50 protein-coding genes and 2 pseudogenes (2 of these 52 only partly in view) are annotated in these 57,671 nt (G+C 61.1%); 34 read left to right on the forward strand and 18 right to left on the reverse strand.

Annotated elements, in window-relative coordinates; genetic code table 11:
- The 9 genes from GV035_RS02025 to GV035_RS02065 all read left to right on the forward strand — a co-directional run.
- A protein-coding gene (locus GV035_RS02025) for a quinone oxidoreductase family protein (RefSeq protein WP_159832898.1) crosses the window boundary here: on the forward strand, positions 1–73 show its 3' end. It extends 908 nt beyond the left edge of the window; the window shows 73 of its 981 coding nt (coding positions 909–981); the start codon falls outside the window, past its left edge; the stop codon is at positions 71–73.
- An 8-nt stretch (positions 74–81) separates the two neighbouring features.
- A complete protein-coding gene (locus tag GV035_RS02030) occupies positions 82–930 on the forward strand; it encodes a TauD/TfdA dioxygenase family protein (protein WP_159832900.1) in 849 nt (282 codons plus the stop codon).
- 18 nt (positions 931–948) lie between these two features.
- Positions 949–1,509, forward strand: a complete 561-nt coding sequence (locus GV035_RS02035; RefSeq protein ID WP_159834919.1) for an RBBP9/YdeN family alpha/beta hydrolase — start codon at positions 949–951, stop codon at positions 1,507–1,509.
- Between the two features lie 149 nt (positions 1,510–1,658).
- On the forward strand, positions 1,659–3,287 hold the full coding sequence (locus tag GV035_RS02040; RefSeq protein ID WP_159832902.1) for a 3-(methylthio)propionyl-CoA ligase: 1,629 nt from the start codon (positions 1,659–1,661) through the stop codon (positions 3,285–3,287).
- An 84-nt stretch (positions 3,288–3,371) separates the two neighbouring features.
- Positions 3,372–4,517 carry a porin gene (locus GV035_RS02045; protein WP_159832904.1) on the forward strand — a complete coding sequence of 382 codons (1,146 nt, stop codon included), beginning with the start codon at positions 3,372–3,374 and terminating at the stop codon, positions 4,515–4,517.
- 30 nt (positions 4,518–4,547) lie between these two features.
- A complete protein-coding gene (locus GV035_RS02050) occupies positions 4,548–4,925 on the forward strand; it encodes a BON domain-containing protein (RefSeq protein WP_159832906.1) in 378 nt (125 codons plus the stop codon).
- Between the two features lie 83 nt (positions 4,926–5,008).
- The gene (locus tag GV035_RS02055; protein ID WP_159832908.1) at positions 5,009–6,811 is read left to right on the forward strand and encodes an acyl-CoA dehydrogenase; all 1,803 of its coding nucleotides are present in this window, start codon (positions 5,009–5,011) and stop codon (positions 6,809–6,811) included.
- 16 nt (positions 6,812–6,827) lie between these two features.
- Complete coding sequence (locus GV035_RS02060; protein ID WP_159832910.1) at positions 6,828–8,021, forward strand: acetyl-CoA C-acyltransferase family protein; 1,194 nt, start codon at positions 6,828–6,830, stop codon at positions 8,019–8,021.
- A 189-nt stretch (positions 8,022–8,210) separates the two neighbouring features.
- Positions 8,211–9,044 (forward strand): class II glutamine amidotransferase, encoded by an 834-nt coding sequence (locus GV035_RS02065; protein ID WP_159832912.1) that lies wholly within the window; start codon positions 8,211–8,213, stop codon positions 9,042–9,044.
- Positions 9,045–9,104: 60 nt separating this feature from the next.
- Here GV035_RS02065 and GV035_RS02070 read toward each other — a convergent pair whose 3' ends face one another.
- Both GV035_RS02070 and GV035_RS02075 read right to left on the reverse strand, forming a co-directional pair.
- Positions 9,105–11,003 carry a putative bifunctional diguanylate cyclase/phosphodiesterase gene (locus GV035_RS02070; RefSeq protein ID WP_159832914.1) on the reverse strand — a complete coding sequence of 633 codons (1,899 nt, stop codon included), beginning with the start codon at positions 11,001–11,003 and terminating at the stop codon, positions 9,105–9,107.
- A 42-nt stretch (positions 11,004–11,045) separates the two neighbouring features.
- Positions 11,046–12,623: pseudogene (locus GV035_RS02075) on the reverse strand (methyl-accepting chemotaxis protein); the annotation flags it as partial.
- 320 nt (positions 12,624–12,943) lie between these two features.
- Here GV035_RS02075 and GV035_RS02080 point away from each other — a divergent pair.
- The 5 genes from GV035_RS02080 to GV035_RS02100 all read left to right on the forward strand — a co-directional run bounded on the left by GV035_RS02080 (position 12,944) and on the right by GV035_RS02100 (position 16,792).
- A complete protein-coding gene (locus tag GV035_RS02080; RefSeq protein WP_159832918.1) occupies positions 12,944–14,053 on the forward strand; it encodes a helix-turn-helix domain-containing protein in 1,110 nt (369 codons plus the stop codon).
- 113 nt (positions 14,054–14,166) lie between these two features.
- A complete protein-coding gene (locus GV035_RS02085) occupies positions 14,167–14,331 on the forward strand; it encodes a hypothetical protein (RefSeq protein WP_159832920.1) in 165 nt (54 codons plus the stop codon).
- Between the two features lie 295 nt (positions 14,332–14,626).
- Entirely contained in the window at positions 14,627–15,208 is a 582-nt protein-coding gene (locus tag GV035_RS02090) for a flavin reductase family protein (protein ID WP_159832922.1), read from the forward strand.
- A 457-nt stretch (positions 15,209–15,665) separates the two neighbouring features.
- Positions 15,666–16,244: a hypothetical protein gene (locus GV035_RS02095; protein WP_159832924.1), complete on the forward strand. Its 579-nt coding sequence runs from the start codon at positions 15,666–15,668 to the stop codon at positions 16,242–16,244.
- Between the two features lie 41 nt (positions 16,245–16,285).
- Entirely contained in the window at positions 16,286–16,792 is a 507-nt protein-coding gene (locus tag GV035_RS02100; protein ID WP_159832926.1) for an MOSC domain-containing protein, read from the forward strand.
- A 217-nt stretch (positions 16,793–17,009) separates the two neighbouring features.
- Here the strand turns inward: GV035_RS02100 and GV035_RS02105 are convergent, their stop codons facing one another.
- Entirely contained in the window at positions 17,010–18,383 is a 1,374-nt protein-coding gene (locus GV035_RS02105) for a hypothetical protein (protein ID WP_159832928.1), read from the reverse strand.
- A 474-nt stretch (positions 18,384–18,857) separates the two neighbouring features.
- Between GV035_RS02105 and GV035_RS02110 the strand changes: the two genes are divergently transcribed.
- The 3 genes from GV035_RS02110 (at position 18,858) to GV035_RS02120 (ending at position 22,191) form a co-directional block, all read left to right on the forward strand.
- Complete coding sequence (locus GV035_RS02110; protein ID WP_159832930.1) at positions 18,858–19,694, forward strand: alpha/beta fold hydrolase; 837 nt, start codon at positions 18,858–18,860, stop codon at positions 19,692–19,694.
- A gap of 447 nt (positions 19,695–20,141) precedes the next feature.
- Positions 20,142–21,848 carry an AMP-binding protein gene (locus tag GV035_RS02115; RefSeq protein ID WP_159832932.1) on the forward strand — a complete coding sequence of 569 codons (1,707 nt, stop codon included), beginning with the start codon at positions 20,142–20,144 and terminating at the stop codon, positions 21,846–21,848.
- A gap of 55 nt (positions 21,849–21,903) precedes the next feature.
- Positions 21,904–22,191, forward strand: a complete 288-nt coding sequence (locus tag GV035_RS02120) for a hypothetical protein (RefSeq protein WP_159832934.1) — start codon at positions 21,904–21,906, stop codon at positions 22,189–22,191.
- A 330-nt stretch (positions 22,192–22,521) separates the two neighbouring features.
- Here GV035_RS02120 and GV035_RS02125 read toward each other — a convergent pair whose 3' ends face one another.
- From GV035_RS02125 to GV035_RS02135, 3 genes are all read right to left on the reverse strand, one after another.
- On the reverse strand, positions 22,522–23,655 hold the full coding sequence (locus tag GV035_RS02125) for a formylglycine-generating enzyme family protein (protein WP_159832936.1): 1,134 nt from the start codon (positions 23,653–23,655) through the stop codon (positions 22,522–22,524).
- 55 nt (positions 23,656–23,710) lie between these two features.
- Entirely contained in the window at positions 23,711–25,408 is a 1,698-nt protein-coding gene (locus tag GV035_RS02130; RefSeq protein ID WP_159832938.1) for a sulfatase-like hydrolase/transferase, read from the reverse strand.
- A 297-nt stretch (positions 25,409–25,705) separates the two neighbouring features.
- A complete protein-coding gene (locus GV035_RS02135) occupies positions 25,706–27,508 on the reverse strand; it encodes an acyl-CoA dehydrogenase family protein (protein ID WP_159832940.1) in 1,803 nt (600 codons plus the stop codon).
- A gap of 802 nt (positions 27,509–28,310) precedes the next feature.
- Between GV035_RS02135 and GV035_RS02140 the strand changes: the two genes are divergently transcribed.
- On the forward strand, positions 28,311–28,670 hold the full coding sequence (locus GV035_RS02140) for a BON domain-containing protein (protein ID WP_159832942.1): 360 nt from the start codon (positions 28,311–28,313) through the stop codon (positions 28,668–28,670).
- Between the two features lie 326 nt (positions 28,671–28,996).
- Here the strand turns inward: GV035_RS02140 and GV035_RS02145 are convergent, their stop codons facing one another.
- Both GV035_RS02145 and GV035_RS02150 read right to left on the reverse strand, forming a co-directional pair.
- Positions 28,997–29,311: a hypothetical protein gene (locus tag GV035_RS02145; RefSeq protein ID WP_159832944.1), complete on the reverse strand. Its 315-nt coding sequence runs from the start codon at positions 29,309–29,311 to the stop codon at positions 28,997–28,999.
- Complete coding sequence (locus GV035_RS02150) at positions 29,308–30,267, reverse strand: chemotaxis protein (protein ID WP_159832946.1); 960 nt, start codon at positions 30,265–30,267, stop codon at positions 29,308–29,310. The genes GV035_RS02145 and GV035_RS02150 overlap by 4 nt, the downstream gene beginning before the upstream one ends.
- A 336-nt stretch (positions 30,268–30,603) precedes the next feature.
- Between GV035_RS02150 and GV035_RS02155 the strand changes: the two genes are divergently transcribed.
- Positions 30,604–30,813, forward strand: coding sequence for a hypothetical protein (locus tag GV035_RS02155; RefSeq protein WP_159832948.1), 210 nt, complete (start codon positions 30,604–30,606; stop codon positions 30,811–30,813).
- A 104-nt stretch (positions 30,814–30,917) separates the two neighbouring features.
- On the opposite strand, the gene GV035_RS02160 is transcribed toward GV035_RS02155, so the two are convergent.
- On the reverse strand, positions 30,918–31,142 hold the full coding sequence (locus GV035_RS02160; RefSeq protein WP_159832950.1) for a hypothetical protein: 225 nt from the start codon (positions 31,140–31,142) through the stop codon (positions 30,918–30,920).
- A 325-nt stretch (positions 31,143–31,467) separates the two neighbouring features.
- Positions 31,468–32,478: an IS110 family transposase gene (locus GV035_RS02165; protein WP_159832952.1), complete on the reverse strand. Its 1,011-nt coding sequence runs from the start codon at positions 32,476–32,478 to the stop codon at positions 31,468–31,470.
- A gap of 681 nt (positions 32,479–33,159) precedes the next feature.
- Between GV035_RS02165 and flgM the strand changes: the two genes are divergently transcribed.
- Positions 33,160–33,495, forward strand: coding sequence for a flagellar biosynthesis anti-sigma factor FlgM (gene flgM, locus GV035_RS02170; RefSeq protein ID WP_159832954.1), 336 nt, complete (start codon positions 33,160–33,162; stop codon positions 33,493–33,495).
- Positions 33,496–33,859: 364 nt separating this feature from the next.
- On the opposite strand, the gene GV035_RS02175 is transcribed toward flgM, so the two are convergent.
- Complete coding sequence (locus GV035_RS02175) at positions 33,860–34,594, reverse strand: Crp/Fnr family transcriptional regulator (RefSeq protein WP_159832956.1); 735 nt, start codon at positions 34,592–34,594, stop codon at positions 33,860–33,862.
- Between the two features lie 1,213 nt (positions 34,595–35,807).
- Here GV035_RS02175 and GV035_RS02180 point away from each other — a divergent pair.
- The 6 genes from GV035_RS02180 (at position 35,808) to GV035_RS02205 (ending at position 40,458) form a co-directional block, all read left to right on the forward strand.
- Entirely contained in the window at positions 35,808–36,527 is a 720-nt protein-coding gene (locus GV035_RS02180; RefSeq protein WP_159834920.1) for a glutathione S-transferase C-terminal domain-containing protein, read from the forward strand.
- Between the two features lie 360 nt (positions 36,528–36,887).
- On the forward strand, positions 36,888–37,802 hold the full coding sequence (locus GV035_RS02185) for a LysR family transcriptional regulator (RefSeq protein ID WP_159832958.1): 915 nt from the start codon (positions 36,888–36,890) through the stop codon (positions 37,800–37,802).
- A gap of 67 nt (positions 37,803–37,869) precedes the next feature.
- The gene (locus GV035_RS02190) at positions 37,870–38,754 is read left to right on the forward strand and encodes an SDR family NAD(P)-dependent oxidoreductase (protein ID WP_236572392.1); all 885 of its coding nucleotides are present in this window, start codon (positions 37,870–37,872) and stop codon (positions 38,752–38,754) included.
- The gene (locus GV035_RS02195) at positions 38,747–38,944 is read left to right on the forward strand and encodes a hypothetical protein (protein WP_236572393.1); all 198 of its coding nucleotides are present in this window, start codon (positions 38,747–38,749) and stop codon (positions 38,942–38,944) included. The genes GV035_RS02190 and GV035_RS02195 overlap by 8 nt, the downstream gene beginning before the upstream one ends.
- 247 nt (positions 38,945–39,191) lie before the next feature.
- A complete protein-coding gene (locus tag GV035_RS02200) occupies positions 39,192–39,497 on the forward strand; it encodes a DUF4148 domain-containing protein (RefSeq protein WP_159832960.1) in 306 nt (101 codons plus the stop codon).
- A 262-nt stretch (positions 39,498–39,759) separates the two neighbouring features.
- Positions 39,760–40,458 (forward strand): FadR/GntR family transcriptional regulator, encoded by a 699-nt coding sequence (locus GV035_RS02205; protein WP_236572394.1) that lies wholly within the window; start codon positions 39,760–39,762, stop codon positions 40,456–40,458.
- A 694-nt stretch (positions 40,459–41,152) separates the two neighbouring features.
- Here GV035_RS02205 and GV035_RS02210 read toward each other — a convergent pair.
- The gene (locus GV035_RS02210; RefSeq protein WP_236572395.1) at positions 41,153–42,319 is read right to left on the reverse strand and encodes a multidrug effflux MFS transporter; all 1,167 of its coding nucleotides are present in this window, start codon (positions 42,317–42,319) and stop codon (positions 41,153–41,155) included.
- 224 nt (positions 42,320–42,543) lie between these two features.
- Positions 42,544–43,054 (reverse strand): annotated as a pseudogene (locus GV035_RS02215) (transposase); the annotation flags it as partial.
- Between the two features lie 417 nt (positions 43,055–43,471).
- On the opposite strand from GV035_RS02215, the gene GV035_RS02220 reads away from it, so the two are divergent.
- The 6 genes from GV035_RS02220 (at position 43,472) to GV035_RS02245 (ending at position 49,803) form a co-directional block, all read left to right on the forward strand.
- The gene (locus GV035_RS02220) at positions 43,472–43,987 is read left to right on the forward strand and encodes a CoA transferase (RefSeq protein WP_236572530.1); all 516 of its coding nucleotides are present in this window, start codon (positions 43,472–43,474) and stop codon (positions 43,985–43,987) included.
- A 439-nt stretch (positions 43,988–44,426) separates the two neighbouring features.
- On the forward strand, positions 44,427–45,644 hold the full coding sequence (locus GV035_RS02225; RefSeq protein WP_159832968.1) for a porin: 1,218 nt from the start codon (positions 44,427–44,429) through the stop codon (positions 45,642–45,644).
- 225 nt (positions 45,645–45,869) lie between these two features.
- On the forward strand, positions 45,870–47,111 hold the full coding sequence (locus GV035_RS02230; RefSeq protein ID WP_159832970.1) for a cytochrome P450: 1,242 nt from the start codon (positions 45,870–45,872) through the stop codon (positions 47,109–47,111).
- Positions 47,112–47,266: 155 nt separating this feature from the next.
- The gene (locus GV035_RS02235) at positions 47,267–48,025 is read left to right on the forward strand and encodes a glucose 1-dehydrogenase (protein ID WP_159832972.1); all 759 of its coding nucleotides are present in this window, start codon (positions 47,267–47,269) and stop codon (positions 48,023–48,025) included.
- Between the two features lie 416 nt (positions 48,026–48,441).
- Complete coding sequence (gene prpB / locus GV035_RS02240; protein ID WP_159834922.1) at positions 48,442–49,317, forward strand: methylisocitrate lyase; 876 nt, start codon at positions 48,442–48,444, stop codon at positions 49,315–49,317.
- A gap of 129 nt (positions 49,318–49,446) precedes the next feature.
- Positions 49,447–49,803 carry a BON domain-containing protein gene (locus GV035_RS02245; protein WP_159832974.1) on the forward strand — a complete coding sequence of 119 codons (357 nt, stop codon included), beginning with the start codon at positions 49,447–49,449 and terminating at the stop codon, positions 49,801–49,803.
- 430 nt (positions 49,804–50,233) lie between these two features.
- Here GV035_RS02245 and GV035_RS02255 read toward each other — a convergent pair whose 3' ends face one another.
- Complete coding sequence (locus GV035_RS02255; RefSeq protein ID WP_159832976.1) at positions 50,234–50,887, reverse strand: TetR/AcrR family transcriptional regulator; 654 nt, start codon at positions 50,885–50,887, stop codon at positions 50,234–50,236.
- A 216-nt stretch (positions 50,888–51,103) separates the two neighbouring features.
- Here GV035_RS02255 and GV035_RS02260 point away from each other — a divergent pair, with 216 nt between their 5' ends.
- Entirely contained in the window at positions 51,104–51,340 is a 237-nt protein-coding gene (locus GV035_RS02260; RefSeq protein ID WP_159832978.1) for a hypothetical protein, read from the forward strand.
- Positions 51,341–51,397: 57 nt separating this feature from the next.
- Here GV035_RS02260 and GV035_RS02265 read toward each other — a convergent pair whose 3' ends face one another.
- Genes GV035_RS02265 through GV035_RS02280 form a run of 4 tightly spaced genes read right to left on the reverse strand, consistent with a single transcriptional unit; the run spans position 51,398 to position 56,290 of the window.
- Entirely contained in the window at positions 51,398–52,876 is a 1,479-nt protein-coding gene (locus GV035_RS02265; protein WP_159832980.1) for an MmgE/PrpD family protein, read from the reverse strand.
- Positions 52,877–52,913: 37 nt separating this feature from the next.
- On the reverse strand, positions 52,914–53,843 hold the full coding sequence (locus GV035_RS02270) for an electron transfer flavoprotein subunit alpha/FixB family protein (RefSeq protein WP_159832982.1): 930 nt from the start codon (positions 53,841–53,843) through the stop codon (positions 52,914–52,916).
- On the reverse strand, positions 53,843–54,592 hold the full coding sequence (locus GV035_RS02275; protein ID WP_159832984.1) for an electron transfer flavoprotein subunit beta/FixA family protein: 750 nt from the start codon (positions 54,590–54,592) through the stop codon (positions 53,843–53,845). The genes GV035_RS02270 and GV035_RS02275 overlap by 1 nt, the downstream gene beginning before the upstream one ends.
- A 42-nt stretch (positions 54,593–54,634) precedes the next feature.
- A complete protein-coding gene (locus GV035_RS02280) occupies positions 54,635–56,290 on the reverse strand; it encodes an MFS transporter (protein ID WP_159832986.1) in 1,656 nt (551 codons plus the stop codon).
- A 431-nt stretch (positions 56,291–56,721) separates the two neighbouring features.
- On the opposite strand from GV035_RS02280, the gene GV035_RS02285 reads away from it, so the two are divergent.
- A protein-coding gene (locus tag GV035_RS02285) for an FAD-dependent oxidoreductase (RefSeq protein WP_159832988.1) crosses the window boundary here: on the forward strand, positions 56,722–57,671 show its 5' portion. The gene runs 730 nt beyond the window's last position; only the first 950 of its 1,680 coding nucleotides appear in the window; it begins with the start codon at positions 56,722–56,724; its stop codon lies beyond the right edge, outside the window.

A 57,671-nucleotide genomic window follows, 5' to 3' on the forward strand; every position in this document is an offset into this window, starting at 1 on the left:
GGAAGACGCGGTGCAAGCGCACCGGGACCTCGAATCGCGCAAGACCACCGGTTCGTCGGTCTTCGTCATCTAGGAGCCGTCATGCGAATCGAACCTCTGACATGCGCCATCGGCGCGGAGCTCGTTGGTGTCAATATCGCCGACGCCATTCACGACGACGGTCTCTTCAGCGAGATCAGGGCGGCGCTCTTGAGACATCGCGTGCTGTTTCTGCGCGAGCAGGACATCACGCGAGCCGAGCACGTGGCGTTCGCGCGCCGCTTCGGCGAACTGGAAGATCATCCTGTCGCGGGCAGCGACCCCGAGTATCCCGGACTGGTCCGCATCTACAAGACTCCCGACCAGCCGAACGATCGATACGAAAACGCGTGGCATGCGGACGCTACCTGGCGCGAAGCACCGCAATTCGGCGCGGTTCTTCGCTGCGTGGAATGTCCGCCGGTCGGGGGCGACACGATGTGGGCCAACATGGCGCTCGCGTACGAGAATTTGCCCGAGCACATCAAGACGCAGATCGCGGACCTGCGTGCGCGCCATAGCATTGAAGCGAGTTTCGGCGCCGCGATGCCGATTGAAAAGCGCCATGCACTCAAGGCCCAGTTCCCAGATGCCGAACATCCCGTTGTGCGTAGGCACCCTGAAACGGGGGAAAAGATCCTGTTCGTGAATGCCTTCACGACGCATCTCACCAACTATCACACGCCGGATCGCGTGCGCTTCGGCCAGGACGCCAATCCGGGCGCGGGCGACTTGCTGCGCTATCTGATCAGCCAGGCCTACATCCCGGAATATCAGGTGCGCTGGCGCTGGCAGAAAAACAGCGTCGCGATCTGGGACAACCGCAGCACGCAGCACTATGCCGTGATGGACTATCCGCCCTGTCACCGCAAGATGGAGCGCGCCGGAATTGTCGGCGACAAACCGTACTGATCACACATGGGCCACTTCATGACGCTGAATACGACACCGACCGTTCTGATGGTTCCGGGTTTGCGCGACCACGTCGCGGAACACTGGCAAACACTGCTGCAAAAGGAGCTGCCGAAGGCGGCTTGCGTGCCGCCCCTCGAACACGACAAGCTCAGTTGCGCGGCGCGCGTGGCGGCGCTCGACGCAGCCCTCGCGGAAATCGACGGTCCGGTGATTTTGGTCGCTCACAGTGCGGGCGTGATGATCACGATACAGTGGGCGCAACATCACCACCGTACGATTCACGGTGCGTTGCTGGCCACCCCGGCCGATCTGGAAACGCCGATGCCGCCGGGCTATCCGACGTTCGAAGCGTTGTCGCAGAACGGCTGGCATCCGATTCCGCGCAGGCCGCTGCCGTTCCCGAGCATTGTCGCGGCGAGTCGCAATGATCCGCTCGCGCCGTTCGAGCGCGTGACTGGGATGGCGCAGGATTGGGGCAGCCGCGTTGTCGATCTAGGCGATGTGGGGCATCTCAATCCTGCGGCAGGTTTCGGCGAGTGGAAGATGGCGCACGGACTGATTCAGGAACTGGTGTGATCGAAAGCGTGCCCTGAGGGCGCTTGATGCCTGCGGTGCGTCGACCGGCGAAGCCCCGCAGACACGCACGCGCGCCACGCAGTATCGCGAGACCGTTTATAGCGTTGTACCGGCGTGCCTGCTACGACGCGCCATTAGGAGAACGAATCATGCAGGGCTTGATGATGCAACAATCGCTGCTGGTGTCTTCGCTGCTGACGCATGCGGAACGACATCACGGTGAACAGGAAATTGTGTCGCGGCGAGTCGAAGGGGACGTTCACCGGTACGCTTATCGGGATCTCGCGCAACGCTCGCGCCGCATGGCCAACGCGCTCGCGGGTCTTGGCATCGAGCCGGGCGAGCGCGTTGCAACGCTCGCATGGAACGGCTACCGGCACATGGAGTTGTACTTCGCCGTCTCCGGTTCGGGCGCCGTGCTGCACACTCTGAACCCCCGGCTGCACGTCGACCAACTGGCGTACATCATCGATCACGCGGAGGATCGCGTCGTGTTTTTCGATGTGACGTTCATGCCGCTGATCGAAACTATCGCGTCTCGCGTTACGAGCCCGAAGGTCTTCGTGGCCATGACCGATCGCGCACACATGCCGCAAGCGCACGTGCTGTCCACCATGCTGATGTGCTACGAAGACCTCATCGAAGCAAGCAGCGACGCATTCGAGTGGCCACAGGTCGACGAAAGCAGTGCGTCGTCGTTGTGCTACACCTCGGGGACCACGGGGCATCCGAAGGGCGTGCTCTACAGCCACCGCTCCACGATGTTGCATACGTTCGCCGCTGCATTGCCCGACTCGCTGAACTGCTCCGCGCGTGATTCGATACTGCCGGTCGTGCCCATGTTTCACGTCAATGCGTGGGGCTTACCGTACATCGCCTGCATGGTGGGCGCGAAGCTGGTATTTCCTGGGCCCGCGCTCGACGGCAAATCGCTCCATCAACTGATCGAGACGGAGCAGGTCACGCTATCGGCAGGCGTGCCGACGGTATGGCAGGGCTTGCTCGCGCATGTCGACGCAACCGAGGGCGCCTTCTCGTCGATGCGACGCACGGTGATCGGCGGCGCGCCTTGCCCCACCGCGATGGCCGTCGCATTCCAGGAGCGCCATCAGGTCGACGTGATGCACGCATGGGGCATGACGGAGCTGAGTCCGCTTGGCACGGTGTGCAGCTTCAAGGCACATCAACTCACGCTGCCGCAGGCCGACCGTTACGCGATTCAGTCGAAGCAGGGTCGCGCGGTGTTCGGCATCGACATGAAGATCGTCGGCCCGGAGGGATGCGAATTGCCATGGGACGGGCGCGCGGCAGGCGATCTGTTCGTACGCGGCCCGTGGGTTGCAAGTCAGTACTTTGGGCGTGACGATGACTCGCCGTTGTGCGATGGCTGGTTCCCGACCGGAGACGTTGCGAAGATCGACGCCGACGGCTTCATGCAGATCACCGACCGCAGCAAGGACGTCATCAAATCGGGCGGCGAATGGATCAGCTCGGCCGAGATAGAAAACATCGCCTATCTGCATCCCGAAGTGACAACTGCTGTCTGCATCGGCGCACGGCATCCGAAGTGGGACGAGCGGCCTCTGCTGCTCATCGTGAAGAAGCCGGGCAGCGCGCTAATTGAAAGCGAACTGCTCGGTTTCTTCGACGGACGCCTGGCGAAGTGGTGCGTGCCGGACGCGGTGGTGTTCATCGACTCTGTGCCGCACGGCGCGACCGGCAAAGTGCTCAAGCATCAACTGCGGGACCAGTACACGAATTACTTTTCGCCGGCCTGACGCGCCGGCCTGCATCAGCGCAGCTTCAATCAGGCAACAATCACAAAAAGCCGGTCATGTACGGCATATCGTTGGAGACAGAGAATGAAACTGAAGTTGAGCGGCGCTGCGGCGCTGCTGATGTTCGCGGCTGCCGCGCACGCCCAATCGTCGGTGACGCTTTACGGGGTGCTCGATAGCGGGCTGCTTTATCAAAGCACGTCAGCGGCGACGTTCCTGCCGAACGCGCGAAACACGGGGCACGTCTATCAGCTCAAGGACGGCGGCATCTATTCCAGCTTCTGGGGCATGAAGGGCAGCGAAGACATCGGCGGCGGATACAAGATCAACTTCAGGCTGCAAGGCTCGTTCAACAGTTCCAACGGTCGAATGGGCTTGCCCGATGCGCCCGGCACCACGTCCGTCTTCAACCAGTACGCAACAGTCGGCGCATCGGGACCATTCGGCACGTTCGACGCTGGCCGTCAGATCATCCCAATGATCTACGCGATGGCCGAAACCGATGTGCGCGGCGCGCAGTATTTCGGCAGCATTCTGACTGCGTGGCTGGGTGTGAATCAGGCAGCGGGCTGGCCCGGCACGAGCACGAACGCGCCAATCGGCGCGCTCTATGACAGTAACGCGCTGGTGTACACGACGCCGAAATTCTACGGCGCATCGCTCGCATTGGAATACGCGCCCGGCGGCGTCGCGGGCCAGTTCCAGGGCGGCACGCGCGAGTCGGCGGTGCTCAAGTATTCGAACTACGGCCTAAATCTGTCCGCCGTGTACTACAACGGACACGACACCAACCCGTATCCGATCACCTATCCCGCCACGCCAGCAGTCACGCCGACGGGCCTGGCCAACAATCGCTTCTATTACTTCGGTGCGATGTACACGATCGACGGATTCTCGATTTCCGGCTCTTACGGTATCGGCAAGAACCCGGCGAAAAGCGACACCGCGAATTTCGAAATGGCGTCGGGTGGCCTTGGCTACCAGTTCAGTCCTCGTTTCAAAGTCACTTCGGGCTTTTACTACCTGAAGGACCGGAACCATTCGGCTAACCATTCAAGCGAATTCTCATTGGGCGCCGAGTACAACATGTCCACGCGGACCAAGGCGTATGCACAGGTCGGGTACGTGGACAACAAAGGCACCATGAACCAGACGATCATCTATGGGGCACCGGTTGCTCCGGGCGTCTCCACGACGGCGGCGATGGTCGGCATCCGCCATACGTTCTGACCGCGCCACCCTCAAAGACGGGAGAAAACCATGAAAAACGTTCGCGCCTTCAAATTGGCCATTGCCAGCCTGTTGCTCGTGAGTTCGGTCAACGGATGGTCACAGACTGGCGAAACGGCGAGCACACCGGACGCGTCCGCCACGGCGGCCTCGGAAAGCGCCTCGCCTGCCGCCGGCAGAAAGGCGAATCGCGCGCTGCGCAGAAAAGTGTATGCCGCGATCAGCAAGCAAAAAGAGATCAGTGCCGGCGATATCAGCGTCATCGCGAAGGACGGTGCGGTGACGCTCGGCGGCACCGTCAGGGACGCCTCGCAGATCAGCCAGGTCGAGGATATCGCGAGAGGCGTGGCCGGCGTGACATCAGTGACCAACAAACTGACCGTGAAGAAGCCGCTAGGCGGAATGTAGACGTACTAAGTATCTGGCGACCGGTGACAACACGCATGCCCGGTCGACCGTTTGGAATGCCCGAAACAGAGACCTGAACCGATATGGATTACACCGCCCCCATCAACGAGATGCTCTTTGCGATGACCGAGCTTGCAGGGCTCGACGCTGTCGCCACATGCCCTGGCTTCGAGGAAGCAGATAGCGATACGGCCCGAGGCGTGCTCGAAGAGTGCGCCAAGCTGGCCACCGAGGTCTGGGCTCCGCTCAACGCTCACGGCGACCGCAACCCGAGCGCATGGGAGCACGGCGCGGTCAGGTCGACACCGGGGTTTCGCGAAGCCTTCCGCCACTTCGCCGAAGGCGGATGGCAAGGCGTCCATCATCCGTCCGAATATGGCGGACAGGGTCTGCCGAAACTGATCGCCACGGCGTGCATCGAGATGCTGAACGCGTCGAATCTCTCGTTGGCGCTGTGCCCGCTGCTGACCGATGGCGCAATCGAGGCGTTGCTCATCGCGGGCAGCGAAGCGCAAAAGGCCGCCTACGTGCCGAAGCTCGTCTCAGGCAAGTGGACCGGCACGATGAATCTGACCGAACCGCAGGCCGGCTCCGACCTTGCGCTGCTGCGCACTCGCGCGGAACGGCAGGACGATGGCTCGTATCGCATCTTCGGCACGAAGACCTTTATTACGTGGGGCGAGCACGACATGGCCGAGAACATCGTGCATCTCGTCCTCGCTCGCGCGTCGGATGCCCCGCAAGGCGTGAAGGGCATTTCGCTCTTCATCGTGCCGAAGCGGCTCATTCGTCCGGACGGTTCGCTCGGCGAGCATAACGACGTCGAATGCGTATCGATCGAACATAAGCTCGGCATCAAGGCCAGTCCCACGGCTGTACTTCAGTTCGGCGATCACGGCGGCGCAACAGGCTATCTCGTGGGCGAAGAAAACCGCGGTCTGGAGTACATGTTCGTGATGATGAATGCGGCGCGCTTTGCCGTGGGCGTGCAGGGCATCGCGGTGTCGGACCGCGCGTACCAGAAGGCGGTCGCGTACGCGAAGGAGCGCGTGCAGAGCCGGCCCGTCGACGGGTCGGCAAGCGGGTCCGTGCCGATCATCGCTCACCCGGATGTGCGCCGAATGCTGATGACCATGCGCGCCCTGACAGAAGGCGCCCGCGCGCTTGCGTACGTCGCTGCGGCGCACTGCGACCGGGCGCATCGAGACGCGGACGAGCATGCGCGTGACGCGAATCAGGCGATCTATGAGTTCCTCGTGCCCATCGTGAAGGGATGGAGCACGGAGATGTCGCTGGAAGTGACGAGCCTCGGCATTCAGGTCCACGGGGGCATGGGCTTCATCGAAGAGACAGGGGCGGCCCAGTACTACCGCGACGCGCGCATTTTGCCTATTTACGAGGGCACGACGGCCATTCAGGCGAATGACCTCATCGGCCGCAAGACGCTGCGCGATAAAGGCGCGGTCGCAATGACGCTTCTCGGTGAAATCGAAGAGACGCTCGCCGCGTTGCAGGGCCATGATTCATTCGACACGAGTGCAGCGTTTCAGTCGATGCACCGCCAGCTTCTTGCGGGCCACGGCGCGCTTGGGCGTGCGGTGTGCTTCGTGGTCGACCACGCACACAGCGATCCAAACGCCGTCTTCGCGGGAAGCGTGCCCTACCTGCAGCTCGCTGGCATCGTGCTCTGCGGCTGGCAGCTTGCGCGCTCGTTGATCGTCGCCACGGACAGGCGCGAGCGCGACGTCGCCTTCCACGATACGAGGATCGCGACGGCGCATGCCTACGCGACGCATGTGCTGCCGCGCGCAATCGGACTAGAAGCGGCCGTGGTCGCCGGGCTCGAGCGCGACGGCGTGCCCGCTTTGCACGTTGAACAGTTCTGATCTAAAGGGGTGGGCAATGCAAAGGGATGTGGTCGTCATCAGCGGTGCGCGCACCGCGATAGGAAAGTTTGGTGGCAGTCTCAGGGATCAGCCGCCCACCGCGCTGGGCGCGCTCGTCGTGAGAGACGTGCTTGCCCGGAGCGGCCTGCAAGGTCACGACGTTGGCCGGGTTGTCTTCGGCAACGTCATCGCTACTGAGCCTAGAGATCTCTATCTCGCGCGTGTCGCGGCGCTCGACGCCGGCATCTCCGAGCAGACGCCCGCAATGACGGTCAACCGTCTGTGCGGCTCGGGACTGGAAGCGGTGATCTGCGCAGCGCAGGCCATCTTGCTCGGCGATGCCGAGGTCGCAATCGGCGGCGGCGCGGAGAACATGAGTCGCGCGCCGTACCTGGCGACCGATGCGCGCTTCGGTGCGCGCATGGGCGACAGCCGGCTCGTCGACATGATGCTCGGCGCGTTGCACGACCCGTTCCACTCAATACACATGGGGATGACCGCCGAAAACGTTGCGCGCAAATACGGCATCACGCGGGAGCAGCAAGATGCGAGCGCGCTCGAGTCGCATCGGCGCGCGGCGCGGGCGATAGCCGAGGGGCGCTTCACAGGCCAGATCGCTCCGGTCACAAAGAACGTCAAGGGCAAGACAACCGTCTTCGATACCGACGAACATGTACGTCACGATCTCGGGCATGAGGAGCTTGCCAGCTTGCGTCCCGCGTTCATGAAAGAAGGCGGCACAGTGACGGCGGGCAATGCGTCGGGCATCAACGACGCAGCGGCGGCCGTTCTGATGATGGACGCGCAAACGGCCAAGGCGCGCGGTCTCAGCCCGCTTGCGCGCCTCGTTTCGTATGCCCATGCGGGTGTCGATCCGCAGTACATGGGAATCGGTCCGGTGCCTGCGACACGCCTCGCGCTGAAACGCGCCGGACTTCACGCGACAGATCTCGATGTGATCGAATCGAACGAAGCTTTCGCTGCGCAAGCATGTGCGGTGACGCAGATGCTCGAACTGGACCCGGAGAAGGTCAATCCGAATGGCTCCGGCATATCGCTCGGCCATCCAATCGGCGCCACTGGCGCGCTCATCACCGTTAAGGCCCTTCACGAATTGAAGCGTATCAATGGACGCTATGCGCTCGTGACGATGTGCATTGGAGGCGGGCAGGGCATTGCGGCGGTATTCGAAAATCTTCGGAGGAGTTAGGCGCATCGCAGTGAGGGCTTATGACGTGCCACGTGGAAATGGACAGAAGAGCGTAGCCGCGCTGCGGCTCGTTCGGGGGCAGCACAGCGGCAATCGGTGTATCGTCGTGGCTTGCATGTCTCGTACGAGTCGCCCGCGCTCATCGCGACGCAACCGGCCGCTGACTAAAGCCCTTCCACAGGAGAGATCATGTGCCGCTGGCTCGCCTATTCCGGCAAACCGCTTCAGCTCGAGACGGTGCTCTTCAACGCGAAACATTCGCTGATCGACCAGAGCCTGCATTCGCGGCTCGGACAGACCACGACAAACGGCGACGGGTTCGGCATAGGCTGGTACGGACATCCCACCGACATACCGTTTCGCTATCGCTGTATTCAGCCGGCGTGGAGTGACCGGAACCTGCGCGAAGCCGCACGCGCCATCCACGCGCCGCTCTTCGTCGCGCATGTGCGCTCGGCGACCGGCACGCCGTCGCAGGAAACCAACTGTCATCCGTTTCGTTACGGCCGGTGGCTGTTCGCGCACAACGGCCTGATACGCGACTATCCGGTGTTGCGCCGGGATCTGATGCTCGCGATCGCGCCCGAACTGTTCCCGTCGATCGAGGGATCGACCGATTCGGAAGTGCTGTTTTTTCTCGCGCTCACGTTCGGTCTTGCGTCCGCACCCGTGAGTGCGCTGAAGCGCATGGTGGCTTTCGTCGAAGAAACCGCTCGGCAACATGGCGTTGCCGACCCGCTGAACATGACGGTCTGCGCAACCGACGGCGAGCAGATCGTCGCCGTGCGGTATTCAAGCGAGAGGCAGTCGCGCTCGCTGTTCCACAACACGTCGTTCCGTCACTTGCACGCGTTGTATCCGAACGATCCGCGCATCGAGATGGCCGGTGAAGACGCATTTCTGGTGGTGTCGGAGCCGCTCGCCGATTTACCGGGGTGGTGGCAGGAGATACCGGAGAGCACGGTGGTCGTCGCGCAGGGCGGCGAAGTCGAGCAGTTTCCGTTCGAGCCTCAAGCGGCTTGAGGCTCGCAACGGAAGCTAGTGGATCATTCCCGCGCGCGTCGGGGACGCGACGCCGCCGCGTTAAACCTCGGCGCGATCGCTCAAATACGCCTCGACGCTTGCCGCCGGCATCGGCTTAGAAAAGTAATAGCCCTGAATGGCCGCGCCGCCCAGTTCGCGCACGATCTGCAACTGGTCCATCGTCTCGACGCCTTCGATGATGCATGTCACGCCAAGGTCATGGCACAGCGTGATGAGCGAACGCACGATGTTCCTGCTTCGCGGGTTGGCTTCGATATCGCTGATGAAGCTCTTGTCGATCTTCAGCTTGTTGATGGGCAATGCGTGCACATAACTGAGACTTGAATAGCCGGTGCCGAAGTCGTCGAGCGAGATACGAACGCCGACTTCCTGAAGCAGCGCCATGTTGGCGTTCGTCTGCGCGAAGCTATGCATCAACGCGGTTTCCGTCAGTTCGATTGCAATGCGATGCGGCGAAACGCGGCTCGCCTTGATGATCTCGATGAGCCGGCGCGTACGCACTTCGCTCGCGATATCGTAGGGCGAGACGTTGAAGGAAAGATGCACGTCCTCGGGCCAAAGCTCGGCCGCTGCAAGCGATTTCTGCAGAAGAATAGGCGTGAGATCCGCGATAATGCCCGCCTGCTCCGCGATGGAAATGAACGTGTTCGGCGGCACTGTGCCCAGCACGGGACTTTCCCAGCGCGCGAGGCTTTCGAGCGCGAGCGTGCGCTTCGACGACGCATCCACGATGGGCTGAAACACCGGGTAGAACTCATCGGCGAGGTTCGCGCCGCGCAACGCCTGCTCGACCGCGCCTTGTTCCTTCAACAGTTGCTCGTGTTCCAGCGAGAACATGACAGAGCGCGAGCGCCCCGAACGCTTTGCGTGATACAGCGCGTAGTCGGCGCGTTCGTAGAGCAGATCGGCGGTCGCCGCCGCGCGCGGATACATCGCGAAGCCGATCGAGCATCCGACCGATGTCACCAGGCTGCCGACGGTGATAGGCCGGCTCACCGCCTGAATGATCGCATCCGCCGATGCCTGCAACGAGGTGTCGTCCGCATCCACGACGATGAACGCGAACTCGTCGCCGCCGACGCGCGCGAGCAACGCGGCGTTGCTCGTCGTGCGCTCGATGCGCCGCGCTATTTCAGCGAGCACGTGATCGCCGACGCGATGTCCATGCGTGTCGTTGACGGGCTTGAAGCCGTCGAGATCGACGACGCCCACGGCCACGCTGCGCTTCGTCGCTGCGGCATCCGCGATCGACGACTGCAACTCATCGAAAAACTGCCGGCGATTCGGCAGCCCCGTGAGCATGTCGAGGTTCGCGAGCCACACGTTCTCCTTACTCAACGCCGCTGTTTCGGCCTCCGAACGAATCAGGCTCGCGAAATCGCGCTGGTAGCCGAACATGACATAGCTCATCAACGCGACGGTGATCGCGATGTCGATGGCTGATGCCGTCGCGCCGATATCGCCCATGCACAGCATGAAGCCGAGAAACGGCAGCATCATCGCGAACGCGACGAGCGCCGCCGCCGCGCGCAGATGCATCAGGCAGAAGAAGCCCGCCATCGTGGATGCGACGATCTGCATCAGGATGAAGTACTTCGCGTGGACGTCGGCGTAATCGAAGAGCATGACGTCCACGCCCATCGCGAAGAGCGCGCTGATGATGAGCACGGTCGTCGCGCGGGCAAGGTGCCGGCGCGCTTCTGCATCGGTCACGTCGTCATGGCGATGCACGACCCACCACGCGCCGCGCCAGACGAGCAGCGCGATGAAAAGCGCCGGCATGCCGAGCGCGAGCCAGGCCGGCGCCCGCTCACCGAACACGAACATCACCGACACCATCGTGACCACGAGCGATGCGTAGAACGGTGGAATCTTCGCGGAGAATGACCGGAACTGCGCGGTGGCGACGCCGGGCAACGTCTTCATCTCGTGATGCACGACTTCCTCTCAGTGGCCTGTTCGCGTGCGGCGGCTTGCTCAAGCGCGAGCGCGTTCGATGCGAAACTGCGACACCGTCTGCGAAAGATGCCGTCCCTGATGATCCAGTGCCTGAGAGGCGGCGGCCGCCTGCTCGACGAGCGCGGCGTTCTGCTGCGTGACGCGGTCCATTTGCGCGATCGCCTGATTGACCTGTTCGATGCCGCGGCTCTGTTCGCCCGTCGCCGCCGCGATCTCGTCCATGATGTCGGATACGCGGCGCACCGCGAGCATCACGTCGCTCATCGTCGTGCCTGCGTCCTGTGCCAGCGCGAAGCCCGCTTCGACCTTCGCCACCGACGCGCCGATTAACTCCTTGATCTCCTTGGCCGCATGCGACGAACGCTGCGCAAGCGAGCGCACTTCGGAAGCCACGACCGCGAAACCGCGCCCTTGTTCGCCTGCGCGCGCCGCCTCGACCGCCGCGTTGAGCGCAAGAATATTGGTCTGGAACGCGATGCCTTCGATGATCCCGATGATGTCCGCGATCTTCAGCGAGCTTTCGCTGATGGCGGTCATCGTCTCGACGACACGCGTCACCACGGCATTGCCCTGTTTCGCCACATGCGACGCATTGCTCGACAGCGTGCTCGCCTGTTGCGCGTTGTCGGCGTTCTGGCGGACGGTCGACGTGAGTTCTTCCATGCTCGCTGCCGTTTCCTGCAGCGACGACGCCTGCTCTTCGGTGCGCGCCGACAGGTCAGCGTTACCCGAGGCAATCTGCATCGAGCCGGTTGCGATGCTGTCTGCTGCCGTGCGTACGTCGGCGATCAGCGTGACGAGGCTCTTCTGCATCGCATCCATCGACGAGAGCACGCTGCCTGCGGGCACCGCGCGCGTGATCGCGACCGGGCTCAGATCGCCCGAGGCCACGCGCTGCGTGATTTCCTTGAGCGTCGCCGGCTCCGTGCCGAGCGCGCGCGTCAGTCCGCGCGTGATGATGACGCCCGCGGCCACCGCAGCCGCTACCGCTGCGAGGCAGATGGCGGCGAGAATTTCACGCTGCGTCGAATAGTGTTCGTGAGCATCCGACACGAGCGCCTCGGCGCGCTGGTGCGTGTAGGTCGAATAGGCGTCCGTCGCGCTCACGAGCGCGGCGAGCAACGGGCGGCAGTCTTCGTTGATCTTGCGCACGGCTTCCTCTTGCCGGTGCTCGATCGCGAGATTTACGATGGCCTGCGCGACGGGCGCATAGAGACCTTCGATGCGATCGATCTCGGCGACGAGCGCGCGCGCCTGCTCGGTCGTGTCGGTCGCGGAGGCAAGCATCGCGTTGAGCTTGGCGAGGCGCGCCGAGACGTCGGCTTGTGCTTGCGCTTCGGCTGCTTTCTCGAGGTCGAAATCGGCGGGCGTGGTCACGAGCGCCATGTTGCGCGCGGCGATTGCACGCCGGTCGACTGCCTGCCGGACTTCCTCGGCCATGGCGGCCCGAGCATTGATGCCGTCCACGAAGCCGAAGAAACGCTGGTTCGCGTCGCCCAGCGCATTGATGGACACCGCCGATACGATCAGGACGACGGCCGTTAGGAGGGTGAATGACAAGGCCAGTTTTGCCTTGACCGACAAAGTTTTGAGGTTCATAGCGTTCTTGTGTGTTCGCCGTGGTCTTCGGCGCCGCAGGCGTTGTCCGCCAGCGTCGTTTTTTTAGAAACTTCCGTTTTTACCAATTGTCGACGTCTTGTCAAAGGACCGGTTGATCGCCATAATTACCGTGTTCGAGGAAATGGCTTGGTAATTGCGACCGAAGGCCGAAAAAGACAGTGAATTGGCGCGTTAAGCGTAGATTTAACTGATGATTCGCGCAAGCGGAGAATTCCATTTTTATCAATTTCTACGATCTTGCTTTCATCTGAAGGTAGTTATCGTTTGCGCCTCGTTGTGCGCTTCACCGCAAGGACCTCATGGCAACGGAAGACGATCCCATTTTGACCACCCGCGACGCCGCGATCATTCTTGGTGTCTCGGTCAAGACTGCGCAGACGTGGATCGAGCAGGGGCAGATCGAGTCGTGGAAAACGCCGGGCGGACATCGGCGCGTGCGCGCGAGCGCGGTGAATGCACTGCGCGAGCAGCTCGGCAACCGCCGGCACACATCGATCAACACGGAAAGCGCCGTCGCGCTGGTTATCGCATCCGATGCCGCGTTGCCGGCGTATCTCGAGGCGGCAGCCGCTGCGGGGTTGCGCGGCATCGGCCAGAGCGATCCGCTCAACGCCATGCTCGACGCGGGCATCGCCATGCCGGCCGTGATCGCGGTCGAACTCATGCGGGCGGACTGGGAAAGGCTGTCGATGTGCCGGCGGCTGCTTCAATCGCGTGATCTGGCGCACGCGCGCATGCTCGTCGTCACCGACATGTCCGCCGCGCAAGTCGAGGCGGACCTGGGCGTTCTGTCGCGCGTCACGCTGCTGCAAGCGCCCGCTGACAAGCCCGCTTTCGCCGCTGCGCTCGCTTCGTGTCTTGCGCTAGCGCCATCGGACGATCGCGATGCGCCGGCTTATCCGGTCGCGGCGAACGAAGCCGCGCGCCTGCGGGCGGTGGAGCGCACGGGGCTTGTCGATTCCGTGAACGATCCCGAGTTCGACGAGGTCGTGCAACTCACGGCTGAAACGCTGCGCGTGCCGATCAGTCTCATGACGCTGCTCACGCCGGAGCGTCAATGGTTCAAGGCGCGCTGGGGGCTCAACGCTCACGAGACGCCGCGCCCGTGGGCGTTCTGCAACTTCACGATCATGCAGAACGATGTGTTCGTCGTCGAAGATGCTTCGGTCGATCCGCGTTTTGATGCGAATCCACTCGTCACCGACGAGCCGCGCATCCGCTTCTATGCCGGCGCACCCTTGCGCGATGCCGAGGGTAATGCGCTCGGCGCGCTGTGCGGCATCGACCGGCAGCCGCGCATGATGGACGCCACGCTGAAGCGGCGGCTCGTCAATCTGGCTGCGCTTGCATCGGACCGCATTGCGCTCGTTACGCGCAAGCGGTTGGATCGCTGGAACAGGGGCGCGTGATCGGGCGATAAGTTTTGCGGTGCTAGGGATAGGACAGAATTGTGTGAACCCCCCGATTGAGCTCTTAGCGAACGGACATGACGCCGGAAGCGGCAGTCGTTAGTAGTTAGTCGTTGATCGACGTCGAAGCTTTGCGGCGCATGAATGACGATGACATGCCTTACCGCTTCATGCAGACGCTGTACCCAATGCGCGCGCGACGCTATCCCGGCGCACGGCGCATTCCGCTCAAGGTGCGCCGCTTTGTTGATTACGTCAGGGACGCGTTTGGCGATTGAACGCCTTGGGACAGCGGTATCGTTTCCTGGACCGCCACGTGCGATTGCGCCGCGCTCATCGGTTCGAGGCTTCCATGACTCGCGATTCACGGTGTCGTCGGCAAAAGGCGGTCGGTTCTTTGGCACGATCACTTCGATCAGCAGTTCGTGTTTCGCCAACGAGGGCTCATCGCTCACTATCGGCAAAAAAAGTGGCCAACGCGGGGCCGTGACTCCCGTTGAACCGGCGTCGCACACTGCGCTGCATCTTTAATTTTGCATACCATCCAGCAGTTCACAACGCTCAGAATCTCTCATGACCAACTTCATGCCCGTCGCGCTGGAACACGCCAGCCGCCTCATCAATCACGGCCCGACCGTACTCGTGACAAGCTCGAACGGCGGACGCCGAAACGTCATGGCAGCCGCGTGGTCGATGCCGGTGGAATTCACGCCGCCGCGCATCGCCGTAGTCATCGACAAAAACACGTACACGCGCGAACTGATTGCCGCGAGCGGCAGCTTCGGCATCTGCGTGCCGGGTGCAGCGCTGATCGACCTTACGTATGCGGTCGGCACGACGAGCGGGCGCGACATCGACAAGTTCGATGCATACAAGATTCAAACGGTCAGCGGCCCGGTGTTAGGCGTGCCACTCATCGAAGAGGGCTGCGCGGCCTGGCTCGAATGCCGGCTCATCAGCGAGCCGCATACGGAAGACGCCTACGACACGTGCTTCGCGGAAGTGGTCGCGGCGGCGGCCGATCCGCGCGTGTTCGCGCACGGACACTGGAACCTGGACGAATCGAATGGCATCTTGCATACGATTCATCACCTCGGCGCGGGAAAGTTCGTGCGGGCGTCGGCGATGCAGCAGGCGAAGCCGTTGGGGGAGTGAGCGCGCTTGGAGATGCGCCGTCGCGAAAAGGCGCGTCGGTGCGCATCGACCGTTGGACGCGACCAACGCGGCTCGGCGAGATCCGCAATCAGCGTGTGGCCGACATGGCTGCCTGATGACGCGTGCCGCGTTCGCCTGCCTCGACGGACAGCCGATACCGTCGCATCGCGGTGTCACCGGTCGAGCGCCGGGGCGCCTGCGCTCAATCAGTAAGGGCAACTCGCGCCATGCCCGAATGCACGGTCACCAACGGTGGAATGAGACCGGCGACGCAAGGTCGTGACCGCGCACACGCCGAATCTTTGCCCATCGCGTGTACCCGCCCTTGCCCCCGAAAGTCACGCTCGCGAGATCGCCGCCTGAATCGCGGGCAAGAGTGGCTTCGATAAACGCGCGAGATAATCGCCCGCGCCACGCCGATGGCATGCCCCGTGCTCTGACGGTCTCGAGTCTCATCATGAACAAGCGAAACGGTATGAACATCGTCTGCGTGGGTTGGGGGTCTTTGCTGTGGAATCTCAAGGGTTTTCCGATCGACGGCGAATGGCGCGAAGGCGGCCCGCAAGTTCCGCTGGAGTTCGCGCGCCACTCCGACGGCGAGATCGTGAGCCTCGTCGTGCTGGAGTCCGGGCCTTTGCAGCCCACGTTCTGGGCGCCGGTCGCGTTAGTCTCGCTCGACGCCGCCCGCGAGGCGTTGCGCGCGCGCGAGGATATACGCGCCAACGTCGCGGAATGGATCGGAAGCATTCCGGCGCCCGCTGGCATCGCGTATCCGCAAGCGCATGCGTTTGCATCATGGCTGGAACGCAACGGCGCGGACGCGGTCATCTGGACGGCGCTGCCGCCCAAATCGCGCGAGAGCAACGGCCGCATGCCGAGCGTCGATGAAGCCGTGACCTACCTGCGATCGCTCGGTGAAGAAGACTGCCGCCGCGCCGAAGCCTATGTCCGGCAGTCGCCTGTGGGCATTCGCACGCCGTTTCGCGAGCGTTTCGAAGACGTATTCGGATGGACGCCGACGCCCGCCGATAGCTGAGAAGCGTGCAACGGCTCACCATTCGCCAGTGTCGATAACCCATGCCGCTCAATCCCGATTCGCCGCTGACCAGACTGATGCTCGCGCCCGTCCGCGCGGGCCGTGTCGTGTGGGTCGGCTTGCGCGCTGCGCGGCGCGTGCCGCTCGTGGAAGTTCAATCGGCGCGCGCATCGACCGAAGAAGGGCTCGCAGGCGATCACTACAGCCGCAAAGGCGGCAACCGGCAAATCACGCTGATCGAAGCCGAGAGCCTGCGCGCCATTGCGAGCCATCTCGGGCGCGAGCGCGTCACGCCGTTCGAACTGCGGCGCAATGTCGTCACCGAGGGCATCAACCTGCATGCGTTGAAGGACCGGCAGTTTCGCATCGGCAGCGCGCTGCTCGAAATGACAGGTGAATGTCATCCTTGTTCGAGGATGGAGGAAACCTTCGGCGTCGGCGGATACAACGCGGTGCGCGGTTTCGGAGGCATCACGGCGCGCGTCGTCGAAGAGGGGATGATCGAGGTGGGCAGTTCCGTCGAGCCGCTTTTCTGTCCGACACCATGACAGAGTGCGCTTGCGTCGCGGCGCAAACTCGGCGTTATGAGCTCGCTAACCCGCATCGCAGGCTAGCGAGCAACCCTTCGGCATTCATCACAGGAGATACGCGCGAGCGTTCCTTACCGGATCACGCCGAAATCGGTTTCCTGACAAACTCACTGCTCACAGAGATCAGACCGCTTTCGTTATGACCTTGCAAGCAGTAACGGCAGAGCATGCGAACTCAACTGTTCCGTTCGCCTGCACTGACCGCATTGCTGAGCGTGATGGTCCAGTGTCCGTCCTCTCGCTTGACGGGGGCACTGAATTGCCAGTCAGCGGGAAACCCTTGAACATCCGTCACAACAAGGGTGTCCCCATTCAGGGAAATGAAAAGTGATCCGGACCCCGTGTTCTGATAGAAACCTTCTGCATCAGTCTGTCCGTAATACAGCGTGCACGGCGAAAAACTATCTCCGCCTCCGTCTCGGCTTGCCGTAATGACGCCCGTATCACGATTGGAAAAGTACGTCATTCCCGTCATGGTTGACTGCGAGAAAAAATCGGTATAGTTGGGATCATCTATCTCGCTATCGATAAACACGAAGTATCCATTTCCCGCAGCCACGAATGCAAAGGCGGTAGGATGGCCTTCCCCGTAAAGAGAAGGCAAATCAGGCTGCTCGGGTTCCGTGAAGAAGACCTGGTGATAAACCTCGGGCCTGTACTGTGCAAGGGCCATGACACCGGAGTACAACATACCGAGCCTCATGTTAGTTACTCGAATGGATTTGCCGTTCCAGTACCCTTCGTTAAACTGGATTTGGGTGTTTAATCCGTCCACCCCCGGAGCGGCCGTCGTGCCGTAAAAGTAGGTCTCCGGGTAATAGAACATCGTCATGCCTTCAGCAAATTGGCGGATGTCGATTTTCCACGCGCCATCCGGCGTCTGCACCGGCCTGGAAATGACCCAGTCAGCCGGCAGGCCGGAGACGCCGGCAAGGGAGACAAAGCCATTTTCGAAAACAAGAGAAAGAGTTCCGCTGCCGGTCCATTGAATAGTGCCGGTCGCATTGTCGAAGAACCCGAAGCGGATTGTCACGTCTGTCGTGACGGCCTGCGTCATGTCTACGAATCCGAGTGTGCCTTCGGTGAGCAATCCGGCGGTGACGCTGGTGAACTGCGTAGTGCTTTGAGGAATGGTTGACGTCGCGGCAAGAGCGTCCGGCACAGTGATCACATTGGAATCGTTGTTCACCAGGTTCTGCAAAGAGATCTTGACGCGCGCTACAACCGTTTCATCAGTGGTCACGGCGCTTAGCGGATGAGCCGCGAAAAGAAATTCTTCGGCGAAGAAAGGAATCTCGCTGCCGGTCCATTCCTCAATGCGATTCTTATAGCTCTGTGCAGGGTCATCGATGTTCAAATTGCTGTACGTCAGCGTGCGCGGGCCGTTCGAACGCGCCTGCCACAACCATGATCCATCGGCGTTAGATAGTTGGATCATGTCCCCGTGATGCGCAATGGCCTGGTTTCTGCCGCCATAGTTCGGGCCTTCATAGTACTTAAGCCATACATCAGTCGCCGCGATTTGCTTCAGGTTTTCCTTGCTATTCATATTGCCTCCCATCGGTTGACAGACAGAGAAGAGTGAAATCTGAACAAGCGTTTCGGTCTCCTAAACGTGTGACATTCGCTTCACACACCTTCAGGTTAGAACTAAAACGAACGTTCGTTTCTGATAAACGTCAAGGAAATGTCTTATCAATTGAAATGGCGCCGACGGCATCGCGAGGCTGTCGGCCTTCGATCCGAAGGCGCGCATGACGGCGCGTCGGGCTGGCATGAAATCCCGCTGAACCCTTGCCAATCCCCAACTTTGGTATCGGCTCGTGTTCGTTGCAGCGAGCATCGCACCGATGCAACAATGCATTGCACACGCCGCTCTTCCGTCCCGATGCCGGCGTCCGTAATCTCCTGCCATCGCTCCGCGCACTTGGTCGTACCCGCCGCCATTCAAGATGGCGGCTGTCACATTGGCGCCGGAAAATGTTCGCCGGCTAATGCTCTAAAACTCGAAGAGGAAATGACCATGCCGTACGTCACAACGAAAGACAACGTCGAAATCTTCTACAAGGACTGGGGCCCGAAGGACGCGCAGCCGATCGTCTTCCATCACGGCTGGCCGTTGTCTTCCGACGACTGGGACGGGCAGATGCTGTTTTTCGTGCAGAAGGGCTTTCGCGTGATCGCGCATGACCGGCGCGGTCATGGCCGCTCGACGCAGGTATCGGACGGGCACGACATGGATCACTACGCGGCAGATGCCTTCGCCGTGGTCGAGGCGCTCGATCTGCGCAATGCGGTGCACATCGGCCATTCGACCGGCGGCGGCGAAGTCGCACGTTACGTCGCGAAACACGGCGAACCCGCGGGGCGCGTGGCCAAGGCCGTGCTCGTCAGCGCCGTCCCGCCGCTCATGCTCAAGACTGAGGCGAATCCGGAAGGCCTGCCGCTCGACGTGTTCGACGGCTTTCGCAAGGCGCTCGCCGACAATCGCGCGCAATTCTTCGTCGACGTGCCGGCGGGGCCGTTCTACGGCTTCAACCGTTCGGGCGCGACCGTGCATCAGGGCGTGATCCAGAACTGGTGGCGTCAGGGCATGATGGGCAGCGCAAAGGCGCATTACGACGGCATCAAGGCGTTCTCCGAGACGGACCAGACGGAAGACTTGCGCGCGATTTCGGTGCCGACGCTCGTGCTGCACGGCGAAGACGACCAGATCGTGCCGATCGCCGATGCGGCGCTGAAGTCGGTCAAGCTGCTCAAGAACGGCACGCTGAAGACGTATCCCGGTTTTTCGCATGGCATGTTGACCGTCAACGCCGACACCCTCAACGCTGATCTTCTGGCGTTCATCCAGTCGTAAGCGACCGACACCGGGCCCGCGTGAGCGGCCCGGGCGTCTCTCGATTGCAAGCACGTCTAAGGTTTCTTCCCTCCTCGATTTTTCGAGCGCAAGCGTCGCCGGAATAGAATCAAGTCAAATGCGGGTTGACAAACTCCCGGCCGCCGGCTCCCGCGCAAGCTCTTGTCCCATTCAAACGCCGATGCCGCGTCACCCCCTATTTACGGGTGGGCGACAGAGGGCGGTATCGGCGTATCGTTGTGCTAGTTCGCGTTCGACGGCGGCGCACCGCAAAGGGCAGCAAGCCGCGCGGATCGCTTCACGAACCCGCCGCCCTTGACGGTGGCACCCGTTGAGGCGAGCGGGCGTCACGCTTAAGCCTTACCGCACGCGCGGCACACACCGCGCCCGCGGCGAGCGCCACGATGCCGGACGCGGCGACACCGGCCAAAAATAATGGAGACATTCATGAGCGGTACGAATTCGGGAACCTTGGTTCATCGCTTTCTGCACTGGGAGCATGCGCAACCCGACGCGGTGTATCTGACCGAACCGACGCCGGACGGCCGCGTCGTCGATTACACGTGGAGGCAGGTCGGGGACGAGGCGCGGCGCATGGCCGGCTGGCTGGAATCGTTGCAGTTGCCGCCGGGCAGCGCCATTTCCATCGTCGGGAAGAACAGCGCGCACTGGATCATCGCGGACCTCGCCATCTGGTTCGCCGGGCATGTGTCCGTGCCGCTTTATCCCACCATCAGCGCCGATACCGCGAAGTACGTCTTCGAGCATTGCAATGTGCGCGTCGTGTTGGCCGGCAAGCTCGACGGCAAGACCGATGCGTGGGACGAGATTCGCAAGGTAATGCCGCCAAACGCGCGGCTCGTCGGCCTGCCGATGTCGCCGCAAACGCCCGATGCGTCACCGTGGAGCGATATCGTTGCTGGCGCCGCACCGCTCGAAGAGGTGCATCTGCCGTCGCCCGACGCGCTCGCGACGATCATCTACACGTCGGGCAGCACCGGCCGTCCGAAGGGCGTGATGCACAGCTTCGGCACCATCTTTGCGTACGCGACGGAGTCCGGCGCGTTTTGCGATTTCACGCCGGCCGACCGAGTGCTCTCCTATCTGCCGCTCGCGCATACGGCGGAGCGTTCGTTCGTCGAAGCGAATTCGCTGTGCCACGGTTTTCATGTCTTTTTCAACGACAGCCTCGCCACGTTCGTGCAGGACCTGCTGCGAGCACGGCCCACGGTGTTTATCTCGATGCCGCGCCTGTGGACGAAGTTCTATCAGGGCATCTGCGCGAAGCTGGCGGACGAGCAGCAGGCCTTGCTCCATACGGACGCGCCGGAAGCCGGCCCGCTCAAGCGCCAGATTTTGACCATGCTCGGGCTCGACTCGACGCGGATTGCGTTCACCGGCTCCGCGCCGCTGCCTGAGCAGATCACGAACTGGTATCGCGCGCTCGGACTGGAATTGCTGGACGTGTACGGCATGACCGAGAACTTCTCGTATTCGCACTACAGCCGTCCGGGGCTCGTGCGCCTCGGCTATTCGGGCCAGGCGATGCCGGGCGTCGAATGCAGGATCGCCGAGAACGGCGAGATTCTGCTGAAGTCGCCCACGATGATGCTCGGCTACTATTGCCAGCCCGAACTGACCGACGATAGCCTGACGGAAGACGGCTTCTTCAGGACCGGCGATCGCGGCGAACTCGATGAAATCGGCCGGCTGAAGATCACGGGTCGCGTCAAGGAAATCTTCAAGACGAGCAAGGGCAAATACGTGGCGCCTGCGCCGATCGAGAACAGGCTGAGTCATCCGAAAGTCGAAGCGGTCTGCGTCACGGGACCGGCGTTCACGCAACCGTTCGCGCTGATGATGCTGTCGGCGGCGGCGCAAAGCGACCTCGATACGGCCGAGACGCGCGAAGCGTTGCGCGCGGAGCTGCGCACGCTGCTGGAGGAGGTCAACGCCACGCTCGAAGAACACGAAAAGCTGGGCTTTATCGTGGTGGTGAAGGATTCGTGGCGGATCGAAAGCGGCTTTCTCACGCCGACGATGAAAATCCGGCGCGGCAGCATCGAAGAGCGTTATCTGACGGCGGCGCGCGCTTGGGCCGAACTGGGGCAGGCGGTCATTCTCGAAGACGAAGCCTTGCAGGCGCAGCACTGAAGCTGTCGCGCTTCACTTGGACTCGCCGCGCGCTCGAAAAAGGGCGTGCGGCGTTTTGCTCTGGCTCATCGACGCCATGTCGATACGAAGCGATATTCACGTCGTGCGCCTGCTTCCGTTCGAACGCCGTATCTATCTCGCCGACGTTCGCCCTCTCGCAGTCCGGCACGACCTGATGCTCCGCGCAGAAGTCCGCCAAGTCCTGCGTGGCGGCGAGCCTCAAATCGAGCGGGTGTTCATTATCAGCAGCGCGCCGTGTATGAGCGCGAGCGGCTGCAGCGCGCTGACCAACGCCGGCACGCCATGGCGGCCGAGCAGCATCAGACAAGAGTTGACATCGTGATGCTCCGAACCTTTTTCTTCGCTTCGGACAACGTCTTCGAGCAGGAAGTGCAGCCCGCCGGACGCACGAAGTTCCGAGGCGGCATGGGCTCCAAATCGGGAGGCGGCGTGCGCTCGCCGTCCTTCGTTTAGTGGAAAGGCATGATCGAGCCCCGCCGCTCGGACGTGGTGTCCCGCACGAAGTCGAAGCGGCTTGCCGCCCCTTTAATCGCTTGTCCCACTTCCCGCTGAACTGCGCGAGCCTGCGCAGAACCATTGCGCCGCGCGTCGAATGCGATACGACGCGCGCACAGTGATCCGTGTTGCGCCGGGGTGTCCCGGCGCGCCGCGATCAACGGCTTGCGTTCTGTTCGCGCTTCCACTCGCTTTCGTCCATCGCGAGACGAAAGCCCAGGTGCGACATGCCGTTCATCGGATCGGTGCCGCGCCGCGCGCTCACGCGGTAGCTCTGGCAATACGTTTCGCTGCACAGAAACGACCCGCCGCGCGTCACGCGTTCGGGCGCGTAGGCGGTGGGGCCGTTCTCGGGATCGAAGCTCTCCGACGGTCCGGCCGGATTGCTCACGACATCGCCGCCAGCCGCTTCGATGCGAAACGCGTCCGCGCGATACCAGTCCGCGACCCATTGCCAGACGTTGCCCGCCATGTCGAAGAGGCCGTAGCCGTTCGCCGGGAAGCTGCCGACCGGCGACGTGCCGACCTGCACCTTCTCGCGGGCATCCGCCGCGTTGACGGGAAAGGCATGCGCGCCGTCATCCCAGGTGTTGGCCATCTGCCGGCCACCGGGCGCGAACTCGGCGCCCCACGCGTAATCCGCCTGCTGCAGACCGCCGCGCGCGGCGTATTCCCATTCGGCTTCGCTCGGCAAGCGTTTGTGGGCCCAGCGCGCATAGGCGAGCGCATCCTCGTACGACACCTGCACCACCGGATGCTTCTCCTTACCGACGATGCTGCTGGCAGGCCCCATCGGATGCTGCCAGTTCGCGCCGGGCACGAACTTCCACCAGCGCGTGTAATCGTTGAGCGGCACGGGCGCGTCGGTGCCCGTGAAGACGAGCGCGCCCGGCACCAGCGTGCTGTCGGGCGGACGCGGCGTGCCCGGCGGCAACTGCGCTTGCAGGTCTTCCCAGCGAGGCTTGCGCTCCGCCGTGGTGACGTAGCCCGTTGCAGCGACGAAGCGCGCGAAGTCGGCGTTGGTGACGTCGTGGCGGTCGATCCAGTATCCGCTCAGGCTGACGGCATGCGCCGGGCCTTCGTTGGGCAAGGCATGGCGATGCGCGCTGCCCATCGTGAACTTGCCGCCCGGTATCCACACCATGTCTTGCGGGCCGCTGCGGCCGTCGCCGACGGTCAGCGCAACCGGTTCGCGCGGTCGGTATGCGCTAAAAGCGAACGCGGAGCCCGCCAGCGCGAGGGCAAGCGCGACGGCGCCCGCGAGGCGCCGTTGTCGAATGGTGAACTTCATGTCGGGTCTCTAAATGCGTTGCACCCGCCTTCACGACGAAAGCGGGCGCAAGAACTTACTTCAGGGAGATCTGGTGACGTGGCGGATATTTCTTCAGGACTTCGCGATACCGCTGCATTTCCCCGACGAGCGGCACGGAAACCGGAATGTGACGAATCGCGACGGACTCGTCCTCTTTCGGGTCACTGTACAGATTGAAGACGAACGCGGTCCACGCCGACTGGAGCGTGCCAGAGAAGCCGCCGTTGTACCCTTGCCGCGTGACCGAATCCGCGACCTGAACCTTTTGCATCAGCTTGAATTCGTCGACGCGCACGGCCGAGAGTTCGTCGTTCCAGAAGTAGAAGATACTGCGCCGGTTCGACACGCCGTTGTCCGACAGCAGGAAAGACGTCTGATCGATGCCGTCGATATAGCTGGTTGCCGGCACGAGCTTCGACACAGCGGCGCCCGGCTGGCCGGCGAGCGCGACCGACGTGTTGAAGATGTCGGCGAAATCGAACAGGCCGTCCGAGCGGCGCGGCTCGATCATGCCCTTCCAGTAGACGAAGAACGGCGAGCGCACGCCGCCTTCCCACGTCGAACCCTTGCCGCCGCGGAACATCGTGCGTCCGGCGGGCTGCACTTCCTGCTCGGGCCCGTTGTCCGAAGCGAAGAAAATGATGGTGTTATCCAGCTCGCCGTTCGCTTGCAGGGTGTCGATCACCTTCTTGAAGATGTCGTTGACCTCGACGATGCAATCGCCATAGTTCGTGCGCGCCGCCGAACGGCCGCGATAGTAGTCGTTCGGATAGTTGTCGAAGTGACAGGCGCGCGGCGCGTAATAGAGAAAGAAGGGCTTCGCGGCGTCTTTCTGCCGGTCGAGGAACCCGACCGTGTAGTCCAGCCATTTTTGATCGAGATCCTTGATCGTGTCCGTGTTGATCTCGTAAAGACTTTCGATCTTGCCGCCCTTGACCGCATGGACGTCGCTCTTATTGAACGGCAGATTCAGGATATAGCGATACCGTTCCGGGCTGAGCGCGACTTCGGGGTTGTACTCGGGATCGCGCCATTCGGTGTACATGTCGGAGACCGAGAGAAAGCCGCGAAAGTCGTCGAAGCCGACGTTTTGCGGCTGCGAGCCCTCGTTCTCGCCCATATGCCACTTGCCGACCGCCTGCGTCGTATAGCCCGCGCGCGAAAGCAGTTCGGGCAGCGTCGTCAGTCCCGCGAGGCCGCCGGCCTGGCCATACATCGGCGGAACCTGGATGCCGTGGTGCGCCATGTTCTGGCCGGTCATGATGGTGGCGCGCGTGGGCGAGCAGCTCGGCTGCGAATACGCCGAACTGAGAACCAGGCTTTGCTTCGCGATCCGGTCGACGTCGGGCGTCGCATTGCCGACGGCGTCGCCGCCGCCGTTGAAGCCGAAGTCGCTGTAGCCGACGTCGTCGAGCAGGAAAACGAGGATGTTCGGCCGCTTGCCGGTCTTGCTGCGCAATGCCGCGAGTTTTTGCGCCGCTTGGTCCGCCTGGTCGGCGTGCTCGATCACGGGCTCCATGTTGTCCGCGATCTTCGTGGCGCGGCGCGCGAGATACTGGTTCGGCTGGTCGTAGCCGGGGAGGTTGCCAACGCGCGTGGGCTGCGTGATGGTCGACGCCGCAAGCGGCTGGGTCGGCGCCGCGGACGGTTGCGACGTCGCTGCGACCGTCGGGCTCGCCGCGATGACGCCCGCCGACGCGGCCAGCAGCAGAGCCGGGATAAAGCGTTTCATGCTGTCTCCAATTGTGGTTTGCGTGCCGATCAGTGCCGAATCACTGCGTGACCAACGCCCACCGATGCCGGCGGGGCACGTCGCGAAACGCGCGTGGCTGACATCGATCGATGAGCGCAGCCGTCCGACCGTGCGGCACAGTGCGAAGATAGCAACGGAGGCCGAATGAGCCGCCCCCTCGAAAAAGGGGGGCGGCGCGGGCGTTCCGACTTCGCGCCGCATTCGCGGCATCAGCAGGCGAGAGATAACGGCAACACCATTGATCCGCTCGCGACAGCCGCCGACGCGCGCCCTCGATCAGAACTGTTCGTCGTGCAGCGCGAGCACGCCGTCGTCGCCTCGTGCGCTGAGAATGGCGACTTCGAGCGTCAGCGCACGCGGCAGGATATGCGTCGCGTAGAACTGCGCCGTCGCGATTTTCGCGCCGTAGAAGAGCGGATCGCGCGCTTCGATCGCGGATGCGGCGATGAGCGCGCGCGCCATTTGCCAGCCGCACAGCACGACGCCCGACAGCAGCAGATACGGCACGCTGCCCGCGTACGCCGCGTTCGGATCGGACTCGGCGTGGGTCAGGACGAAGTCGATGGCACGCGCGAGCGCCGCGCGGCCTGCATCGAGTTGGCGGTGCATCGCCGCGAACGCCGGGCGCGTTCCGAACGCGGGATGCGCGCGCAGTTCCGCGAGCGTCTCGCCGATGCGCGCAAGCATCTGCGTTGCCACCGCGCCGCGATCGCGCAGTGTCTTGCGGCCGAGCAGATCGTTCGCCTGGATAGCCGTGGTGCCTTCGTAGATCGGCAAAATGCGTGCGTCGCGATAGTACTGCGCGGCCCCCGTCTCTTCGATGAAACCCATGCCGCCATGCACTTGAACGCCGATGCTCGCCACTTCCACGGACAGCTCCGTACTCCAGCCCTTGACGATCGGCACCAGATACTCGTAGACCGCGCGATGCTCGGCGCGCACGGCGTTATCGGGATGATGTTGCGCGAGGTCGTGATGCGACGCCGCGGCGTAGGCGACGGCGCGCGCGCCTTCCGTCAGCGCGCGCATGGTGGCGAGCATGCGCTTCACGTCCGGGTGGCGGATGATGGGCACCGCGCGCTCCGACGAGCCGTCCACCGGGCGGCTTTGCACGCGTTCCTTCGCATACGCGGCGGCCTTCTGGTACGCGCGATCCGCCACGCCGATGCCCTGCAGGCCCACGGCGAAGCGCGCGGCGTTCATCATCACGAACATGGTTTCGAGGCCGCGATTCTTCTCGCCGATCAAAAAGCCCGTCGCACCGCCGCGATCGCCGAATTGCAGTACCGCCGTCGGACTGGCCCGGATGCCGAGCTTGTGTTCGATCGACACGCACTGCACGTCGTTGCGCGCGCCGAGCGAGCCGTCCGCGTGCGGCAGGAACTTCGGCACGAGAAAGAGCGAGATGCCCTTGATGCCCTCGGGCGCGTCCGGCGTGCGCGCGAGCACGAGGTGCACGATATTCGACGCCATGTCGTGCTCGCCCCACGTGATGAAGATCTTCGTGCCGAAGACCCGATATGAGCCGTCTTCCGCCGGTTCGGCACGGGCGCGCAGCAGGGCGAGATCGGAGCCGGCTTGCGGCTCCGTCAGATTCATTGTGCCGGTCCACTCGCCGCTGATCAGCTTCGGCAGATAGCGCGCCTTTTGCTCGTCGGAGCCCGCGAGCAGCAGGGCTTCGATGGCGCCATCGGTAAGCGACGGGCACGTGCCGAACGACAGGTTGGCCGCCATCAGCATTTCGAGGCACGGCGCGGCGAGGAGCTTCGGCAGACCCTGACCGCCGAATTCGGCCGGATGCATGAGTCCTTGCCACCCGCCTTCGACGAACTGGGCGAATGCCTTGCCGAAGCCCGGCGACGCGCTCACCGCGCCGTCGCGCCACACCGGCGGCTGACGGTCGCCCGCTGCGTTCAGCGGCGCAAGCACTTCGCCGCAGAGTCTCGCGCTTTCGTCCAGAATGGCCTGCGCGGTATCCCGCGTCGCATCGGCGCATCCCGGCAAAGCGGTGATCGCGTCGAGCCCGGACAGTTCGGTCATCACAAACATCATGTCGCGGATGGGCGAGGTATAGGTCATTATTCTTCCTGATGGATCTGAGTGCATGACGGCGCCTGCATCGAGAGCGGATCGCCGTGGAGACGAATGACGCCTTCGTGGCCGTGCCGGTTGTGACTGGCATGCTGACGGATCGGAACGGCGCTGCCGCCCCTCCAAACGAGGGGTGAACGCGCCCGGCTGACTGTCTATAGTCGCAACGAACGTGTCGCCGGCTGGTTCGTGCTGGCACGGCCGCCATCATCCGGAGGAAGCGAATGCATCGAACGGATCCTTCAGGCGCGTCGCGCGAGCACGACTGCGTGGTCGGCGTGAAACGACCGCCGGGTGTTCAAAAGACGCCGCGGAAGGGCGTGTGGCGGCGAACGCGGGCGTCGCGATCAGTTCGCTGTACGAATGTTCGTCAGACGATGGATTCGCTCATTTGGCGCGGTGTTCGACGGTTATCGAACCGCGTCGCTCGGGGGCATCCCTCACTATCGGAGGGAGAAGTCATGAGACTGAGCGTCGCCTTGTACACACGAGGGGCGAGCCATCTGCAACGGAATCGCGTTGAGCGTCAGGCTTCGTGTCCCTCCCTATCGGAAGAAGAAGTCGTGAGATCGACCGCCGCGCCCCCTACTCACGAGGGGGGCGAGGCATTCGCCATGCGCTTAGGCTTGCGATGCAAAAGGCTCGCGTAGATCCACGCCGGCGTTCGGTCGCGTATCGTTTCGCATCTCGAACTATGCCGGTCCAACGCCCTTGCGCGATGAAGTCAGTCGGAATTCGAAAACGCTCGCCGGCGTGCGACTCGGTCCGCGCGGCAATTACAAGGGGAAATATGTTGAACCGATTGAAGACGTACCTTCTTGTCTCAGCCCTGTGCGGCGCCGCCGCCTTCGCGCACGCGCAAGCCGCAAGCGACGCTTCGGCCAGCGCCAACGCGGTCGCCGCACCTCGCCAGCAGGACAAGTCCGCTGATCGCGCGCTGCGCAAGGACGTGATCCGCTCGCTTAGTCACACGAAGGGGCTGAATACCGCGCGCATCACCGTGCGAGCGAAGAACGGCGTCGTGATGCTGCAAGGTTCCGTCCCGGACCAGTCCGAAGTGGACCTCGCAACGCGGGCTGCGTCGAATACTGCAGGCGTGGCCTCGGTCAGGAACAGCCTCACGATTCAGGGGCCGATGGGCAGCGAGTAGAGAAGCGCGCCTGCCTGCCACGGCCAGAGCGGTTCGGCGAAGCGTGACTGAAGTGAATGCCGGGATCGCTTAGCGGTGGGCCGAGGCGGGCTCGGTCGTTGTCGGACCGGCGTTCGTATCGTTGCGCGCGAAGCCGGCATCGTGTAGTTCGAATGTATGGCGCGGGAGCCGTTCGCGGTCGACTGCGGTAACGCGCCATACGACGCCTCGCGCGCCGGACCCGGCCACAGGCGGCAAGCGGTCCTTCTTGCCCCTGCCTACGCGATGCATCTGCTAGGCCACGCTGGCGCTCGCCAAGCGCCGGTGGGCGCATCGACCGCAAAACGTCAAGCTTCCTGTAGGCGCCATCTCTTGTTCGGCGATCCGTCGACCGACTTCTCGAAGCCAGTCTCGAACACCCACGTCCATGTCGGACGGCGAGCCGGTTCGTCGGGTGCGGCTTCGAGCCGTTCCACATAGGCCATCACCTGGTCAGTGGTCGCGAAAAAGCGGAGTTCGCCTATGACGACGTTGTACAGCGGCATCGATGCATCCACGACAAACAAGGTTAGCTTCCTGGCTGCGTCTAGTTGCCATACTGCGCTGCTGCCAATGCCGTAGGGGAATCGCCGCTGTGCCTTGCCTTCCGATGACTGTTTCATGCCGCAGACCCTGCCATGGCGTTGCGCATCACCTCCGCGAGTTCCGACGCAACGAATTTGGCCACGTACGCGTTCGCACCGACCTTTCGCACGTGCTGTTCATTCGCCGAGCCGGACAGCGACGAGTGGATGACGACCGGGATCGACTGCAGATCGGCGGCTGCCTTGATCTTTCGCGTGAGCGTGAAGCCGTCCATCTCGGGCATTTCGACATCGGTGAGCACCAGCGCGATGTCGTCGGTGACTTTGCGACCCGCCTGAGTGGCCTTCTGACCGGCGCGTTCGAGCACCTCCCACGCTTCTTTCCCGGTCTTCGCCATGATGTACGGGACGCCCATCGCATTCAGGCTCTCCTCGATCAGCGCGCGCGCGACGCCCGAGTCATCGGCGGCCAGCACCTTCGCGCCGCGCGGAAGCACGAGCGGTCCTGTGGCATCCACGGTGATCTCCGGTTCGCTCGAAGGCAGGACGTCGCGCAGAATCTGTTCGACGTCGAGCACCTGAGCGAGTCGTCCGCCGGCATGCGCATCGAGCCGCGCGATGCTCGTCACTGCGCGTCCGGTGGAATGACCTTCCGCCGAGAGAACACGGCTCCAGTCGAGGCGAACGATGTCATCGACCTCCTCGACGGCGAAGCCTTGCGTCGTACGCGCGAACTCGGTCACGAGGAGGATTCTGCTTTTGCCACGGGAAATACAGCCGGTGACTGCGGCCAGATCGATGACGGGGATGATTTCGCCTCGTACATCGACTACTCCGAGAACCTTGTCCGATGACCCGGCGAGCTCCGTCAACGTCGGCATCTCGACGATCTCCCGGACCTTGAACACGTTGATGCCATAAAGTTCGCGTTCGCCCGTTCGCGGTGCGCTGCCCAAGCGAAAGAGCAGCAGCTCGAACATATTGTTGCCGGCAAGCCTTACTCGCTGCTCGATATCGTGGTCGTTGTTGGTCATGCCCTGCGCCTCTGTGATCGGAAAAAGTCTTCTAAGTACTGCTTTATCGGCAATTGCTTGCACTTGTTGATGGTGGTTAACGCTGGGCAGGAGCATTGCCGCTGAACGTCAGGTCTGGCTTGCTGCGGGAAACTTGATTAGCAGGCGATTGCAGGACGCCCTCGGGGCAGGCAGGGCCACGGAATCGGCAGTCGGCAAGGTTGCCGCCAACTGCCGGTGAGGCCGTTTCCTGAAAGCGACGGCGCTCGCCGGGGAGGCAACGTGACGTTGCGCTTGTTAGCTTGTTCGTCTGTTGTCGAAACGGGGCAACGGTGCTTGCGACGTCATTGGCGTGGAGTGAACGAGGTGATGCAGCGGCCGCAGACTGTCTCAACCCGCGACGGCACGGTTGCTGGCCTAAAAGGCCGTGCGTTCGTCGCCGATCCGCTAGATCCGAACGCCACGGACGGCGGCTCGCCGTCGTGCTTCCTCGGCCGAGACAGGGATCAGTCTGACCTGCGGCACCAGTTGGCCACCGATGCTGCAAAGAATGCGGAGAATCCGTGACATCGCGCACCTCGAATATTGTTTTGGCTGTGGGAAGCGGCTTTGCTGACCCTGTGTTTTCGATGTCGGCAGCGTGTGCGGAATCTTTAGAACTTCCGACCAGTTCAAGCCTCGGTGCAGGGCGTTGCAGCGTCGCCGATGCGAAGAAGGCTTATCTGCGCGTCGCGCTGCGGGAAACAGACGAACGGCGGTTGCGAGTTCGTTAGCCTGCGTTTGCAGAGATGACGCGGCGGCCGCCAAAGGCTTGAGTCGCGCTCTGCAACGGCCTCGATCACCTTGAGTCGGTCCAGTTCGTGCATAGTCGCCGTGATGAAACCACGCTCGTTCATGATGAGCCCCTTGCAGACGCCATCTTCACCAGCGTGCGCCTCGAAGGGCAAAACCGGACATTTCTGATGAGCTAAAACCGGACATTACTTATATGGTCGCCTCCCATTTGCAAGGCAATTGTGCGTGGCGAGGAGGGTGGTTGCGGACTTATATCCGGACTCGATCGCGGGCGTGCCCGCCGGCCCCGATGGATTTCGCCGCAAAGGTCCTAATCTAAAAAGCGGACTTGATGTTCTCAGGTTTGCCTTCGCACGGTCCAACCTGTCTTGCCATCGTTCAACCAACCTGTGCAACCGTGGATGGGTTCGAAGCTACGTGGTTGGGTTACGGCATAGCTGGGGCTTGGTACGTTCGTCCATATGCAAGCAACGCCCAAATCGTTCGTGCCATCTTGTTGGCGAGAGCAACAGCAACGACGTTCGTCGGGCGTCGGGTCAACATCAGACGCAATCGCTCGGGCAAATGCTTGGAGCTTGAAATCACCGCTCGAGAGCCGTGAATCAGCAGCGTTCGCAAGTAGACGTCACCGCGTTTGCTGATGCCTCCAAGCTTCGGTTTGCCTCCGGAGCTATTCTGTCGCGGCACTAAACCGAGATAAGCAGCGAACTCGCGCCCGGAGCGGAACGACGTCGCCTGTCCGATTACCGATACCGCCGCCGTCGCTGTAAGAACGCCGACGCCGGGAATTTCGGAGATACGGCGACATGCCTCGTCGTTGCGCCGCCATTCTTGAATGCGACGTTCGAGCAGCTCGATCTGCTCGTCAAGCGTGCGAAGTCGCGAGAGTTGATCTTGCAGACTGTCCGTCAGCATGACCGGAAGCGGGTCAGCTAATGACGCTAGAGCTGCTTTTGCAGCCTCAATCGATGGGCGACGCCCTTGCGGCAGTACGATGCCGAATTCGTAGAGCAATCCGCGAAGCTGATTGATCTGCATGACGCGAATCCGGACTAGTTGCTGCCGGATCCGGTGCAGCGCAAGCATGGCCTGCTGATCTTCGGTCTTGACTGCGACGAAACGCATGCCAGGGCGCTGCGCGGCTTCCCAGATTGCGGCGGCATCAGCCGCGTCGTTCTTGTTCGATTTCACAAACGGCCGCACGAACTGGGCCGCTATAAGCCACACGTCATGGCCGAGTCGCGCCAGAGTTCGGGCCCAATGATGAGCGCTGCCGCAAGCTTCCATGACGACGCGGCAAGCCGGCCGGTTCGCAAAGAACGGCACGAGTTGCGCCCGTTTGAGCGACTTGCTGTGAATCGCGCCGGTCTGAGGATCGACGTAGTGAATCTGGAATACGCGCTTGGCCAGATCGATGGCAATGGTCGAGGGTTCCATCTGGTTCTCCTTTGCGGCGTACATGCCGAACCAGCAATGTCGCACGCTTCAGTCAACCGAGCTGCGGCGACGGATGACCGTTAAGGCGGGAGGCGACCATTCCATCTAAAAAGCTTTCACATGTATGTCATGGCCAGATTTAAATGTCGGGGTGCGGGCTAAATACAGATGTCGTATCTGTCCTTGGGTTTTACCCTCACGTAGTGTTGAAGACGCACGGTTGAACGGGCAGGGCGCAGGTGCATGGACTTCATCGTTTGCTGACCGCTGAGCGGTTCTTGGATGGCTGTGCGCCGCGCTTTCGTTCGTGTAACGCCATCATCGTTGCCTCCAGGTCCTGTTGCGTGAGTTCNCGCGCTGCTGCATAGCGGCGTGCGGCGTTCGGCGCTGCGGGCTACGCCCTTCGCACCGAACGTCGCACAGAAGGATCAACTGAAACCACTGGCATCCGGTTTCTGCACAGCTTGACGCACACAACTGCGCGACGCGGCTCGCGCGGCCGTCTGGATGGTTCGGGGATGCTTAGTCACACTTTGTTTCAAACTGTTGCAATTGCGGGGGGCCTTGTGGGGCGGGGCTCTGCGGCGTTCGTCGTGGCTTCACAGCGCGCCTGCGCGCCTCGGACGGTAAAGGTTTCAACGCAAGCACCGTTAAAAAACATAACTAAGCGAGAAACCAACCATGAAGATTCAAACGAGCAACGGCACAGACACCATGCGTCAAATCAACGTTCGACGCGCAACGACTAACAATACTGATGAGACCGCCGGCAGCGTCCGGAAGGCTGGGGCAGTCGCGATGGGTAGTTCGGCGGTCAACCTGTCGTCGGTCGCGGGCGTCGCGGCCAGCCTGTCGGATATGGATACCGCCAAGGTCCAGTCCATCAAGGCTGCACTGCAACGCGGCACTTACACGGTCGATTCAGCAGCGGTGGCGAACGGAATGCTGCGTACGGCACGGGATTTTCTCGCGACGACGTCGAGCGGAACGGGGGCGAGAAGCGGATTGGCGCACTAGCATTCGATAAAGCTGCAAACATCGTCGCCGTGATCCGTGCCTCCGAAAACCCACCGATGCGGGCCTTTAGCCTCTGCGACGAAGGCAGCCCGCGCGCAGGTGAACCTGTAACGCCCGCAACGATCTAGGCAGGCGTGCCGTCGTCGGAAGAACAAGCGGCGGTGGCGTTGATGCCGCTGCGGGTCCGTTTTACGAGCGATGCTCGAAGTATCGATGCTGTAGGCCATCGCTGATGAGACTTACGGAGCTTCGACCAAGCCGACCGCGTGGCCGAAGCGGTCCCAGCGATGGACAAGCAATTCATGTCGCCCGTGGAGACGGCTCGCCGGAGTCGGTCAGCCCGTCCTCACCGTTGCCACGGTGCCTACGCGAAAGCCTCTGCCTGACGCGTTCCCGGCAACATCCGGTCGAACTCTCGCTTGACGATGCCGTAGCATTCGCACGAGCGCGCCTCGAGTGCGGCGCGGTCAAGTATCTTGATGCATCCGCGGGTGTTATGGACAAGCCGTGCATCGTGCAGCTTTCCCACTGCTTCGGTAACGCCTTCGCGACGCACACCCAGCATGTCCGCGATCAACTGCTGCGTCACTCGCATTTCGTCCGACCGCGTGCGGTCCGCCTGAATCAGCAGCCATCGGCACAGTTGCTTGCTCAGCGAATGATGACGATTGCAGGCAGCCGTCTGCGCCACTTGCGTAAGCAGTGCCTGCATGTACAAGAGCGTGATGCGTCGCAGGAGGTCGGAGCGGCCGAAGTGTTCGCGCAGGGCGCTCGCGGTCATGCGATACGCCGACCCCGCTACCTGCACCTGAACGCGCGTCGGCATGGTATCGCCGCCCGTCAGCACCGGCACGCCGGTCATGCCTTCACGTCCGATTGCCGCGACCTCGACGCAGCCGCCGTCTTCCATCGTGTGCAACAGCGTGACGACTGCTGTCGTCGGAAAGTAGACGTGGTGAATGCGTTTGCCTGAATCGCACAGCACCTGTCCAGCACGCAGCTGAACCAGTTCGAGATCGGCTGCGATGGCTTGCCAGTCGAGCGCGGGAAGGGCGCCCAACAAATGATTTCCGTGAAGGTCCGACTGAAGGGTCAACATAATCTCTCGTTTGGTCTCTATGCGCTTGACGCTGTGTTTTCTGCGGCCGCGCTTCATTGATGTGATCGTGATCCGATTCACCGAAGTCTTGCGGCCGACCCCGTAGCACCGTGGCTGTTCGCTGATAAACAGAACAAGCCATTTCTGTGTGCTTCGTCATACATAAGCGAGAGCCGTGCCATAGCGCGCTAAACCTCATACCAGCGGGCGATTGAGCGCCGACCGTTTTTATAGATCGCGAGTTTGCCGCGCTTTTGATTCATTTCTGAATCGACAGTAACTGACGTAGTTTCAACACCGGACCTTGGCGGTTGCTTCTTGAGCGGTTTTTAACGTTTGCGCAGCTTCCAGGCGAAAAGTTTTGCAGCAAAGCAGCGTCGAACAGGCAATTAAGCCGACCTTTAAAATTGTTCCATAACGGAGTCAGCTTCGGCCGCTGAAGCAGGCGTCGACGCCTTAAAGCCAGAGCAGACGTGGATCGAAAAACGTTGCATTCTTGCAAGAACACGGTCTCTGAACCGGTATTACGCGACGACGCATGCATGAGTCGCCGTGAAGCTCCCGGCGGCGAAGACGCTGATAGCGCGATGGGTTTTGACTGGCGTGTCAACCACAGTCGGGCAGTTTTTCGCGGGCGCCGTTGCTGGTTCGGCGACCCATCGACCGACTTTCGAAGCCGCTATCGACACCGAGGCCCAGCTTGCAATGGGAAGCGATCGCAGTCTACGTGGAGGCTCGCGAGCGCAAGAGGCGGTTCTATATGAAGGCTGGTGTGGCAGCCATCCTTGGGTGCAGCGCCGCTTTGATCGCCCGTCAATCATGCAAGACGGCATGTTCGACGTTCCTGCGTCTCGGCAATGGGTGCAGGTCGCTCTCCTATCGTGCTGCTCATCGTGCTCCAATCGGAGCCGCCGCCGTTCATGGGGCAGTAGCGGCAAGTCGAGCAGGCTTGTTCGCGCCGGCCTTCCGAACGAACTTATTGCTGATCTGGACAACTATCCTACTAGCGAGTTTTTGAACGTTGGAACAGACGTTGCAAGCTCGCGAGCCTGAACTGCCAGTGAGCCATTTCAGCGTCAGTGATTGCTCCGAAGCTACTTGCGTTCGCTGGGCCGCAATCGAAACGTCTATCCATGTGTCACGATCGTTGACTGCGCCCGGCTACAAGCCCCTCGGCGCCGGCCGCTTAATGTCTATTTCACGGGAGAGCTCTATGCCGACGCTCTATTCCTACCCGGACCTGTTCGGCGTCGCCGATAACAATCCGTTCGGCCTGAAGGTCTATGCATTCATGCGCTTGTGCGGCCTGGACTTCAAGCACAAGCACATCATTGATACGAAAGCAGCGCCGCGAGGACAGTTGCCGTATCTGGTCGACGGCGACGAATCCATCGGTGATAGCGATGCGATCATCAACTATCTCAAGCATAAGTACGATCTTGGCATCGACAGAGCACTTTCAACGGGGCAAGCGAATCTCGACTTCTTCGTGCGACGCACACTGGACGACCTGTATTGGCCGATGAGCTACTCGCGCTGGCGCGACGAGCGCTTTCGCCCGGCGTTTTTCACCGCCTTCATGGCGGCGCACTCAGAAGTCACCGCGAGTGCGCTCGAAGCCGCGAGCGAGTACAACCGGCTGCGCTATCACTATCAGGGCATCGGCCGCTACGAGCCGGATCAGGTGTACGAGCGCGGCATCGCCGATTTGCGCGTCATAGCCGATCTGCTCGGCGACAGCGGCTTTGTCTTCGGGCCCGAGCCGGCCACGGTCGATGCCGCGATCTACGGCTGTGTCGCAAACATCTATTACTACGACATTGATACGCCGTTGAAGTGCTACGTAGTGTCGAGGCCGAGCCTCGTCCGGCATTGCATGGCAATACATGAGAGGGTCGCTACCCTGAGTCAGCCCGATCGTAGGGACGCTTAGGGCCGTCGAATTGTCCGTCTTTGCTTGTCCTCCTGGAAGGGCGGGCGATTTCAGTCTCGCCGAACCAGCGAGGGTTGAAGGACTTTCTCGTGTGGCCGGGCCTTTTTGACCTACACGCTTTCGTTGACGGTTTCGCCTGAACAAGGACCGACCAGTCAGCGACGCCAGGCCGCCTTTGAGCAAGCTTCCGAGGGGCCGCTTTCTACACGAAAGCTGTCATCGGGGCAGCAAGAAAGAAGCGGCTCCCAGCACCTGATCGCCTAGGTGAGGTCGGCCCCCGTTCAACGCGTGCTCTGTCTGGGAGGTCGTCATTTCGCTACACTGCGCGCTTCCACTGACGACCTGCCAGAGAGGATGCACATGGACCGTATGGCGGCGATGGAGACTTTCGTAACAGTTGTTGACGCGGGTTCATTTTCTGCGGCCGCACGCCGCCTGAAGCTCGGCCAGCCAGCCGTCTCGAAAGCGATTGCACAGCTGGAGGAACGTCTAGGCACCTGTCTGCTGTTGCGATCGACACGTGGCCTTGCGCCGACGGACGCCGGTCAGCGTTACTACGATCACGCACTCAGGGCCATCGATGAGGCCGATCAGGCCGAGCAGGCTGCGCGCGAGTCGTCGGAAGGCTTGTCGGGACGATTGCGCATCGGCGCAGCCGTTACTTTCGCCCGCCTGCATGTCTTGCCAGCCCTCAAGTCTTTTCTGGATCAGCACCCTGATCTGAGCATCGACATCGTACTTGACGATCGATCCGTCGATTTGCTTGGAGAGGGCGTCGATGTCGCATTGCGTATGGGCGCGCTTGAGGATTCGACCATGACCGCGCGTCGCATCTCCAGCGCGCGGCGGTTCGTCGTCGGCACACCGTCATATTTCGCCGAAGCCGGCGTGCCTCGAACACCTGTCGAGCTCAACCGGCATCAGGCAGTCGTTTACTCTCTGCGAGGCGGCGGTGAATCGTGGTTGTTCAGCCGCAGTGACGGCTCCGACTCGACCGTGACCTTGTCCGGCCGGGTAAGCGTGAACGCCGCTGAAGGCATGCGCACGGCGGTGCTCGGGCACATGGGCGTTGCCGTCGCTTCGGAATGGATGTTCGCCCCGGAACTCGCGAACGGCACGGTTCAGGCCGTCCTGACTGACTGGTCGTTGCCGCCGATCGAGCTGTGGGCGGTTTTCCCGACCGGTCGCATGGCAACCACGAAGGCGCGCGCCTTCGTCGCGTTCGTCGAGCAACTCCTCAATGAGCGCATCTCTGGCGCGGGCCTGACCGGCTAAACGTTACGCACCTTTGCCCCCTCGCAGCAGGAATAGGTGCTATTCCGCGCCCGCGGCTACCGGGCGATTGCGCCTCAGCGGAGGATACGCATCAACCAATGCACGAAACATTGGCTTCGATGCAGCAGTCCCTTCCGGCAGTTCAAACCGGAGGACGCTTCAAAACTTACCGTTGAGAAAAAACATGACCCAAGCTCTGAAAGGCAAACTTGCTCTCGTGACGGGCGCTTCGCGTGGAATCGGCGCAGCTATTGCGGCGCGTCTTGCGCGCGACGGCGCATCCGTCATCGTTCACTACGCGTCGAGTGCCGCGCGGGCCGAAGCCGTCGCCAAGGAAATTCGCGATGCCGGCGGCGAGGCTGAAACTGTCGGCGCCAACTTGTCGCAGCCAGAAGGCGTCAAGAGCCTTATTGAGTCGCTGAACAGTGCGTTCGGCGGCCGCTTCGAAGGGCGGCTCGATATTCTCGTCAATAACGCTGGCACAGTCGAATATGGGCCGTTCCTCGATTCGTCGGACACGTCCTACGACACGCACTTCAACCTTAATGTCCGCGCGCCGATCGAACTGGCAAAAGACGCGGCAGCGCGCATGGTCACAGCCGGCTGGGGGCGCATCATCAACGTGGGCTCGGCTTTCGGTGAAGCCGCGCCCTTGCCTGGCGTGACGCTTTACATCGCCTCGAAGTTCGCCATCAGAGGCTTTACGCGCGGGTTGTCGCGTGAAGTCGGGAAATTCGGCGTAACCGTGAATGCCGTCCAGCCCGGCCCGATCGATACAGAACTCGCTCCGCAACCCGGCACGGAAGACCACGCAACGATGACAAAGCTCGCAAGCGTTGGCCGCTTTGGAAAACCGGAAGAAATCGCCGCGGCCGTCGCTTATCTGGCGAGCCCTGAAGCAGGCTATACGACCGGGGAGAGCCTGACGGTCGACGGCGGATGGATTGCCTGAGCCGGGCCGCCAAGGCGATGGCGCGGACCCGCTCGCGCGTGCCGAGCGCGTCGAACTCGACGATCTGACGGGCAATCCGTGGATCGTGCCGCAAGCCGCGTTGCCGATGCGCTCGCTGCTCGAACCGCTCTTCGACGACCGGCAACTGCCGTTTCCGCGCTACGCGATCGAGACGTCATCGAGGTACTGATCTATTGCCCACTCGGAGGCCAAACTGGACGCCGTCGCGAGGCGGCTCAACGAACGTCCTACGATCGCCGGTCGGCACTCGTCGAGATGGCGGCCGTTCGCGTCGGGGGAAACGCTTCGGCGTCTTCGCCCTTGCTTTGTTGCAATTTGCGTAACAACGTATGTTGCAGATTAGGTGTTTTCCCTGTGGAATTACCGATACACTTCATCCAATGGTAGTGCCAATGAATCATTTATAGGGATCTGACATGAAACTCTTTCTAAAGCCCGTCGCGGCAAGTCTTGTCTTGGTGGTTCCCGCTCTGGCATGGGCTCAGCAGCAGAACGCGCCGATTCAGCGGGCAGAAGTTCGCGCCGAGCTCTTGGCACTTGAAGGACCCGGCTACACTCCGGGTTATCCGTCGAGCGTCCCGGGCGGGGCCGGATCTTTGGCCGCGACGCCGCAGACGCGGGACGCACATACCACTGGCTACGGCTCGTCGTCGAGCGGCTCATTTCAAGTTGGTCGGCCCGCGTCTCTTAGTACCACTCAATCGGTGTACTTCGGTCTCTGAACTGTTGAGAAGCGCAGCGTGGTAGGCGTCGACGACGGTAGACAGAGCGTCGCGGTAGAGTTGTTGCAAGGGTTCAGTTGCTGCTCCGGCTTGCCGACAGAGGATGCCGACGACCACCGGACTTATGTGACAGCCTTACGTCACCTCTCAAACGCGGCAATACAAGGTCTTCCACGTGCGAAACTCCGATGCGACTACGATCAAGTTGACCCGCGACGAGCGGCCCAGCCGCGGGATCGGAAGCTTATCGGCCACGTCTCCAATGCTGTCAACTGGCGTCGGTGACAAGATTGTCGAAGATATCCGTCTGAGGCTTAATTCTGGGGAGCTGGTGCCGGGCGACAAACTCCCCAGTGAGCGTGAGCTGGCGGCGCAACTGGGCGTCAGCCGAAACGTTGTCCGTGAATCGCTACGTGTGTTGGAAGCGAGCGGTGTTGTCACAATAAAAAAAGGCCATACAGGCGGTGCGTTCATCAGCAATGGTGGTCTGAGCGCCAATGTCTCAGGCCTAGGCGACGTCCTCCGTATTCGGGGTGGCCAGGTTAGCGAAATCGCTGAGGTGCGACTCTGGATGGGCGAAATAGTGGTGCGCGCGGCTTGTGAACGTCGCACCAAAGCAAATCTTGAGAACTTGCGGGAACACCTCAGGCTCCTCGCGCAGACCGTCGATGAAGGCGACCTGCACAGTGGCCTCGTTGTCGCGGCCAAATTTCACATCGCACTGGCCGAATGCAGCCAGAACGCTCTGCTTGTGTTAATGACGGAGACTGTGATGGGAATTGCATCGCAGTTTGCAGCGGATGTCGGCATAGAAGCCGCTGATTTCTCACTACGCGAACGGCAAACCATTGTGGATGCAATCGAGGAGGGGGCAGTCACTAAAGCAGTCGCCGCAATGAAAGCCCACCTGAAGGACGTTGACTCGCGCTACAGGTACGCAGTCGCCCAGCGCAGACAATAAGACCAAGCGGTGCTCTTCCGTCTTCCAGCGGCAAACAGCGGATCGAACAGCTTTTGCTCCCGGCGCAGCAGCTGTTTTAGAACGATGAGTGGAATAGGACGAAGCAGAACGATCCTACTTCGTTCGACTGCGATCGAGTAGCACCTGCCGAACAACCTTCGATGTAAGTGCAAAAGACAAGATTCGAGACAGTGTTCGATAGATTGTCAACTGGTAGCAATATTCAGAAGTGCTACGCAAGTGTACTAGGTGCCGCCTGCGACAGCCCTTCTGCCAGGGTTACAACCCGCGTCGCCGTCGGGTGGCGAGTCGTTATCTGACTTCGTCTTGTGCACAATGCCATTTTTGCCTCGCCTAGGGCTGGATGAGCGCGCCATCGACACTTGACACGCTTTCATGCAGATGGCGGCCCCGCGTGCAGTCTCCACGGTCTCATTCGGAAAGACGGATGTCATCATCAGCAGTCAGTCCGATCTCATGCACGAGAGAACATCCATGCGAAGAAGCGCTTCGTGGTAACAGCAGCCGACTCAGTCGTAGCGCGTTGCCGGCCGGCGTGAATTCGTTCAGCCTTGACCTCGTTAACATCGATTCGGTGTAGTCTTTCGCGCCATGCATCGTTTTATTTCAGTGTCGCTTGCAACTGTCAACCAACGTTTGTCGTAGCGAGCTCTGCCTTGGCGTAGCACCGTCTTCACGAGCATGGTCGGCTTCTTAAGCGGCCGGCGACGTCGCGTTCAATAAGCGAGAAAGCGATCAATGACGCCACGCTTGCGACGACTAAAACCAGGATCATTGGAATCGCTGGATTACTACCCCCGAGCGCGACGAGTCCTGTGCACAGAGCACCAAACCCCATCTGTATGAAGCCATAGAGACCTGACGCAGAGCCGGCGAACGCCGCGTCCGAGTTGATTGCTCCAGAAAGCGCGAACGGGCTAGCCAGGCCTGTGCCAAATATGAAGACGAGCATCGCAAAGGTGACTACGGCCGGCGTAAAAACACGCGCAAAAAAAGCAACCAGCAATCCCAAAGACGCGATGATCATGATTGCCGCCGCGGATACGAGTACACGCGTTGCAGGCATTCGACCTGCAATGTACTTCGCGGCTAGACTGCCGCATCCAAGGCCAAGAATCACACACAGATATACAAAGCCGAAGGCGCGCGTTGATACACCGAGCTGCTGTATGAATATGAAGGGGGACGCTGCAACGAAAGCGAAAAAGCTCGTTGTCGCGAAGGCTCCACCTAGCGCGTGAGAGGTGAAGGCTCTGGAGCGCAGCAGAGCAAGGTAGCTTAGGGCATACGCACGCGCTGGCCGCTGGGAACGTACGGCATGGGTTTCGGGCAACGACAGCGCCGTCACGCAGACGACAAGGCCACTCGTGATGCTCAATGCGCCCAGGACCCAGCGCCATCCGAACGCCTCGGCGAGTTGCGCGCCGATCATCGGCGCGAGCGCAGGCGAAAGTGACATGGCAAGGCTCAGTATGGCTAGGCGACGTGTGACCAGGTGTGGAGCAATGCCGTCGCGCGCGATCGCTCGGCCCAGAACAAGGCCCACGCAGCCGCCGAGCGCCTCCGCCACGCGCGCTGCAACGAGCGCGCCGAGAGAGGGGCTCAGCGCCGCCGAAACGCTTGCTACCGTATATAGGGCGAGGCCAAGCAGGAGAACCGGTCTACGTCCGAAGCGATCTGAAATGGGCCCGTACACCAGTTGACCGACGGATAGACCGACGATATACAGCGTAATGGTAAGTTGAGCCGCTGCTGCCGTTGCGTGAAATTCACTTACTACCCCGGGAAGCGCCGGAACGAAAAGGTGGATCGGAAAGGTGCCCGACATGGTGATCGACACTAGTAGCACAAGGCCGGGGGGCCGGGACAAGCGATCAACGGGGGATGTGAGAAGGCCCATGTATGGTCATCTTCGGGTTGAGTAGGCGCATTCAATGTAGCCGCGTCATCGACGGCAACGAATGTTCGGACGGCGAGTGTGCAGACTAGCTCGCTGCAAGACGTTGGCGCCAATACGTTTTTCCGATCCAATAAGACGAAGAACATTAGCCACGTACCAGAGCAATATCCTCTCAAGAGCTCGACGGCGTTCAGGATGTCATGCAGGTGTCGACTCTTCAACTCGTTGAAGACCTTCAGCCCAAAGTTCGCGCCTTCGGTCTGTTCGATTCACATCCCCCAGCACTACCTTGCGGCAGTCAGCCCGGCTGCGCAGTGCTAGGCCTTGTTCTTCACCGTGCTCTCGTCGCGGCTCTTTGATCGCAGCGCGTCTAGAAACACGATGGAATACATCGGTTCGAGCGGGCGTTGCTGCCACTGCTCGACCTCGCCAGTACTTCGTCGGCGACAGTCGAAATCAAGTCAGGCCACACTTTTGGCCCGTACGGTCCAGCAAATCATCCTGGATCTCGCACATGCGCATGCCGCGCGCGTACGTACTGATGACATGAACGTCGGAACAGAGCGGCCGGCGCTGATAGTTGCCCACGAGCTGCGGCTCGAATGTGTCCCGCCGGTCACGCGGAATATCCAGTCTCAGTTCACCGTTGGTCGTCAGGACCGTCTTGGGCTGCTCCCTGTTGAGCTGGTGCATCGCGCGAGTAAGGACGCGCTGCGCAACGACGCTGGCTTGTCCCTCCGTCACCTATTGAGTAGCGCGTGCAGCCGAGCAAAGAAATGGGATGTTCCTGCCCCGCTCATCGCCGAGTCGGCCGCAAGAATCAATCACGCCGAGCGAACCTATCGCAGGATCTGCTCAATCTATCGTTTTTTAATATTTTCCCTACGCTCGAACACGCCGTATGGTGTGTACCAACGGGTCCTGTCGGAGCTCATAGTTGGTAATGGAGCACGTCGAGGTGTTCGTCTCAACTGGTCTGCGAGCGAGCGGCACATGCTGAAGACATGTCTTTTCGGAGGCGGCGCGATTGGGGAATATTCCGCCGGTCATCTTGCGCGAGCGAAGCAATGGAACGTTCGGCTTGAAACGTCGATGCTGGATAATATTACTTACTACAATATTCGGCGCACGTTCCATAACCAGAAATTCATTGACAACACCCGATCGGTGAAGCGCGCGCCCCAACCTGTGCTTGCGACAAGTGACGGATATAGGGTTCTTTCTCCCGTATCCGGCAAACAGTTCAGCGCAACGATCGACGCAGCGGCTTATCCCGAGTCGAGAGAAGGAATGAATCGCTTCTTTGACCGCAATGTGTTGACGCAAACATTCTTCCAGCGAATTGCCCAGCCGCTCAAGCAGACAACCACAGCGGAGTGGCTTGCGCGCTTTCGCAAACTCGATTCTTCCGCTGGGCCAGCCAACCGGTCGAGCACACATCTGGCTGATTTTGAAGTGATACACGAGGAACTCTATCTTCAATCTCCGACACCGATAGGTGCTGTCCGGAAGGTCCGGTATCCGGGTCGCTCCGATGGTAGCTTGCTAAAGCTTTCCAGGCCTCCGGCAGCGCCGGGGCAGAGCAACGGCGAACTGTTCCTCGGTTGAGGCCATTGGCCGATCGAGTTATTGGCAAAACCAGGACATTAGTGCTGAGGCTTTCAGAAATGCGGTAGCACAACTAGCAATCCTCACAGAATGACGAGAGCGCCCGAACTATTGGAGAAGGTCATGATGATTCTATTGATAGGCCTGACAGGTATCAAGGGGATCCGTTGATGCGGCTCGGAAATCTCATAGCCGGAAAGCCACGACGGACTAGCGCTCATCTTTGCAATAGGAAATCGAGATCTTGGGCCTGCCGTGTCGCATCCTGATCTCGGAAGCCGTAACAATCCTCACGCGATCCACGTCGCCGGTAAGCTCCTCAGCGATACCGGAGTAAGGAAGCGTGATCGAGCCCGGACATCCTGTCTGGGACGAAGGACAAAGATAACGCCGGGACACTGACAGTTGCAAAACTAATAGATCAAACAAGGAGACAGGAATGAAGTACTCGAAGTTGTTATTCGCTTCTGCGGTTCTCATGGTGACCGAGGCGGCGTTAGCGCAAAGCAGCGTCACTCTCTACGGCGTGATCGATTTCGGCATTAACTTCGTCAACAATGCGCAAACCGCGGTGCCCGGCGGGCGCACGGGACGGCATCAATATACGATGAGCAGCAGTATTATGCAGGGCAATCGATGGGGGCTGCGAGGGACGGAGGATCTCGGCGGCGGCTATAAGGCCATCTTCGTGCTCGAAAGTGGGTTCGATGTTGGGACGGGCGCGTTCCAGCAAGGGGGCGACCTTTTCGGTCGGCAGGCGTATGTCGGTCTTTCGTCACCGTATGGAACTATTACCTTAGGACGTCAGTACGATTCGGTAGTCGACTTCATTGGACCGATCACCGGTGCAGTGGGCAATGGAACCTATTCATTGCATGGTAATGACATCAATAACTTCGGGAATACTTACCGCGTCAATAACGCGATCAAGTTCACTTCGATTACCTATGGTGGTTTCAAGTTCGGCGGGCTTTATAGCTTTGGTGGAGTAGCCGGGTCCTTCGGGACAAACAGCGTCTATTCGTTTGGCGGTTCATACGGCTTCGGAGGCCTCACAGCTGCCGCTGCATATCTAAAGGCACGCGATCCGAACCGATCGTTTTGGGGAAACAACGTCAATAGTTCGTCGACTGCAAGCAACTTAGGCTCGATTAACGGTGTCCAGGTGAACCCCGTCTATGGAGGATTCGCTTCAGCCTCGAATTATGAAGTCACGGGCGCGGCCGTGCAGTACGCGTTCTCCCGCGCGACCGTCGGTGCGAACTATTCTCACATTAGCTTTCGAGACCTGAATGACCCGTCCTCCGGAACCCTCGCGCTGACAAATCCTCGCGGCTATACAGGGAACGCCTCTTTCAATAGTTACTCCGCCTTCGTGCGCTACGCGCTGACACCGTTCTTTTGGCTGAATGGTTCGTACGATTATCTTGTGGGCGGGGCGATTGATGGGAAGGAGGGAGCCAAGTATCACCTGTTCAACGCCACAGTCGACTATCTGTTGTCGAAGCGTACAGACGTGTATTTCATGGCGAACTATCAGATAGCGTCTGGCGTTGACTCGACTGGACAACACGCGGTTGCATCGTATTTGACGATTACGCCGTCTAACACGTCGCGACAGGTCGTACTGCGTGTGGGCATGAGGCATCTGTTCTAAGACACGTGTTGCGGATGCCTTGTTGGTAGTGGCGATGCGAGTTATGAGGCGAGGCGCCCGCCCACGCGTCCGGGATTGACGCGAGCGGTCGCCGTTGAGGTTTCACCATGTCTCAACGACGTGGAACCGTGCATTGACTAGATTAACTCCAGCAACCTTTTGAGGCGCAAACGGCTCTCAATCACTTTCTTGTTTTGTTCAATCAACTGAAGAGGTTCGGAAGATATGTCGACCAATGAAGCGAGTAAGACTTGTCCGTTCGCGCAAGCCATTTTCCCGTGGCCACGAGACAATAAAAGTCCGCTGAATCCTCCGCCTCAGTACGCAGCTCTCCGCAAGGAGAGTCCGATTGCTAGGGTCAAGCTGTGGGACGGCAATCTTGCTTGGCTGATCACTGACATGGAACACTTCCGCGAAGTAATGACTAGTCCGCACTTCAGCGCGTCGCCGTTGACCGAAGGCTTTCCGTTCGTCTCGCCCTCGCGGGCCGCGCAGTCGAAGTCGTATCAGACCTTCATTACCATGGATCCACCGGAGCACGGTCAGTATCGTCGCACGCTCACCAAAGAGTTCATGGCGAAACGCATGCAGGAGCTGAGGCCGCTGGTCCAGCAATCGCTCGATCACCTCCTTGATGAGATGGAGCAAAAAGGCGCGCCAGCCGACTTCATCGAATCTGTGGCGTTGCCCCTTCCATCGCTCGTTATATCGATCATGCTCGGGGTTCCATACGGTGACCACGGCAAGCTGCAAAAGTGGAGTGCCGATCGGATGGATCTGTCGATAGCCCCGGAAGAACTGACGCAGTCGGCCACCAATATGGCTCGGTATATCGACGGGTTGCTTCGGGAGAAAGAAGCTAATCCCGGTGATGGCAACGACCTGCTTAGCCGGATGGCAGTCGAGTGGATCAATCCAGGCAGGGTGTCTCATGCGGACGCAGTCCAAATGGCGACGTTACTTTATCTTGCAGGTCACGAGACGACGGCGAACCAGATCGGCCTAGGGCTTTTAAGTCTTTTCAAGCACCCCGACCAACGGGCGGCCTTGATGGCTGATGCGTCGCTTGTAAAAGGCGCTGTTGAAGAAATGCTGCGGTTCCACTCGATCACGCACATGAACTCAAATCGGGTCGCCACACAAGACGTCATGATCGGCGGACAGCTAATCCGAAAAGGCGAAGGCGTTTTGGCGCTGCTGCATGCAGCCAATCATGATCCGGCCGCTTTCCCCAATCCAGAGCACTTCGATATCCGGCGAGATACGAAGGACCAGTCGCACGTTGCCTTCTCGTTCGGCATTCATCAGTGCCTTGGGCAACCACTCGCCCGTCTCGAACTCCAGGTGGTTTTTGAAACGATTTTCAAACGATTCCCCGACCTTCAACTGGCCGTACCCGAGGAAGAGCTGCCTTTCAAGGATAAGTCATTCGTCTACGGTTTGCGGGCGTTGCCTGTCCGGTGGTAGGCCTGGAAGATCACATTCCGAGCGATGCGACGAAGATGAGACAGAGCCTCTTTCGAACGCATCGACGGAATGCTTCACCCACTCGTTGCCTGTTAATCAACCTCGCAATCACGGGATGATCGAGTATGGGCGTTGCGCACAATGAGGCGGCGTATATGAATCTACGACTAAGTTCGAAAGTGGCCCTCGTAACGGGCGGTGCCTCTGGGATCGGTCGCGCGGCTGCTATCGCGTTCGCGCGTAATGGAGTGGCTGTTGCAATTGCGGATGCCGACGTGGCGGGCGGCGAGCAGGTGGTAAAAGACATTGAGTCCCAGTGCGATGGTAAAGCAGTGTTCATTAGAGTGAACGTGGCGGACGCGGCATCGGTAAGAGCGATGGTCCAATCCACTGTCGAACATTTTGGTGCGCTCGACATGGCATTCAACAACGCGGGCGTTCCTGATCGGGCCGCGAGCCTACGCACGTCGACACAAGAAAACTGGGACCGCGTCATGTCGGTTAATCTCGAAGGGGTCTGGCACTGCATGAAGGCGGAGCTTGATCATATGCTTACCGAAGGTAAAGGTTCCATCGTGAACAACGCTTCGCGGTCTGCGTTGGTTGGGGTGCCATCGGACGGTGTGTATGGGGCGGCAAAGCACGGAGTCGTCGGATTGACGAAGGCCGCGGCAATCGAATTTGCCTCTAAAGGCATTCGCGTCAATGCAGTGTGCCCGGGTCTCGTCGAAACCGCGCTAACGCGTACACGATTTGGCGATGAGCTGGCTACGCGCGCGAAGTTGGCCAATCCACTCGGGCGGGTTGCTCAACCTGAGGAAATTGCAGAAGCTGTCGTGTGGCTTTGCTCTGATGCGGCTTCGTTCGTTGTCGGCGTCGCACTTCCCGTGGACGGCGGTGCAACTGCGCGATAAGGTTTGATTGGGTAACGACTTGAAGCTTAATGGTTGTCGCGCTCACGTGGTTCCATCGAATGACAGACATGCAAACAGATTTGAGCCAGGTACGTACTGCTGCTGCAAACACCGCAAACGCCTACGATGCAGCAATCTGGCGTTGGTTCTCGTCTGTCTATGAGGAGGGACGCCTGCGTTGGTGTCGTTCAGAGGCGGGGTGGCTCATAAGCGTCGACCATAAGCACCTTGCGACGGAACGTGACTTCTATGATGCCATCCGCATCGCCAGGGATCGCTCGATGGCATCGCCCGCTGTTCGGCGCAAGCGTCGGCTTGAGCTTGCGAGATGACGAATCACATTTTTGTGGCGTGGATGTCCGAACGTTGTGCAGGATTCTTACGAAGGAAACGAAGTGAGTTCAGATCTTAATGCGATGTCGAGTGCCGGTTCCCGTTTTCGTCTTGCGGTTCAATGCGACGCGCCCTTGCAGATAGTTGGCGCAATTACCGCTTATGCAGCGAAAATGGCAAAAGCGGTCGGTTTCAAGGCGTTGTATCTTTCAGGTGGCGGTGTAGCTGCAAATTCGCTAGGCGTGCCGGATTTGGGCATTAGCACAATGGAGGATGTTTTGACCGATGCGCGTCGTATTACCGATGCATCCTCTCTGCCACTGCTCGTCGATATCGATACGGGTTGGGGCGGCGCGTTCAACATTGCGCGCACGGTCCGTTCGTTTATTAAGGCGGGCGTGGCGGCAATTCACATCGAGGACCAAGTTGGACAAAAGCGATGCGGGCATCGACCAGGCAAGGAATGCGTATCAACGTCTGAGATGGCTGATCGAGTGAAAGCCGCCGTCGACGCCCGGACCGAGGAAACGTTCGTCATCATGGCTCGAACCGACGCGGCAGCCGCAGAAGGGATAGACGCAGCGATTGAGCGCGCGCTCGCATATGTCGAAGCGGGCGCCGACATGATCTTTCCCGAGGCGATGAAAACGTTGGACGACTACCGCCGCTTCAAAGAAGCAGTGGGTGTGCCAATCCTGGCGAATCTGACGGAGTTCGGCTCGACACCCCAATTCACTGTCGACGAACTGAAATTGGTGAATGTCGATATTGCGTTGTATTGTTGCGGCGCTTATCGGGCAATGAATGCGGCGGCGCTTGACTTCTACGAGACGGTGAAGCGCGACGGCACGCAAAAGGCTGCCGTGGAAACGATGCAGACTCGCGCGGACCTCTACCAGTATCTCGGCTATCACGCCTACGAAGACAAGTTGGATCAGCTGTTCGCAACTCAGAAATAGCTTTGGTTCCGGGGGACGACGCGTTGAGTAGACCCGGCAATAGTAACGAAACCGCAAGTATCAAGCCGAAGTGAGACGGCGACCTTCAGGCGCGATACCGCAGAAACTTTATTGAATAGGGAGCTGGGAATGAAGGCGATCAAGACAGTTAAGCTCTTGGGTGGCGCGCTAATCGTTATTGCATCGATCAGCGCCTATGCGCAGCCAAGTAATGCCGAGATGGCCAGTCCGCCCACCGCGGAACAAACTGCGAAGGCTGCGAAATCGGCCGATCGGGCATTGGCGAGGAAGGTGCGCACGGCGCTATCAAGAAACAAGAACATCAGTGCCACGAATGTCACGGTCCGCGCGAGAAGCGGCGTTGTGACGCTGCAGGGTTCGGTACCGGAGCAATTGCAGATTGACCAAGCAACACAGGTCGCGCAAAGCGTGCCAGGTGTACTGTCGGTGAAGAACGCGCTGACGATTCGGGCCTTCGGACAGTGAAAGCTTCGATAGTCTCGTGGTTGTGACAACGTGCATCGCGATAAAGGGTTCTCGGAGATCAGGTCAGGTAGTCGAGCCGGCCGTCGGAATTACCCACGAGCTGATGATATTCGCACCGATGTTCGCCTGCCAGATGCGCACGGCGCGATACCGTTGCGCGGTGCATCGACGAGACCTTGCGCGATGGCGGCCTGTCCGAAACGATAGTCGACGCCGCAATTCTCACGCGATGACGGACCCACGATCACGACCTTGCTCGTGCTCGATGACGCGCAAGAGAATGCGATCGCGCAAAGCGGAGTCCTGCGGCAGCCAGTCATCGCGAAAGAAATGCCCTTGCTCGTGCCACCGCGCATGTAGCCGGCCTGAATCTTCGTTTGGCTCAACACTTCTCTCGGTGGCGTGGCGTGGCGTGGCGTGGCGTGGCGTCTTACGACGTCGTCTTGCCAAGTGCCGTCCACAATACGCCAGTCGCCTTGCGAAAGGCAGACAGGTCCGGCGTGTGGCTTCCCGAGCGTCGCAGGAACACGATCAAGCCCTGCCAGTGCGAATAGATTAGCGCGCCCCGAATACGGCATTCTGCCGCCGGAAGCTTCGGATTGATCTGCGTCACCAGCGTGCTGAAAAGCGACTGATATTTTTCGCTGACACCTTCCATCACATCGCGCACCGCAGGGTGATGCTCGGCGAGACACCAGCATTCGAGCGCAAAAGGACTGATGAGATTAGTGGGCTGAGTCAGTGCGTCGAACGTTTCATCGAGCACGGCCTGAAGCCGCGCTTCCGGCGTCAGATGAGCGTCTTCCGCCAGTTCATGAAAGCGATGCAGGTAACGTCGCGCGAGTTCTTCGATGGTCGCCATGAGCAGCGAATCGCGGCTGCCGAAGTAATGCTGAAGCGTGGCGAGGCGAATGTTCGCCGCAGACGCGACCCCGCGTTGCGTGAAACCGCCGTTCCCTTGTGATGCAAACACGCCGATTGCCGCTTCGAGGATCTCCGGTACGCGCGTTTCACGGCGTCCGCGTGTCGCCGCTTTCTTTTCGCCGCCGGTGACATCGGAAAGCGCGAAGGTCAGATTGTCCATGCTTCTTACCGTCCGTTCGGTCGATCGGGTGCTGGTTCTTGCTCACCGGCTCCCTGCCAGTCGCGTGACCAATTGAACCGATTTTATACCGCAGAACGCTAGGAACAACAGCGATCTAATGGTAAAAAACACCGGCTCATTGTTCCTTGTTAATTGGTCAACTGACTACTATTATTTGGTCATTGGACCAATTAATCGATGGTCGGGAGAAGGGAAATGAACGATCCGTCAACATCGCTTCATGGGCTCGTCGAAAAGTGGCTCGCGCCTTATCTCGCGACTCCCGCGCGCGTCGTGCGTCTCGCGCGTGACGAGGCTGGCGTGCATCGAGGCGTGCGCATCGAGATAGGTCGCTCGTCTCGGGATGTGTCGATGCTGTTCTTTCGTCACGGCGACGGCTCGTGGCACGTGTATCCCCCGCAGAAGGCGCGCCCCTGTCTGAACGCCTGGTAAACGGAAAAGCCGCAATCGGCATCACCGATTGCGGCGCTTCATCATCGACACACTTGCTCAGGCTTCCACGCGCTCCGGCCGCATCGCGCGAGAAAGCGCGGCGAGGCTGTCGGTGAGACGTTCCACCGGCAGTCCGTCCAGCGACATGACGACGTCGGCCATCTGTTGCGCCGCGCGCCTGAGTTCGTCGGGGCCGTCGCCATCGGCATCGAGACCGACCATCACGCCGAACTTGCGACGAATCTGTTCATCGGAAAAGTGCGTCGCGGACGTCCACGGGTCGCCTGTCGCGTGATCGGCGGTCGCGCTGAAGACCGTGCCGCGCGCGTGAATATCGACTCCGCCGGGCACGCCGCGCCATTGACCGCCCGTCATCCATTCGGCGATGTTCGACGACGACGGCTCCGGCTCGACGCTCACGCGTTGTCTGAACGCGGCAATGCGTGGATCGTTCATGGTCGCGGCTTCATACCAGCGCGGCCCCGGCGGAACGTCATGCGCGAGCGCGGCGAGCGCGTGAGCGTGACTGAACTCGGCACTGAGAAGGTCTTGGGGTGCTTGTTCGCGGAAGATCGGTGTGAGGGCAAACGGATTCGCCCGCACCACCACGCGTGTGATCTCATCGGGATGAAGCGCATGTCGAGCGAGCAGTTGCGCGAAAGCCGTCAGCGGATGATGAATCCAGCGGCAGCAGGGCCACGGCTTGTAGGTGGTATTGAGGATTTGCCAGTCGTCGCCGAGACCGGCTAGCAGCGCCTGATCGTCGTGACCCGGCGAACCATAGAACTTCCAGAATGCATTCTCGCCGTCGAGAATGTCCTTGAAGCCGGTGCTGCCCAGTCGCGCGAGCAACGCGGACGAGACACCGATCTCCGCGCACCAGCCCGCATCGGCATATTTGTACATGGGCTGCTCGACGGATTCGGCCCATTTGCGCAATGTGGGCTGAGGCGAGTTGCTGCCGCCGATGCCGAACGCGTGATTCGCCGCTTTGCCGTCGAGCCGCGCGATATGCGCCGAAGCGCCGATGGCCGCCCATGTGATCGTCGCGGCCGGACCGCCGAGTTCGTTCCAGCCGATCACCTTGCCGTTTTCAATCTGCATCGGCGCGCCCATCCAGCTACCGATGCGCGCCCCGACGTCGAAGCCCACTGCGATCGCGCAAAGCAGGTCCCGGCCGCTGCGCTTGTCCATTTCCGCGAGGGCCAGCGCGGAAAAGACGGTGGCATTGCCGAAGTGCGTGGAAGTCGGAAAGGTGTCATCGGCATCGAGGACATTGGCAAGCCGCGCGTTGGCATAGGCGGCGGCCGTTGCCGAACTGCGCTGCGCGCTACCGATCACGCTCGCATGCGGCGCACCGCCGATCGTGCTCACGTAATCCAGCGCGATCTTGCCGCTCGGCGTATCGACGGCGCCGAGCGCGCAGCCGATCGTATCGAGCAACAGGCGCTGCGTTTCGTGCACGACCGAATCCGGAAGATCGTCGAAGTGGGTGCCGACAGTGAAATCGGCCAATGTCTGCGTGAGCGATGTCATGCGTGCAGCTCCTGTTTGAGCGATGAATGAATGCGCATCAGAGCGCGGCCTGGAGTTGCGGGAGCGCGTCGAACAGATCCCCGACGAAGCCGTAATCGGCCACCTGAAAGATCGGCGCATCCGCGTCCTTGTTGATGGCGACGATCACCTTCGCGTCTTTCATGCCGGCGAGATGCTGAATCGCGCCCGAAATGCCGACGGCGACATACAGTTGCGGCGCGACGATTTTGCCGGTCTGGCCCACCTGAAGGTCGTTCGGCGCGAATCCCGCGTCGACGGCCGCGCGCGATGCGCCGACCGCCGCGCCGAGGCGATCCGCGAGCGGATAGAGCAGTTCGAACTGCGCGGCGCTTTGCATGCCGCGTCCGCCACTGACGACGATATCGGCCGCGCCCAGATCAGGCCGATCCGATTTCGCAAGCTGCTCGGCGATAAAAGCCGATGTGCCGCTGTCGGTGGCGGTTTCGACGGTCACAATATCGGCATGGCCGCCGGTCGCATCGACGGGCTGGAACGCCGTCGCCCGCACGGTCATGCATTTGATCGGCGCGCACGATTGCACGGTGGCGATCGCGTTGCCGGCGTAAATGGGTCGTTTGAACGTATCGCCGGAGATGACCGCGATGATGTCGGAGATCGGATCGACATCGAGCAGCGCGGCGATACGCGGGAGCACGCTCTTGCCGTGCGAACTTGCCGCACAGAGGACGTGGCTGAAATCGCGTGCAAGCGTTGCGACAAGCGAGGCGACGTTTTCCGGCAACTGATGCGCGTAGGCGGGGTCATCGGCGACGAGCACCGTTCGCACCTGCGCGACGCGGGCTGCTTGCCTGGCAACATCCTGAACATCGTGCCCGGCGACGAGCAGCGCGACGTCGCCGCCCATGGCGTGCGCTGCGCCGAGCGCATTCAAAGTGGCCGCGCCGAGCGCGCCGCCGGAATGTTCCGCAATAACGAGAATAGCCATCAGATCACCTGTGCTTCCGTCTTCAGTTTGTCGACGAGCTGCGCGACGGACTCCACCTTGATGCCGCCTTTGCGTTCAGCGGGCGGCTCGACCCGCAGCGTCGCGAGCGTCGTCTCGATGGATGTGACGAGCGTGCTTGCCGCCAGCGTTTCCAGCGGCTTTTTCTTGGCCTTCATGATGCTCGGCAAGGTCGCATAGCGTGGCGCGTTGAGGCGCAGATCGGCGGTCACGACAGCAGGCAATCGTAGCGACACCGTTTGCAGCCCGCCATCCACTTCTCGCGTCACGGTGACGTCTTGCGCGGTGACATCGACCGCGGATGCGAACGTGCCTTGCGGCCAGCCGAGCAGGGCCGCGAGCATCTGGCCCGTCTGGTTGTTGTCGCTGTCGATCGCCTGTTTGCCGAGCAAAACAAGTTGCGGCTGCTCTCGCTCGACGACCGCTTTCAGCAACTTTGCCACGGCAAGCGCGCCCGGCGGCGCCGCGGTTTCGACGAGAATCGCGCGATCCGCGCCGATGGCGAGCGCCGTGCGCAACTGTTCCTGCGCGGCGGCGGGCCCGACCGACACGGCCACGATTTCCGTCGCGACGCCTTTTTCTTTCAGGCGGACGGCTTCCTCGATCGCGATCTCGCAGAACGGATTGATCGACATCTTCACGTTGTCGACTTCCACCCCGCTGTGATCCGCATTGACGCGAACCTTGATGTTGTGATCCACGACACGCTTCACTGTAACCAATATCTTCATGCTGACGACCTCATTGCTTCATGTCTGATCGAAGGCGGACGCTCAATGCGTCAGTTGCGGCCCGCCCACTTCCACATACGCTTCATCTCGCGATTCGGCGTTGAACCGTTCGAGTTCCGCATGCGCATTCGCTTCGCCCTGCAACAGCGAGCGCGTCGCGAACAACAGTGCGCCGATGGAGATCGGCAGCACGCCGATGGCGCAGAGAATGGCGAGCCGCAGATCGCCCGATGCATCGCTAAGGAGGCCGACGAAATACGGCCCGAGCCCCAGCCCGAAGATGTTCGGCCCGAGCGAGAACGCCGCGAACGCCGTGCCGCGCAGACGCGGGATGACGAGATCCTGCGTGGTCGCCTGAAGCGGACCGAACCACATCGGTACGAAAAAGGTCGCGACGGCATAAGCGCAATAGAACACGGTGACGTTCGACGTGAGGTACTGCACCACGCTCGCCGCGCTGAAGGCTGTGGCCGTCACGCAAACGAAGTAGAGCCGGCCGAACGCGTGCTTGCGGCGCGCCCAGTCGCACAGGTAGCCGCTCAAGCTGATGCCCGCGCCGCCCGCGATGATCGCGATGATCCCCAGATGCAGGCCCGCCTGCGCGGTCAGGCCGAGCTTGCGGCTCGCATAGACGAAGACGAAGGCGTTGACGGCGTTCATCGCGAAGGCGAGAAAGGCGCCGGCCACGGTCAGGCTCGCGAAGGTGCGCGATCCGGTAATGAGCCGGTGCGCGTAGGCGTCGCCCAGACGCGTGGCCTGATACCAGTTGGAGCACACATAGAACGCGACCGCAATGGCGATCCACTGCACCAGGTTGCTCGTGATGGCGAAGCCGCCGACCGTCGCGATCACGGCCTTGTGACCGGCGGAAAGCACATGGTTCGTGCTCCACGTCGCCGCGACTACCAGCGCGACCGCAAGCAGCAAATAGGTGAAATTGCGCACATATTCGCGACGCGGCGCGCCGAGCGCCTGAAGTCGCAGCCAGCTCCAAGGCGGAACCATCGCGCCAAGATCACGCAATGCACTTCCAAACGGATGCGGGTCCTTCTTGCCCAGTACTGTGTCGAGCCGACCGCGCATCGGCTCGCGAATGGTCAGGATCACGATCAGCGCGAATAGCATGCCCGGCACGCCTACGCCAATGAACGATGCCTGCCACCCGGTCAGACCGAATGGCGCGTTGCCGCCCGAAAAGGTGCGTTCCCATGCGGACACGATTGATCCGCCGATGGCAAGCGATGCGCCGGCGCCGACATACACACCGACCGAGTAGAGCGAAAGCACCGTGCCGCGGCGTGCCCGCTCGAAGTAATCCCCGAGCAACGAGACGGCGGCGGGCGTCGCGCTCGCTTCGCCGATACCTACGCCGATTCTCGCCGTCCCGAGCTGCACGAAGCTGCGCGAGAGGCCGGAAATGGCCGTCATCAACGACCAGAACGACAGGCCCAGCGCGAGCGTTCGCACGCGACTCCATCCATCGGCGAGACGCGCGAGCGGAATACCGAACACGCAATAAAAGAGCGCGAACGAGGTGCCGTAAAGCAGCCCGAGCTGCGCGTCCGAGACGCCCATGTCCCGTTTGAGATAGGGCGCGAGGATGGTCACGATCTGACGATCGACGTAGCTGAACGAATAGATCAGCGTGAGGATGAACAACACATACCAGCGATACCAAGGGCGTTCATGGGTCGTCATGGCAAACCTGTGAAATGCGGGCACGCGCAGAAAGTCTGCGCGGCGCTGATGCGGATCAACGGCCGTGCGCGTCGTTGCGTTCGGCCGGCCTGATTGAAACGCCGTGAGGCGACTAACCGGTACGGTGCGCGGGCATGGTGTCGTGTCTCCAGATCTTGTCTGTTTTCTGGTGCCGTGGCGGGCTTGCTTTGGCTGGATCACAGAATAGCCACGTATGTCGGCTCACTACCAATACGTTTTTCCGATGCATTAAGACGAAATAAATTGCGTCCCAATCCAGAGGGAAATCCTCTGAAATCCTCTGCAAACAGTATTGGTCGAAGGCCGAAGGTGCTTGTTAGAGTGGCTTCACATTGAGATGTCGCCTGAGCACTGACTGGCGGCAAAACGTTAGTTCTAACGACGCGTGGAGCATGATGGAGCATTCAGCGATGGCGCAAATCGAAGCGAGCGGGCGTGTCCCGGTCGTCATTGTCGGAGCCGGGCCGATCGGTCTGGCACTCGCGGGCGATCTCGGCTGGCGAGGCATTCCCTGCGTGCTGATCGAGCGCAGCGACGGAGAGGTCAGCCAGCCCAAGATGGACATGGTAGGCATCCGCACGATGGAGTTCTGCCGCCGCTGGGGTATCGTGGGGGACGTCGAGAATGCGGGCTATAACCGCGACTATCCGCAGGATTACGCGTGGGTGTCGCAACTCGCGGGCGGTTATGAGTTCGGCCGCGAGCCGTTTCCGAGCGTGCGCGACGAAGCGCGTCCGGAACAGAGCCCGCAAAAGCGCGAGCGTTGTCCGCAGAACTTCTTCGATCCCGTCCTGACACGCTTCGCGAAGAAAACGGGCAAGGTGCAGATCCGCTATCGCACCGAATACGTTTCGCACGAAGAGCGCGATGACGGCGTCAGCGTGACCGTGCGTGATCTGGCGTCCGGAAAAGAAGAGACGATCGAGTGCCTGTACCTCGTCGGTTGCGACGGCGGGGCGAGCCGCGTGAAGGAGCGTCTCGGCATTCGCATGACCGGCACGCCCGCGCTCACTTACACGACGAACGCCATCATCGAGTGCAACGGCCTCGAGGCCATGCACGACAAGAAGCCTGGCTATCGCTATATCTTCATCGGTCCGGAAGGCACGTGGAGCACGGTGGTCGCCATCAACGGGCGCGATCAGTGGCGCTTCTCTATCGTCGGCGACAACACCATGCGCACGCTGTCGGAAGATGACGTCGCGAAGGCGTTCCGCCGCGCAATCGGCCGCGATGACGTGCCGTTCAAGATTCTCTCGGTGATGCCGTGGATTCGCCGCCAGCTGGTCGCGGACAACTTCGGCACGGCACGCGTGAAGATCGCGGGTGATGCGGCGCACTTGACTTCGCCGACCGGCGG

This window comes from Burkholderia sp. 8Y, from assembly GCF_902506145.1.
GTDB lineage: Bacteria > Pseudomonadota > Gammaproteobacteria > Burkholderiales > Burkholderiaceae > Caballeronia.

Excerpts from the sequence above, each read along its gene's own strand:
- GV035_RS02030 (WP_159832900.1), top strand. The coding sequence starts at position 82 with ATGCGAATCGAACCTCTGACATGCGCCATCGGCGCGGAGCTCGTTGGT.
- GV035_RS02035 (WP_159834919.1), top strand. The coding sequence starts at position 949 with ATGACGCTGAATACGACACCGACCGTTCTGATGGTTCCGGGTTTGCGC.
- GV035_RS02040 (WP_159832902.1), top strand. The coding sequence starts at position 1,659 with ATGCAGGGCTTGATGATGCAACAATCGCTGCTGGTGTCTTCGCTGCTG.
- GV035_RS02045 (WP_159832904.1), top strand. The coding sequence starts at position 3,372 with ATGAAACTGAAGTTGAGCGGCGCTGCGGCGCTGCTGATGTTCGCGGCT.
- GV035_RS02050 (WP_159832906.1), top strand. The coding sequence starts at position 4,548 with ATGAAAAACGTTCGCGCCTTCAAATTGGCCATTGCCAGCCTGTTGCTC.
- GV035_RS02055 (WP_159832908.1), top strand. The coding sequence starts at position 5,009 with ATGGATTACACCGCCCCCATCAACGAGATGCTCTTTGCGATGACCGAG.
- GV035_RS02060 (WP_159832910.1), top strand. The coding sequence starts at position 6,828 with ATGCAAAGGGATGTGGTCGTCATCAGCGGTGCGCGCACCGCGATAGGA.
- GV035_RS02065 (WP_159832912.1), top strand. The coding sequence starts at position 8,211 with ATGTGCCGCTGGCTCGCCTATTCCGGCAAACCGCTTCAGCTCGAGACG.
- GV035_RS02080 (WP_159832918.1), top strand. The coding sequence starts at position 12,944 with ATGGCAACGGAAGACGATCCCATTTTGACCACCCGCGACGCCGCGATC.
- GV035_RS02090 (WP_159832922.1), top strand. The coding sequence starts at position 14,627 with ATGACCAACTTCATGCCCGTCGCGCTGGAACACGCCAGCCGCCTCATC.
- GV035_RS02095 (WP_159832924.1), top strand. The coding sequence starts at position 15,666 with ATGAACAAGCGAAACGGTATGAACATCGTCTGCGTGGGTTGGGGGTCT.
- GV035_RS02100 (WP_159832926.1), top strand. The coding sequence starts at position 16,286 with ATGCCGCTCAATCCCGATTCGCCGCTGACCAGACTGATGCTCGCGCCC.
- GV035_RS02105 (WP_159832928.1), bottom strand. The coding sequence starts at position 18,383 with ATGAATAGCAAGGAAAACCTGAAGCAAATCGCGGCGACTGATGTATGG.
- GV035_RS02110 (WP_159832930.1), top strand. The coding sequence starts at position 18,858 with ATGCCGTACGTCACAACGAAAGACAACGTCGAAATCTTCTACAAGGAC.
- GV035_RS02115 (WP_159832932.1), top strand. The coding sequence starts at position 20,142 with ATGAGCGGTACGAATTCGGGAACCTTGGTTCATCGCTTTCTGCACTGG.
- GV035_RS02125 (WP_159832936.1), bottom strand. The coding sequence starts at position 23,655 with ATGAAGTTCACCATTCGACAACGGCGCCTCGCGGGCGCCGTCGCGCTT.
- GV035_RS02130 (WP_159832938.1), bottom strand. The coding sequence starts at position 25,408 with ATGAAACGCTTTATCCCGGCTCTGCTGCTGGCCGCGTCGGCGGGCGTC.
- GV035_RS02135 (WP_159832940.1), bottom strand. The coding sequence starts at position 27,508 with ATGACCTATACCTCGCCCATCCGCGACATGATGTTTGTGATGACCGAA.
- GV035_RS02140 (WP_159832942.1), top strand. The coding sequence starts at position 28,311 with ATGTTGAACCGATTGAAGACGTACCTTCTTGTCTCAGCCCTGTGCGGC.
- GV035_RS02145 (WP_159832944.1), bottom strand. The coding sequence starts at position 29,311 with ATGAAACAGTCATCGGAAGGCAAGGCACAGCGGCGATTCCCCTACGGC.
- GV035_RS02150 (WP_159832946.1), bottom strand. The coding sequence starts at position 30,267 with ATGACCAACAACGACCACGATATCGAGCAGCGAGTAAGGCTTGCCGGC.
- GV035_RS02160 (WP_159832950.1), bottom strand. The coding sequence starts at position 31,142 with ATGAACGAGCGTGGTTTCATCACGGCGACTATGCACGAACTGGACCGA.
- GV035_RS02165 (WP_159832952.1), bottom strand. The coding sequence starts at position 32,478 with ATGGAACCCTCGACCATTGCCATCGATCTGGCCAAGCGCGTATTCCAG.
- flgM (WP_159832954.1), top strand. The coding sequence starts at position 33,160 with ATGAAGATTCAAACGAGCAACGGCACAGACACCATGCGTCAAATCAAC.
- GV035_RS02175 (WP_159832956.1), bottom strand. The coding sequence starts at position 34,594 with ATGTTGACCCTTCAGTCGGACCTTCACGGAAATCATTTGTTGGGCGCC.
- GV035_RS02180 (WP_159834920.1), top strand. The coding sequence starts at position 35,808 with ATGCCGACGCTCTATTCCTACCCGGACCTGTTCGGCGTCGCCGATAAC.
- GV035_RS02185 (WP_159832958.1), top strand. The coding sequence starts at position 36,888 with ATGGACCGTATGGCGGCGATGGAGACTTTCGTAACAGTTGTTGACGCG.
- GV035_RS02200 (WP_159832960.1), top strand. The coding sequence starts at position 39,192 with ATGAAACTCTTTCTAAAGCCCGTCGCGGCAAGTCTTGTCTTGGTGGTT.
- GV035_RS02205 (WP_236572394.1), top strand. The coding sequence starts at position 39,760 with ATGCTGTCAACTGGCGTCGGTGACAAGATTGTCGAAGATATCCGTCTG.
- GV035_RS02220 (WP_236572530.1), top strand. The coding sequence starts at position 43,472 with ATGCTGGATAATATTACTTACTACAATATTCGGCGCACGTTCCATAAC.
- GV035_RS02225 (WP_159832968.1), top strand. The coding sequence starts at position 44,427 with ATGAAGTACTCGAAGTTGTTATTCGCTTCTGCGGTTCTCATGGTGACC.
- GV035_RS02230 (WP_159832970.1), top strand. The coding sequence starts at position 45,870 with ATGTCGACCAATGAAGCGAGTAAGACTTGTCCGTTCGCGCAAGCCATT.
- GV035_RS02235 (WP_159832972.1), top strand. The coding sequence starts at position 47,267 with ATGAATCTACGACTAAGTTCGAAAGTGGCCCTCGTAACGGGCGGTGCC.
- prpB (WP_159834922.1), top strand. The coding sequence starts at position 48,442 with ATGTCGAGTGCCGGTTCCCGTTTTCGTCTTGCGGTTCAATGCGACGCG.
- GV035_RS02245 (WP_159832974.1), top strand. The coding sequence starts at position 49,447 with ATGAAGGCGATCAAGACAGTTAAGCTCTTGGGTGGCGCGCTAATCGTT.
- GV035_RS02255 (WP_159832976.1), bottom strand. The coding sequence starts at position 50,887 with ATGGACAATCTGACCTTCGCGCTTTCCGATGTCACCGGCGGCGAAAAG.
- GV035_RS02260 (WP_159832978.1), top strand. The coding sequence starts at position 51,104 with ATGAACGATCCGTCAACATCGCTTCATGGGCTCGTCGAAAAGTGGCTC.
- GV035_RS02265 (WP_159832980.1), bottom strand. The coding sequence starts at position 52,876 with ATGACATCGCTCACGCAGACATTGGCCGATTTCACTGTCGGCACCCAC.
- GV035_RS02270 (WP_159832982.1), bottom strand. The coding sequence starts at position 53,843 with ATGGCTATTCTCGTTATTGCGGAACATTCCGGCGGCGCGCTCGGCGCG.
- GV035_RS02275 (WP_159832984.1), bottom strand. The coding sequence starts at position 54,592 with ATGAAGATATTGGTTACAGTGAAGCGTGTCGTGGATCACAACATCAAG.
- GV035_RS02280 (WP_159832986.1), bottom strand. The coding sequence starts at position 56,290 with ATGACGACCCATGAACGCCCTTGGTATCGCTGGTATGTGTTGTTCATC.